A 56,655-nucleotide genomic window follows, 5' to 3' on the forward strand; every position below is an offset into this window, starting at 1 on the left:
GCAATTGGTTGAAGAACGACCGATAGCGGCGCAGCGCGATCCGGAGGTCTTCGGTGGCCGGTTCCCCGTGGCTCCACGCGGATTCCAGTTCCTTCTTGTGGTCCGCGAAGGTCGTGGCGAGGTTTTGGATCACCACGGCGACGAGTTCGTCGGCCTCTTTGACCGCCCGCTGCGGATCGTCCACAAAGGCCGTCTGGATGCCTTGCCAGCTCTCGCGGAACTTGTCCACGTCGACGTTGTCGAACAACGTCTGCGCCTCGTCTTCGTGGGCCGGTTCGGCATCGGTGGCGCGGCCGGAATCAGTGGCCACCAGGTCCTCGGTGCTCAATGCCTGCCCGGTGTCGCCGTCTCGGCCGTCAGCGATCCGTTCCTCGTCGGGCCGTACCGTTCCCTCGGTTTCCAGTGGCCTGCTCTCCATGGCTTTCAGCTCCTTCGCCGGCGTCTGTCAACAGATCTTCGAACACTTCGCGGTAGTGCTTCATCGCTTCACGCATGTCCTCTGTGGACATTTCCGTTTCCCGATGGCGCTCAAGCGTGTCGTGCCCGGCACGGTAGTGCCGCAAGGCGTTCGCGTGCCGGACGGACAGATCGGCGACCTGCTGGTCGTATCCCTCGGTCGGGTAGCCGCGCTCGGCCATCAAGGAGACCAGTACCCGGTCCGCCTCGACGACGGCGCCGGACGGGCGGTCGACGAACTGTTCCTGGATCAGCGCCCATTCCTGTGCGTAGCGGTCCTTTGTGGACTGGGACAGCGGACGGATGTCGAGATCCGAATGGCGTTTCACCCGCGACGAGAGCTCACGTTCGGCTTCTCGCGGGCTTTCGTGTTCCTTGACGGCCCGGTCGTATTCGGGTCCGAACGTCTCCTGCAAACGACGCCTGCGTTGTCCCGCGATGACGAACCAAGCCACCGCTCCCAGCACCAGGATCGCGGCGATGACGATGATGATGACCAACCACGTTGGCATCGTTATCTCCTCCGGATATCTGCCGGTCAACCCCCGACGGGCTAGGGGTTCCCCCACGTTCTCGGCCGAAAACCCTTATGGCGCAAGAAATTTTGGATCTTAGGCCGGACGGCGCAACGGGCAACCGCCGATCAGCCGCCGTCCCGGAAGGTGGCGCAAGCCTTGTTGGGCCATTCGGCACAAGTCGTAAGGCCTGCTAACAAGGCGTCGCCCTTTTGGGTGCCGACGATGACTCAGTGTAGGTAAAAACTCCCGATCACTGCTCCGTTGTGGCATTATTGCCCCGTTCGCAGGAAGAGGGCCTGGGAACAGAGGGGGCCGCCGTAATGGGGCTGCTCTGGTACGGCAAAGGAAGATCATCAGGGGAGGAGATCGTCACATGTCGACGCCTACGGACGTCAGGGATCCCATCGGCGAGGAGGAACCGGTCGACCCGGCTCAGCCCACGCCCGACCAGGGAGGACACCGGCACACCGCGGATTGCGTGCATCAGAACCAGCGGGTCCGGGACTGTCCCGGTGGATGTGCTCAGACGCCGCCGCCCACTCCCTGAGCAGCACTCCTGGCTGAAGAGGTCGCCCGTCACCCGGCCTCGAACCGGTGACGGGCGACTCTCGGCTACGGACTGTGCTGTCATAGAACAGTGGCGGTAACAAAGCTCGATCAAGGCGAGGTCATTCGCAAGGCGCGCGAACTCCAGCGCGCCGGCATCGATGCCGCGTGTTCGGCCCGCCAACGCGAAGGCATTCTCCTGCTCCGGCGGGGTATGGCCTTACTCGATTCGATCCATCCGGTCGCCGAACGGATGCGGAACGACTGGCTGGCCACCCGAATCCGGCTGGCCTCCAGTATCGCGACCGTGGGCTGTGAGACCAGCGGAGGCGTGGCCTCCGGCCTCGCCGGCCTGGACGATGTCCGCCTGTTGCTCAAAGCGGTGGACGAGCCCCGTCTTCATGCGGAATTGCGCGGTCAGCTCGACCACAATTACGGACTTCTGCTCATGGCGGTGGGGCGGAACGAGGAAAGCACCGCGTATTTCGATTCCTCGCTGGCGCACAAAGAGGCCATCCTCGCCATGGAAAAGGATCCCGCGGCCTTGCTCGACCCGTATCTGGGCACGCTGACCACCCGGGGACTCGCCTACACCAGGCTCGGCGACATCCGCCGGGCCAGGCGAGACCTCGCCAGCGCCGTGGACCTCGCCGAACGGAACGGCCTGCGAGTGCAGGCCGCGGACGTCCGCCGTCCGCTGGGCACGCTGGAACTCCGGGTCGGGAACGTGCCCGCCGCGCTGCGGCTCTACGACGAAAGCGAGCGGATCTACCGATCGCTCGACCTGGACATCCCGCCGCTGCTGAGGTGGGAGCGCGCCGAAGCGTTGTTGACGGCGGGTCTCGCCGAGGAGGCCGGGGCCCATCTCGACGAGATTCTGCCGGTGATGCTGGAACAGCGGAGCATCACCCGGGATCTGGGTGGGGTGGAGTTGTTCCGCGCGTCCGCGGCGCTGATGACCGACGACCTGGAGCTCGCACGCACTTATGCCGCTTCGGCCCGGCGACGAACGCTGCGCTGGGGCTGTCAGACCTGTGTCGCCAACGCGACCATCGTCGGCCTCCGCGCCGACGTGCTGGACGCCTTGCGTACCAACGAGATCCCGCCCAGCCTGACCTCGCGCGCGTTACGCGCGGCGAACGGGATGCCGATGCCGCGGCTCGCCGACCAGGCGGCGCTGGCGCGGATGCTGGCCGTCCGGGTCGAGCTGCGGAAGGGAAGGCGCAAACGTGCCGCCGAGCTGCTCGAACGGATTCCGCGTCCGGGGCGGTTGACCTCCGTCGATTACCGGATGTTGCGCAGGCTTTGCCGGGCGGAACTCGCGGTGGCCGAGGGCGACAAGACCAGGGCGCTGGCGGAGATCCGGGCGGGGCTCACCGAACTCGACCGGGTGCGTGACCGGATGGGCGGCATCGAGCTGGTGTCCGGGACGGCGTTGCACGGCAGGGAACTGGCGGATCTGGCCGTCAAGATCGTGCTGGAGCGTGCCGACGCGGCCCGGCTGTTCAGCTGGACGGAACGGACGCGCGCGCAAAGTTACCGGTACGAACCAGTTGTGGCGAGCGACCCGGAACTCGCCGAACGGGTCGGTGAGGTGCGGGGGCTCGATCAGGCCATTCACCAAGCGCAGCACGACGGGCATCCGACGGCGGCGTTGCGCGCGAAACACGCCGAGCGGTTGCGTGAAGCGCATCGGCTCGGATGGCACACCGGGCGCTGGGGCAGGCCGCGGCCGATCGCGCGGCTCGCCGAGGTCGCCGACGAGCTGGGCGAGCGCGCGTTGGTGAGTTTCGCGTCCTCGGGGGACGACCTGGTGGCGATGGTCGTCGTCGAGGGGAGCTGCGAACTGGTGCGGCTCGGCTCGGCGGAGCGGGCGGCGGAATGCGCGCGGATGCTGAACGTCGACCTCGACGCCCTAGCCCCGGATCGGCTGCCCGCTCCACTGGTCCAGTCGGTGCTCGGTTCGGCACGGAAACAGGCCGAACGGCTCGACGTCCAGCTGATCCGGCCACTGGAGCACCTGCTCGGTGACCGTGGCCTGGTCGTCGTGCCGACCGGCCCGTTGTTCGCCGTCCCCTGGGGAGTACTGCCGGCGCTGCGGTCGCGGCCGATCGTCGTCGCCCCGTCGGCGACGGCGTGGCTGGGCGCGGAACGCTCGACGGTGTCGCGCGCGCGGAAGGTCGTTCTCGTCCGTGGTCCCGGCCTGGTCGGAACCAGGGGCGAACTCGACAAACTCGCCACGCATTACCGGACCGCGCACACCTTGGCCGGCTCCGACGCGACCGTGACGTCGGTGCTGCGCGCGCTGGACGGCGCGAAACTCGCGCACATCGCCGCGCACGGCGCGCACGAGCCCGAGAACGCCTTGTTCTCCCGGCTCGAACTGGCCGACGGGACGCTCTTCGCGCACGAGATGGCCGGACTCGCGCAGCCGCCGTCGCAAGTCGTCTTCGCGGCGTGCGAACTGGCGTTGAACCGGATCCGGCCCGGCGACGAGGTGCTCGGTTTCGCCAGCGCGTTGCTCGCGAGCGGTTCGCGGACGGTGATCGCGCCGTTGAGCCGAGTCGGTGACGAAGCCGCCGCGGCGGCGATGGACGATTACCACCGCGGCCTCGCCGAAGGGGCCGGACCGGCGACGGCCCTGGCGGACACCATCGCCGTTGACCCGTTCAGGCGACCGTTCGTCTGTTTGGGTGCGGGCTGATTCTCCGGCTTGACAACTCCTGTTCGATCTTCACCGCGCCAAGTGCCCGGTTGGTTACTCTTGACCAAGTCGTCTGAACCAATTATGGTCTAGACCACATCCGCCAGCTCGGCGCAGCGGCGGATGTGTCCCAAGCTTCAGTGGTTTTCGCCCTCCGTGGCCCAGGAACCTCGAGTCCGCGGACGTTCCCCGATCGGGCGAGCGGTGGGTGCAGAGATGGGAAAGGGGTAGGCATGAGCTTCAAACGACGGCTTTTGACCCTGGCGGCGGGTGCGGCGATGGTGCCGGCGGCGCTGGTCGCGATCCCGGCGGGCACCGCCAACGCGCACGGCTACGTTTCCTCGCCTGCGAGCAGGCAGGCGCAATGCGCCCAGAGCACAGTTTCCTGTGGCTCCATCAAATGGGAACCGCAAAGCGTCGAGGGCCCCAAGGGGCTCATGAGCTGTAATGGCGGTGTCGGCCGGTTCGCGGATCTCAACGACGACAGCAAGGGCTGGAAGGTGCATTCCCTCGGCCGTACCACCTCGTTCCGGTGGACGCTGACGGCTCGCCACCGCACCAGCACTTGGGAGTACTTCGTCGACGGGGCCAAGGTCGCCAGCTTCAACGACAACGGCGCGCAGCCGGGCGCCACGGTCACGCACAGCGTGAACCTGCAGCAGAGCGGGCGGCACAAGATCCTCGCCCGCTGGAACGTCTATGACACGGCGAACGCGTTCTACGCCTGCATCGACGCCAACATCAGCTAGGCATCGGGCTCGTGAGGGGTAGGGGCGGTCCGTCCGTCCTTACCTCTCACGAGGCTTTTGTGTCAGGCTCACCCCATGAGCGATGACGAACGCGACGGGGTCAAGCTGACCAATCTCGACCAGCCGTTGTTCGAGGGCGCGACGAAACGCGACCTGGTGGACTACCTGGACGCCGTCGCGGACCGCATTCTCCCGGTGCTGGAGAACCGGCCGCTTTCGGTGATCCGCATCCTGCGCGGCCAGGATCCGTTCATGCAGAAGAATCTGCCCAAATACACGCCCGAGTGGGTGAAGCGGTCCGCAATCTGGGCGGAGACTTCGAAACGGCAGGTGTCGTACGCCCTGTGCGACGACCGCCGCACACTGCTGTGGTTCGCGAACCAGCGCGCCGTCGAATATCACCCGACGCTGATGACCGCGGACGCCGATGCGGGCCCGACCCATCTGGTGCTGGACCTCGACCCGCCCGCCGGCGACGATTTCTCGCATGTCGTGAAGGCCGCGTGGCTGGTGCGCCAGGCCCTCGACGACTGCGGCCTCGCCGGAGCGGTGAAGACCAGTGGTGCCAAGGGTGTGCACATCTTCGTCCCGCTGACGCCGGGGCAAGGCTTCGAAGACGTCGCCGCCGCGACCCGTGCGCTCGCCGCTCGCGCGGAGCAGGTCGATCCCTCCCTCGCCACGACCGCGTACATCGTGGAAGACCGCGAGGGAAAGGTGTTCCTCGATTCGACGCGGGCGGGCGGTAACACGGTCGCCGCGGCGTACAGCCCGCGGCTGCGGCCGGGGCTGACGGTGTCGTTCCCGGTGGCCTGGGACGATCTCGAAAGCGTGGTCCCCGCCGATTTCACCGTCCACACGGCACCCGCTCTCCTGGCGGACAGGGATCCGTGGGCCGAGTCGATGCCCGCGCCGCGGACGCTGCCCGCGGATCTCGTCGAGCAGGGGCACACGATCCCCATCGCGCGAGTCGTGGCGATGCACGAAGGGAAACGCCGGGCGCGTTCGCGTGCCCGGAAGGACTGAAGGGAGGTCGGCCGGAATCGACCGCCTGATCGTCGTGCGGCAGAACCCGAACCGATCGCTCGGCGCGTCCGTATCCCGGTAAGAGGGCCTTCGCATCAGTGGAAAGGACCAACGACGATGCCGGTACGCATTCGCTGGACGCCGGTGACACCGCATCCGAACCGTCCCGGCCCCGTGGAGGAACCCGAGCCGGAACCGCTAGCCGGCGCGGACCGCGGGCACCGCGGGCCGCTCGACGCGGAGGAGCAGGACCTCACCTGAGCGTTGTCTCCCCGGTTCCTCCTCGGGGACGAACCGCAGTGCCCCGGTGACCTCGCGGGTCACCATCCGTGCGCTGCGCCAGCCTGCCGGGACCCAGCCGGCACGCAGTTCACGGCGTACTTTCTCGGCCCTGGTGACATGACGGGCGAACGAGTGGCGCCGGATGACCCGCCCGCGCGCGACCTGACCCGCACGGGCGACCTCCGGGTCGACGTCGAGCCACAGCAACCGGACGGGCCGCCGGCTCAGCAGGCCGAGCAGGGCCAGCAGCCCGCGGGTGGTCGCGCGGGTCGACGGTTCGTGCACGACGAGCGGACCGCCGTCCGCCAGCGCGAACCGGACGACCCGCGCCCGATGCCACAGGTGGACCAGCGGCCGGTAGCACCGGTACGGCAGCGCGGCGGGCAGCCGTTCGCGCAGCCGCGCGCGGACCTGATCGGAATCGAGCACCGGTATCGCGCCGGTCGCCGCCCTGGACAGCAGGGTGCTCTTGCCCGCCCCGGGAATCCCGGCGACCACGAGCAGATCACGGCGGCCGAGCGGGAATGCGATGCGATCGGTCATAAGGCCTCAACGACCCGGCCGAGGGCAAAGGTTCCGCTACCTCGATCGGCACAGGTCAGGCCGTCACTCGCGTCCCGGGTACGACCGCCTTGTCCGGCAGCAGCGTCCCGCCCTTGGTGAGCCACGCCACGCCGAACGCGAGGATCGCCAGCGACTCCAGCCACAGCGCCGGGTGCAAGGACCGCGTCTCCGCGTCGAAGACGAGACCGCAGAGCACGATCAGTACCAGGCACACCAGCATGATCACGCCCGAGGCGACGTAGAGCCGGTTCCGTTCGGGTTTGCGGGCACCGGGGATCTCCTTGTCCGACTTGGTGAACAGCACGATGCAGAAGAACGCCAAGGTGAGAAAGAAGAGCGCGGCGAAACCGAGGTGCAGCAGACCGACGATCTCGTCCGTGCGGTCCCCGTTCGACGGTGTGGTGGGAAACAGCGCCACCCCGACCGCGGCCACCGCCGCGATGTTCCCGGCGATGTCGTCGACACGACCGTAACCCCGATAGGACAACAGGAAGACGCCGATGGCGCACAGGACACCGACCCAGATGTCGCGCATTCCCGAGTAGTAGTAACCGCTGATCGAGGTGAGCAGCCCGCCGCCGTCGACGACCAGCTTCCCGAAGATCAGCACGAAGGGCAGCCCGATCCCGAGGAGCCCGATGGCACGCCGCAGGAACAGGTAGTTGTGGACGAGGTTGTCGGACGCCGTTCGCGCGCTCATGGTCGCCTCCGTGCTCGATGCTTGCCGCTACCGAGGAGTATCGGACACGTGAGCACGAAAAATGACGGTTCGTGACGACGTCGAGACCGTGTGTCGTCGAATTGCGCGCTAGGCGGTCTCCAACACGACAGCCGTGACGTAGCCGCCCATCCCGATCGACGTCTTGACGGTGAGCCCGCCTTCCGGCCGGGACGGTCCCTCCATCAGCTGCGGATGCCCTTCCGCCACCGGCTTCGGAGCCGGGATGAGATCCCGTTCCGCCGCGAGGCAGATCGCCGCGATCTCGGTCAGCGCGCCTGCCGACTGGCAGTGGCCGGTCAGCGGCTTGAGCGAATAGATCTCCGTGCGGCGGGGGAACACCGCTTCGAGGATCTGGGATTCCGTGCGGTGACAGAGTTTCGCGCCGGTTCCGTGCGCGTTCATGTACCGGACGTCCGCCGCGGCGGCGTTCGCGTTCTCCAGCGCCGAGGTCACCGCCGTGATCGCCGTCGTCGCGTCGGGGTCGAGCGCGATCGCGTTGTGTGCTTCGTGGGTCATGGCACCACCGCGCACGGTCGCGTACGAATCGGTTTTCTGTCTGGTCAGTACCACCGCGGCCGCGGCCTCGGCGAAGGTGAAACCCCTTGTGCCTGCTTGGAACGGACGGCACGCGTCGAGCGGTGGCGCGTCGGTGACCGCCACCCCGCAGTGCACGAAACTGCGCACCATCGCCCGGGTCGCGGACAGATCGGTGGTGATCACCACGACGTCGTCGGCCATTCCCGCGTCCAGCCACATCTTCGCGGTCAGCAGCGCCGCACCGCCGGTCGCGCACATCGCGGACGTGGCCATCGCCGGGCCGTGGAAACCGAACTCCGACATCAGCATGGAGATCGGGGTCGACGGCATCATGCCGATGAATTCGCGGCGGTACATCAACTGTTCGCCGAGCAGGACGAACCTGTCCCAGGTGCGCTGGTCTTCCCGCACGCCGCCGGAAACGACGCCGACCCGTCGTCCGGGTGACCAGCCCCGCGTGACGGCGTCTTCGATCGCTTCCCGTGCCGCGGCGAGCAGGGCGCGGCCGTGCAGGTTGCCGTCCCTCGGCCTGCCCCCGTCGGCGATCTCCCCGACCCAGCCGGGCAGATCCGGTGTCGCTCCGAAGCCTTCGGTGAGCCGCGGTCCGGGAACGCCGCTCGCGAGGCCCTCACACAGCGATTCGCGCCCCCAGCCGTAAGAGGTCACGGCCCCGATGCCGCAGATGTCTGTTTCGCTCCGCACGTGTTTCCTTTCAACTACATTCGGTCAGCGCCGGGAGGGGAAAGCCGTACCCGTCGGTTGCCGGAGGGGGACGGCTCCGTCGATTAGTGATCTAATCGGAAGCTACAGCAGTCGAGTAGGGGGTTTGGATCAGATGGATCCTGACGATCTCGGCGGTGGGACTCCCGACACCCACCGGCCCTCGGATCAGGATTCCTCGCCGGCGAACGGCACCGCGACCCGCACGGTGGGAAAAACCGACCGGCACGCGTCGCTCGTCCGTTTGCTGACCGAGTTGTCCGCCGAGAAGGATCACCGCGGCGAACCCGCGCTCGCCTTTCTCGGCAAAGGGTACCGCCTTTTGCAGCAAAATTCCGGCGGCGGGACTCTGGGCACGCAATATTTCACGATGGTCGAGGCGAGTCCGTATGGGATCTGTGTCCACCAGCGCGGCAAATTCGTGTTCGTGAACTCGGCCACGATGCGGTTTCTCGGCGCGCGGGTGTCCACCGAGCTCATCGGGCTGCACATCATGGACCTGGTCGACGACGGCTCGCGGGAGGCGTTGCTGGCCCGGATCGGGTCGCTGGCCGAGCCGGGTTCGTTCAGTGAGCCGACCGAAATGACCCTGCGGACGCTTCAGGGCCGCAAGTTCACTGTCGAATCGCAGGCGGTGCTCACCACCTGGGAGGGCAAACCCGCGTACCAGGTGATCATGCGCGACCTGACCACGCAGAAGGCGGCCGAGGCGGGCCTGCGGTTCCAAGCCGCGCTGGTCGGCCATGCGAGCGACGCGATCATCGCGACCTCGCCCGACGGGCTGGTGACGAGCTGGAATCCGGCGGCCGAGGCCGTCTACGGACATGACCTCGACGAGGTCATCGGGGTCCCGGTGGCCGAGGTCGTCGGAGCGCCGATGAGCCCGCGGCAGGTCGTCGCGGCGGGCGGTGTCGTGCAGGCGACGCATTTCAGCGCCGACGGCACGGCGCTGGCGGTGCGTGTGTCCGCGGCGGAGATGTTCGACGGCTACGTGCTGCTGTGCGCCGACGAAACCGCGCAGCGCCGGGCCGAGGCCGAATTCGCCACCGTCGTCGAAACGCTCGACGAAGGGGTGCTGCTGGTCGGTCCCGGCGGGCGGATCGACCTGGCGAATTCCGCCGCGCACCGGATCGCCGGTGTTCCGCCGGGCGCCCTGGTCGGCCTGGAGAGCCGGACGCTGCGGCTGCACGACGAATACGGCGCCCCGGTGCCCGTCGACGACCTGCCGTCCGCGCGGGTGCGGCGGTCCGGGAAGGTCGAGACCGGGCGGGTGCTGCAGATCCGGCGGCGCGACGGTGCGCATCGGTGGCTTTCCCTGACCTCCGGTCCGCTGATGGCGCCGGGCCAGAGCGTGCCCTCGGTGCTGACGTCGTTCGCCGACATCACCGAACGGCGGGCGATCAGCGAACGGCTGGCCTACGAAGCCACCCACGATCCGCTGACCAGGCTCGCGAACCGCACGCTCGCGCTCGACCGCCTGCGCCGCACGATCGCCGACCCGGTGCGCACGACCACCGTGATGTTCATCGATCTCGACAAGTTCAAGATCATCAACGATTCGCTCGGTCATACCGTCGGCGACCAGGTGCTGCGCATCGTCGGAGACCGGCTGAGGGCCGCCGCCGGGCCTTCGGACCTGGTCGGACGGCTCGGCGGGGACGAGTTCCTGGTCATCACCACCGGTTATGCCGAAGCCGCCGAAGTACGGGCGCTGGCCGATCACCTTCAGCGGCGGCTCGCCGAATCGCTCACGGTGCACGGCCGCGAACTGCATATCAATACGAGCATTGGAATAGTGATCGCCGAACCCGGTGATCCCCGCAGCGCCGACGAATTGCTGGAAGACGCCGATTTGGCAATGTATCAAGCCAAGACATTCGGACCTGGCCGTTACGCTTTCTATGCGCCGATCATGCGTGAACGAGTGCAGAACCGTTTCGCCTTGGAACAGGATCTGCGGAACGCCGTGGCGGACGGCCTGGTCGAGACCGTTTATCAGCCCGTCGTCGATTTGCGGACGGGCGACCTGGTCGCGGTGAAGGCGAAGTCCCGGTGGAATCACCCGGTCCGGGGACCGATCGACCCGGCGGAATTGACCGGGATCGCCGACGACGGCGATCTTCTGACGGTCATCGGGGCGGAGGTGCTCGCCAAGGCCGCCCGCGAGATCTCTCGATGGCGTGCCGATCATGGTGTGCACTGCAAGGTGAACGTGAGCCTGTCGGTCCGCCAACTGGGCGATCCCACCTTGCTGCAAGTGGTTCAGACAACGCTGGAAGACGCGGGGCTGGGTCCGCAGGACCTGAGCCTCGACGTCGACGAGACGGCGTTGAAGGACGCGGCCGACGCCGTCGACGCGCTGCGGAAGACGGGCGTGCGGGTGACCGCGGAACGGTTCGGTGCCGGATACTCGTCACTCGCCCAGCTGTGCCGCCTCGACCTGAACGTGATCGAGATCGATCGATCGTTCGTCGCCGATCTCGGGAGATCGAGCGACGCGGAGCCGATCGTGGCCGGCATCATGGCGATGGCGCACGCCGTCGACCTCGTGGTGGTCGCCGAAGGGGTCGAGACCGCGCGGCAACTGAAGGTCTTGCACGAACTCGGTTGCGATTGGGCGAAGGGGCCGCTCGTGGCGCCGCCGGGTCCGGTGGACGCCTTGAAGCCCGCGTACGACCACGTCGTGCGGTGAACCGGCTGGAAGCCGCTGACGGGTCCCGGTCACCTGTGCCTCCGGGATGGGCCCGAAGTACGTGAAGGCCCCCTTCCTGTACCTAGGCGCAAGGAAGAGGGCCTTCACCTGCTTGGGGCGGGGCCTGGGTCGCTGACCTGCGGATTCTCGCCGAAGTGATAGCAAAGGTCCCTTGCTCCCGTCGCGCCGCTTGTCTCTGTACCTACTAGTATGTACGGTCTGGTTGTGGACAAGAGGGAACGGCTCATCGAGAGTACGCGCCAGCTCCTGTGGGAGCGCGGGTACGTCGGCACGAGTCCGAAGGCGATTCAGGAGCGTTCCGGCGCCGGCCAGGGCAGCATGTACCACCATTTCCAGGGCAAGTCCGCCCTCGCGCTCGCCGCGATCGGCCGCGATGCCGACGAGTTGCGGGCCAGGGCGGAGGCCGAGTTCTCCGGGCCCGGCTCGGTCGTCGAGCGCGTCACCGTCTACCTGCGCCGCGAACGCGACGTGCTCAAGGGCTGCCCGGTCGGCAGGCTCGCCCAGGATCCCGACGTGATGGCCGACGCGGATTTGCGAAAGCCGGTCGAGCAGTTCTTCGGCTGGCTCACCGGCCGCCTCGCCGAGCTGCTCGACGAGGGGCGCGCGGCCGGGGAACTCGACCAGGCACTCGATCCGCTCGCCACGGCGATCGCGTTGGTCGCGGTACTGCAAGGCGGCTACCTCCTCGCCCGCGCCGCAGGCTCACCGGAGGTGTTCACGAAAGCCGTCGACGGCGCCCTCGGCCTGCTCACCACCAAGGAGAACTGACATGCCCTTCGTCCGCATCGACGCCATCGGGACCGACAAGCTCGAAGCCCTCGGCAACGCGGTCCACGACGCGATGGTCGAAACGCTCGGCATCCCGGCCGACGATCGCTTCCAGGTCCTCAACGGCCGGAGCACCCTGAAATACGACGACTACCTGGGAATCCACCGCGACGAGGGGGTCGTGTTCATCACGATCACCATGCGGCGGGGACGCACCGACGAGCAGAAAAAGGCCCTTTACCGGCGGATCGTGGAACTCGCCGAGGAGTACTCGGGGACCGAGCCGCGGAACGTGCTCGTGATGATCACCGAGACCGATCCGGTCAACTGGTCGATCGGGAACGGCGAAGCGCAGTACGCGTGATCAGGCGGGCGCGGCGGTGAAGGCGTGCTGCTCCAGCAGCCACCACGTGTCGCGGCCGAACGACCAGGTCAGCAGCGCCAGCGCGCCCAGCGTGACCACGAAACCGGCCCAGAGCGGCAGAACCGTCGAAGCCACCGCGACCAGCGCGACACCTTGCACCGCCGCGACCGTCTTGCGGGCCATGCTCGGCGGCAGCGGCGTGTTCAGCCACGGCCACAGCCTGCTCGCGGCGACGAAGACGTAGCGCATCGCGCCGATCGTGAGCACCCACGGGCCGAGAGACTGCGCGACGACCACGCTCAGGAGCAGGATCAGAGACGCGTCGACCTCCATGTCGAACCGCGCGCCGAGTGGCGACGCCGTCCCGGTGCGGCGCGCGACCTGGCCGTCGACGGCGTCCAGGGCGAGCGCGACCGACGCCAGGACCACCATCGTGACGGTCCCCCGGCCGGCGGTGTCGGCGACGAGCGCGGTCACGCAGCCGACCAGACCCGAGCGTGCCAGGGTCACGGAGTCGGCGGGGCCGAGGGAGCGTGCGGTGCTCCGGTTCAGGCCGTGGGTCAGGAATCCGCCCACGGCGAGGCCGTAGGCGGCTCCCGCGAGCCATCCCGCCGTGCCCAGGCCGGCGACGACGTCCAACGTCCCCAGCAGTGCCAGTTGGACGAGGACCCCCAGGAAGATTCCGGGGTTGATCACGAGGCCTCCTCGTTATGGTGACGACGACCCCCGCGAAGGGGCCGACATGAGAGGACACGATGGAACGCGCCTTCTGGTTCAGTGGTTCCGGCGACGGTGAGCTCAGGTCGGTCACGCTCCCTCCGGTCGGCGACGGCGAGGTGCTGGTGCGCACCCTGTGCACCGGCGTGAGCCGCGGCACCGAGACGCTCGTCTTCCGCGGCGAGGTCCCGCCGAGCCAACGCGAAGCCATGCGCGCGCCGTTCCAGGAAGGCGACTTCCCCGGGCCCGTCAAGTACGGGTACCTCAATGTCGGCGTGATCGAACAGGGTCCGGCGGAACTCGTCGGTCAGGTCGTCTTCTGCCTGTACCCGCACCAGACGCGCTATGTCGTCCCGGTGGCCGCGGTCACGCCGGTGCCGCGCGACGTGCCGCCGGAGCGCGCGATCCTCGCGGGCACGATCGAGACCGCGGTCAACGCCGTCTGGGACGCGGCGCCGAAACTCGGCGACCGGATCGCCGTGGTCGGCGCCGGAATGGTCGGCAGCAGCGTCGCGAAGCTCCTGTCAGGCTTCCCGGCGGCCAGGGTGCAGCTGATCGACATCGACCCGGAGCGTGCGAAGATCGCCGAAGCGCTCGGTGTCGACTTCTCGACACCGGAGGACGCGCTGGGCGACTGCGATCTCGTGGTACACGCCAGCGCGAGTGAGGCCGGGCTCGCGCGATCGCTGGAACTGCTCGCGCCGGAGGGCGAGGTCGTCGAGCTGAGCTGGTACGGCGACCGCCGGATCAGCGTGCCGCTCGGCGAGAACTTCCATTCCCGACGGCTGGCGATCCGCTGCAGCCAGGTCGGCCTGGTCTCGCCGTCCCGCCGCCTGAACCGAAGCCACGGCGACCGCTTGGCCCTCGCTTTGCGCATTTTGTCGGACCCCGTCTTTAAGGTGCTGGTCACCGAGGAATGCCGGTTCCATGAACTACCGGACGTCTTGCCGCGGCTGGCCTCGAATGAACCAGGAACGCTCTGCCTCCGTGTCACCTACCAGCCGGAGGACACACGTTGAGGGCACGACCGGAGGAGGTCCGTTGTTCAGCATCACCGTCCGCGACCACGTCATGGTGGCCCACAGTTTCCGCGGCGAGGTCTTCGGTCCCGCGCAGCGGTTGCACGGGGCGACCTTCCTGGTGGACGCGACGTTCCGCCGGTCGGAACTGGACGCCGACAACATCGTCGTCGACATCGGCAAGGCGACCGAAGAGCTCGAAGCGGTGCTCGCCGACCTGAACTACCGCAACCTCGACGACGTGCCCGAGTTCGCCGGGATCAACACCTCGACCGAATTCCTCGCCAAGGTCGTCGCCGACCGGCTCGCCGATCGCGTCCACGCGGGTGCGCTCGGTGAAGGCGCCCGCGGGCTCGAGCGGATCGTCGTCTCGCTGCACGAATCCCACGTCGCGTGGGCGAGTTACGAGCGTGCGCTGTGAGTGGCCTGCACGTCGTCCTGCCCAACGACATCGACGACGTCAGCGCGCCCAGCGGCGGCAACGTCTACGACCGCCGCCTGTGTGACGGCCTCGTCGCGGCGGGCGTGGAGGTCCACGAGATCGCCGTGCACGGGAACTGGCCGCGGCCGGACACCGAGGCGCGCAACGTCTTGGCGCGCAAGCTCGCCGCACTGCCGGACGGTTCGGCGGTCCTGCTCGACGGGCTGGTCGCCTGCTGCGTGCCCGAGGTGATCGTGCCGTCGGCGCGACGGCTCTCGGTCGCCGTGCTGGTGCATCTGCCGCTGGCCGACGAGACGGGACTTTCCCCTTCGCTCGCCGCCGAACTGGACCGGCTGGAGGCCAGGACACTCGGCTCGGTCGAGGCCGTGGTCACGACCAGCGAGTGGGCGGCACGACGGCTGGTCGAGCATCACGACCTCGCCCCGCACCGCGTGCACGCGGTGCCGCCCGGCGTCGACAAGGCCGGCATCGCGGCCGGGAGCTCGGACGGCACGCGGCTGGTCTGCGTCGCCGCCGTGACGCCGCGCAAGGGGCAAGGTCTGCTCGCGGACGCGTTGAAGTCGCTCAAGGATCTCCCGTGGACCTGCGAATGCGTCGGTGCCATCCGCCGTGAGACCCGCTACGTCGAACGCCTGCGGCGGCACTCGCTCGGCGATCGGTTCACTCTGGCCGGCCCACGGTCCGGCGAAGCGCTCGAAGCGACGTACGCGGCCGCAGACCTTCTCGTGCTTCCTTCGCGCGCGGAGACCTACGGCATGGTCGTCACCGAGGCGCTCGCGCACGGCGTTCCCGTGCTGGCGACCGCCGTCGACGCCCTGCCGGACACCCTCGGCCGAGCGCCCGACGGCAGTATGCCCGGAATGCTCGTCCCTGGTGAGGACGTCGACGCGTTGGCCACGGCGCTCCGCCGCTGGCTCACCGAGCCCGATCTGCGTGACCGCCTTCGCGCCTCTGCCCGCCTTCGCCGTGAGACGTTGCCCGGCTGGGACGAGACGGCTCGCGGCGTCGCCGCCGTGCTGCTGAACGAAAGGACGGCGGCGTGATCAAGTACGCCCCCGGCTGGCTTCGGCTGCGTGAAGACGCCGACGCCGCGGCCCGCTCGACCGAATTGGTCGAGCCCGTGCGGGCGTTCCTGCGCGGACAGGACGAGGTCGTCATCCGGGATCTCGGCTGTGGCACCGGTTCACTCGGCCGCTGGCTGGCCAGGCGGCTGCCCGGCCGCCAGCGCTGGATCCTGTACGACCGCGATCCCGAACTGCTCACCCACGCGCTGGCCCGTACCAGTCGTCCGGAGCACGCGGTGGACGGCAGCGAAGTCACCGTCGCCACCGAACAGCGTGACATCACCGAATTACGCGCCGAGGACCTCGCCGGGACCTCGCTCGTGGCGGCGTCGGCGCTGCTCGATCTGCTCACCGCCGAGGAGTTGTCCCGGCTGGCGGAGGCGTGCGTCGAGGCGGGCTGCGCGGTCCTGTTCACGTTGAGCGTCTCGGGCCGGGTGGTGCTGTCGCCCAAGGACAAGTTCGACATCGAGATCTCCGACGCCTTCAACGCGCACCAGCGCCGGGTGACCGACGGCCGCTGGCTGCTCGGCCCGGACGCGGTGGACGTCGCCTTCGGGGTGTTCGAACGGCTCGGCGCCACCGTGCGGCGCGCGCCGAGCCCGTGGCGGCTCGGGGCGGATCAGGCCGCGCTGACCGCGCAATGGCTCACCGGCTGGGTCAACGCCGCCTGCGAGCAGCGGCCGGAGCTGGCGGCGGACGGTGACGCGTATTCGCGGTGGCGGCTCGCGCAGTGCGCGGCGGGTGAGCTGAACGCGATGATCCAGCACGAAGATCTCCTGATGGTGCCGTCGTGAAACGCCTCTGGCCCTGGCTTCGGATTCTCGGCGCGCTCGGCATCCTCGGCGTGCTCGTCTGGCAACTGGGCACGGGGGCGTTCCTGGACGGGCTGCGTGAGGTCGACGCCGGCGGTGTCGCCGCCGCGCTCGGAATCGGTTTCGCCACCACGGTTTTCAGCGCGTGGCGGTGGTGCCTGGTCGCGCGCCGGCTCGGTCTCCGGTTGTCGTTACCGAGCGCCGTCGGCGAGTACTACCGCGCGTTGTTCCTCAACGGTGTCCTGCCGGCTGGGATACTCGGCGACGTCGACCGCGCCGTGCAGCACGGCCGCGAGTCCGGTGACGTCCTGCGCGGCGTCCGCGCGGTGGTGCTGGAGCGGACGGCCGGGCAGATCGCGGTGATCGGCGCTTCGATCGTTGTCGTGTTCGGCGTGCCTTCCGTGGTGCCGCCGCCGATCGGCGAGGCCGTCACGGTCGCCGGGATCGTGGTCGTCGTGCTCGCTTTCGCGGCCGTCGTCACCGGGATGACGGCGGGAGAGCGGTGGATCCACAGTGGATCGAAAGGGCGTCGCGGATTCGCCGTCGTACTCGCCGACGTCCGGCTGGGCCTGCTGACCAAGGAGACCTGGCCCGGTGTGAGCCTGCTTTCGGCCGCCACCCTGGCCGGACATCTCGCCTTGTTCGCCGTCGCCGCACGCGCGGCCGGGGTCACCGCACCGATCGGCGACCTGCTGCCGCTGATGGTCCTCGCCCTGCTCGCGATGGGGCTGCCGCTGAACATCGGCGGCTGGGGCCCGCGCGAAGGCGTCTGCGCGCTGCTGTTCGGCGCGGCTGGTCTCGGTTCGGCGCAGGGGGTCACCGTCGCCGTCGTCTACGGCGTGCTCGCGCTCGTCTCCAGCCTTCCCGGTGCGGGCGTTCTGCTCGCGCGTTCTGTCAGGAGTCACCGAACAGACAGGAGAGATCCCGATGACCGTCGAGAGGGTCGTGGAGACCAGACTGACCACTCGTCACGGCGTTTTCCGCGCGATCGGTTACCTGGACGCCGACGGCACCGAGCAGATGGCATTGGTGCACGGCGACGTCGCGGCCTTCGACACGCTGGCGCGCGTCCATTCGGAATGTCTCACCGGTGACGTGTTCGGCTCGATGCAGTGCGAATGCGGCGACCAGCTGACCGCCGCGCTGCGGGCGATCGTCGAGGAGGGCGCCGGAGTCCTCGTGTACGCCCAAGGACACGAAGGACGCGGAATCGGCCTGCTCGCGAAGCTGAAAGCGATGCGCTTACAGGACGACGGGCTCGACACCGTCGAGGCGAACATCGCGCTCGGGCTGCCGGTGGACGCGCGCGACTACCGCGCGGCGGCGGAGATCCTGACCGACCTGGGGGTGCGAACGATGCGGTTGCTGTCCAACAACCCGGCGAAGGTCGACCAGCTGGAGCGGCACGGGGTGGCGATCAGCGAGCGGGTACCGCTGCTCGTCACGCCCAACGACGAGAATCTGCGGTACCTGCGGACGAAACAGGAACGGATGCATCACTTCCTGCCGCATCTGGACGCGATCGAGTCGGTGGGCTCGGGGAGCTGAAGGGGACTTTCCCCGCGTCTTAAGCGGTGAAGGGCGCTTTCGTCGCATGGCATGCGGGTCAAGGCCCCTTCAGCCCAACGCGGCCAGGGTCTCCCCGAAGCTCTCCACCAGTGATTCCAGCACCAGCCGTCCCTTCTCCGCCGTCGCCAGCGAAGGGCGTCCGACCACTCCGGATTCCGAGTACGGCCGCAACCCCACCGTCAGCAGGTGCCGTCTGTCGTCGGCGAGGTGGTCCGCCTCCGCGAAACCGGGCCGGACCAGCGACGGATGGGCGTGCAGCAGCAGGGAGGTCTCCAGCTCCCCGGCGTGCATGTCGTGGTCCAGCGACGTTTCCAGCCCGGCCGCGTCGTGTGCCGCCTGCCAGCCCTCGACACCGGGGAACAGCGCCATCGGCGACGTCGACTCCTGGACCACGTTGGACAGGACGTAGTTGCCGCCGTGCGCGTTCACCAGCACCAGTTTCGCCACCCCGGACCGGCGCAGTGAGGCGGCGACGTCGTTCACCACGGCGTACAGCGTCGCGGCCGAAATGCTGACCGTGCCCGGCCAGTCCGCGTGTTCGTGCGAGCAGCCGATCGTGATCGGCGGGAGCCGGAGCACCGGGTACGCGGAGGCGAGGGCGTCGGCGATCGTCGTCGCGATCACCGTGTCGGTGGTCAGCGGGAGGTGCGCGCCGTGTTGTTCGAAAGCGCCGATCGGCAGTACCGCGACGCCGGCGTCTCGTGCGCGTTCGTCGGCCGTCGTGGCGGTCGGGAACAGATCCATTCCGGTTACGGTACCCAGATGACCGACCACGCCGCATTGTTGTCCGTCGCCGCCGAGGCCGTCGCCAAGGCGACCGGCCTCATCCGTTCGATGACGTCGTTTTCCGTTGCTGCCAAAGGGGACCGCGACATGGTCACCGACGTCGACCTCGCCGTCGAGGACGCCGTCCGTGCCTTCCTGGCGCGGGAGACGCCGGAGATCGGCATCCTCGGCGAGGAGCGCGGGCACCAAGGCGACGAGAACCTGTGGTGGGCCCTCGATCCTGTCGACGGCACGGCGAACTTCGCGCGCGGGATCCCGCTGTGCGGCGTTTCCCTCGGGCTCGTCGACGGGCTGAAGAGCACTGTCGCGGCGATCTCCCTGCCGTTCCTCGATGTCACCTACACCGCTGTGGAAGGCCAGGGCGCGTACGCGGACGGTGAACGTCTCGTGGCCTCGGAGGCGACAAAGCTGTCCGACGCGATCTTGTCGATCGGCGACTTCGCGGTCGGCGAGGGCGCGGAGGTCAAGAACCGCGTCCGGATGGCGTTGCTGGCCGAACTCGGCGGCCGTGTGCAGCGTGTCCGCTTCCTCGGCTCGGCGGCGATCGACCTCGCCTGGGTCGCGCACGGCAAACTCGACGCGAGCGTCATCCTGGCCAACAAACCGTGGGACACGATGGCGGGCGTCCTGCTGGTGCGCGAGGCGGGGGGCGTGGTGGTCGACATCGACGGCGGCGAGCACACGGTGCGCTCGGCGGCCACCATCGCGGTCGGCGCCGGATTGCGCGACGACCTCGTGGCCGCGATCGCGCGGGTGAGCGGATGAAATCTCCCCGCCGGCGAAGGTGAACCGTGTACACCTCGCCTGTTCGTGGCATCGCCCGGAAGCAGCTATCGAGGGAGATGATCGGCTCGGTTGACTGACGGCATGCGAATCGTCGATCTTGCGTCCCGTCCCGATCTCCTCGATCCCGCGCTGAACCTCGGTGACGTCGGCGGTGAGTTCATCTACGCCGGGGCCAGCGGGAAGATGATCACGCCGGAACGGTTCCTGCGCCATTGGGCCCGGTACTTCCTGATCGCGCTCGACGACGACGGCGAACCGATCGCGCGGGCGCTGTCGGTCCCGCTGACCTATCCCGCCGAAGACCGCCGGGAGCTGCCGGCGCACGGCTGGGACGAGGCGATCCAGTGGGCCGCGCAGGACCTCATGGACGGCCGGGCCCCGGACACCCTGTGCGCGCTCGAAGTCGTCGTGGCGCCGCGAATGCGCGGGACCGGACTGTCCGCGCCGATGCTCGAGGCGCTCAAGGCGCGCGCGGCCGAGACGGGGCTGAACCGGTTGATCGTGTCCGTGCGCCCGATCGGCAAGGAGGACGAACCGGACGTCCCGATGGAGTCCTACGCCGTCCGGCGCCGCGAGGACGGGCTGTTCGCCGACCGCTGGCTGCGCACTCACGAACGGCTCGGCGCGCGGATGCTCAAGGTGTGCCCGTTCGCCGTGACCATCTCGGGTTCGATCGCGGACTGGCACGAGTGGACCGGTGTCGAACTCGCCGACGGCGACAACGTGATCCCCGGCGGGATCGCGCCGGTGCACGCGAACGTCGAGCGGGACTGCGGGGTGTACGTGGAGGCGAACGTGTGGATGGAGCACCCCTTCTGAGCGAGCTTCCTTGAGCGGGAAGACGAAGCGGCCGTGGTGGCGGTGAGTGTCCCCGGGCCCGCCTGCCGCTTCACGGCCGAGTGGGGCATTCCTCGCGATTTCCGGCAGGAACGTCGCAACGGCCGCGTCCGCGCCCGGTCAGGCCGCACAGTGGGGCCATGAGTACTTCGCGAGTCGGTTTCGCCGGGTTGGGCAGTATGGGCGCGCCGATGGCGCTGAACCTGGCGCGGGCCGGGATCCCGTTGCTCGTGTGGAATCGCACCCCGGGCAAGGCGGAAGAAGTGGCCGAGGCCGTCGACGACGTGGCTGAACTCTTCGCACGGTGCGAAGTCGTGTTCCTGATGCTGAAGGACGCGGACGCCGTCGACGCCGTGCTCGATCGCGGACGGCCCGCGTTCGCCGGGCGGGTGGCGGGCCGCACGATCGTCCACCTGGGGACGACGGCGCCGGAGCATTCTCGCGGCCTCGAGTCCGACCTCGTCGCGGCCGGGGCGAAGTACGTGGAAGCGCCGGTCTCCGGCTCGCGGATCCCGGCGGAGGCGGGCGAGCTGGTGGCCATGCTCGCGGGGGATCCCGGCGCGATCGACGAAATCCGGGAGCTGCTCGGGCCGATGTGCCGGGAAACCGTGCGCTGCGGGCCGGTGCCGAACGGGCTGCTGATGAAGCTGGCGGTCAACGTGCACTTGACCGCCGTCGTGACCGGGCTGGCCGAAGCCTTCCACTTCGCCCGTGCGCACGGGCTCGAACCGGGTCTGCTCGCCGGGGTCCTCGGCGCCGGGCAGCTGGCCAGCCCGATCCTGCGGGTGAAGGCGCCCAAACTCGTCGAGGAGGATTTCGCGCCGCAGGCTTCGATCGCGAACGTCCTGGCCAACGTCGAGCTGATCGCGGCGGCCGCCGCGGAAGCGGGCCTCGCGTTGCCGCTGATCGAGGCGTCCCGTGCCCTCTACGCCGAGACCGCGCGGCTCGGTTTCGGCGAAGAGGACATGGTCGCCGTCGTCAGGGTACTCAAGCCACTCAAAGCACTCGAAGCACCGTGATCAGGGGATTGAACGCGGTGGGGGTCAGCCGCGCAGGGCCGCGGCGATTCGGCCGGCCGCGGCGAAGGACTCCTCCTCGGGCTCGCCGAGCAGGGGGAGCAGGACGACGGATTCGGTCCCGGCCGCGTACAGCGCGCGGATCTGTTCGACACAACGGTCGAGCGGTCCGCTGATGCTCAGCCTGTCGATCCACTCCGGACGCAACCGCCGGGCCAGGTCCTCCCGGTCGGTAGCGGCCTTGACCTCGGCCAGCAGTTCGGCGCCGAAGTCCAGCGGTTCCAGCGCCGGTCCCGAGTTCGGCCCGATCGCGGAAGCGACGTCGGCCCGGGCGCGCTCACGCGCCCGATCGGGATCGGCGTCGAGTGCCAGCCAGTTGTAGACGGCCATCGAATGGCCTTCGACGCCGACGAGGTCCCGCGTCGCGCGGACGTACTCCGGGGTCGCCGGTTCGGCGAGCAGCGTCCCGTCGGCCACCCGGCCCGCCGCCGCGAGCGACTTCGGGCCCCGGACACCGGCGATGAGCTTCGGCGGCAGCGCGGGCGGGAACTCCAGCTCGACCTCGTCCAGCCGGACATGCTTGCCCTCGAAGGAAACCCGCTCACCCGCGAGCAGCCGACGGATGACCGTCAGCGTCTCCTCGAAGGCGGCCAGCGCCGACTTCGGCCACGCGTCGATCTGCCGCATCCAGCTCGGCACGCCGTGCCCGAATCCGACGATCAGGCGCCCCGGGTACAGCTCCGCCAGCGCCGCGATCTCCATCGCCGCGATGGCCGGGTTCCTGGCCACGGCGGGCATGATGCCGATGCCGAGGGTGATCTTCTCGGTCGCCGCCAGCACCGCCGACGCCGTCGCGATCCCGCCCGCGTAGAAGCAGTCCTCGACGATCCAGACCTCGTCCAATCCCTCCTGCTCCGCTCGCCGGGCCAGGTCCTTCAGCCGGGTGGCGGGCAGTTCGCGCGGAATCCTGACTCCGAGCCGTGAAACCAAGCCGATCATCTCCTACGCCGGGAATCGATCTTCCCGACTACAGCACCTCCGCCCCGGTGCCGCAATCGAATAACGCAATTCGGCACCTGCCTGCGGTCCTTGCGCGTGCCAGGATCGCAACCAGGTGCCGAATTGCGTAAGGGGCGGCGTCAGGCCAGGTATTCCGCGGCGGCGCGGAGGCTGACGTAGGAGCCGCTGAACGTGTCGATCCGCGGCCCGGCGCCGGTGTCCGGCCCCGGCACGCCGGTCTCGACCCGGATGTAGTCCACGCCTGCCTCCCGGAGCCAGCTCAGGAACTCGCGGACCTCGGGGTGCCGGTGCGCCTCGCGCGTCACGATCACGAGGTCGCGGGCGCCGTGGACGGCGTCGATCGCGGTCGCGATCTCGTCCCCGGTGACCTTGAGCGCGCGCGTGCCGGGCACGAGTTCGGTCAGCGGCGAACCGAGTCCCCACGGCATCGGGCCCGCCGCGACGATCGGCTCGGTCTCGATGTCGATCACCAGCGGCGGCCCGGCCAGCTTCGGCGAGCCCTGGATCCGCAACGCCTTGCGCGCCGCCTCCAGGCCGAGCCGGTGGTCGACCGGTGAGATCGGTGTCGACACCGGGGGAGCGCCGAGCGCGGCGACCCGCTCCGCGGCCTCGGCCAGCCGCTCCAGCGGCAGCTCACCGACCTCGACCGCCGCCGCGATGACCGCCGCGATCCGGTTCAGCTCGTCCTCTTCGAACGACACGCCACCCAGGCAGAGCGCGTCGGCACCGGCGATCAGCGCCCGCACCGCCGCCCGGCCGACCCCCTCGGTCTTGCCGAGTTCGCCCGCGATCGCCCCCATGTCGAGCGCGTCGGTGATCACCGCGCCGGTGAAGCCGAGCTCACCGCGCAGCACGCCGGTGAGCGCCTTCGGGTTGAGCGTCGCGGGCAGGTCGCCCCACGCGGGCACGACGAGGTGCCCGGTCATCACCGCGCGCACGCCCGCCGCGATCGCCGCCTTGAACGGGACGAGTTCGAGCTCGTGCAGTTCCGCCTCGGTCCGGGGCAGCACCGGCAGCGCGTGATGCGAATCGTCGGTCGCCGCCCCGTGCCCGGGGAAATGCTTGGCCGACGCGGCGACGCCGTACTTCTGCAGGCCGGTGATGTACGCCGCCACATGCGGCGAGGCCTTCACCGGATCCGAACCGAACGCCCGGACCCCGATCGAGGGATCCTCCGCCGCCAGGGTCAGATCCGCGCACGGGGCGAAGTTGATCGTCACCCCGCAGGCGGCCAGCCGCTCACCGAGCGCCGCGGCGACCGAGGCCGTCAGCTCGACGTCGTCCGCGGCGCCGAGTGCGAGCGGTCCCGGGACGAACGAGCCGGTGGCGACGTCGAGCCGGGTGACGTCACCGCCCTCCTCGTCGATGCCGATGAGCACGTCGGGCCGTTCCGCCCGCAACTGCGCGCTGAGGGCGGCCACCTGCTCGTCGTCGACCACGTTGCGGCCGAACAGGATCGCGCCGCCGAGGCCGTCGGCGACCTTGCGCCGCAGCCAATCCGGCGCCGTCGTGCCGTCGAAGCCCGATACGAGAACGGATTCGGCCAGCTTTTCCGGTGAGGACAACGCTTATCCCTTCACTGCGCCTGCGGTCAGGTTGGACACGAGCTTGCGCTGGACGAGGATGAAGAACACCAGCGCGGGTACGGCGTAGATCACCGACGCCGCCATGATGCCGCCCCAGTCCACGGAAAACGCCGTCCGGAACGACGAAAGCCACACCGGCAGCGTCTGCTTGCCCTGGTCGCGCATGAACACGAACGCGAACAGGAACTCGTTCCACGCGGTGATGAAGCTGAACACCGACGTGGTCACCAGACCCGGTGCGAGCAGCGGCAGCGTCACCCGGCGGAACGCGCCCGCCCGGCTGCACCCGTCGATCATCGCGGCCTCTTCGAGGTCGTACGGGATGCCGTTGACGAAGCCGTAGAGCATCCAGCACGTGAAGGGCAGCGTCGCCGCGAAGTACACCAGCAGCAGCGACGGCAGCTGGTTGAGCAGCCCGGCGTCCCGCATCAGCAGGTACATCGGGATCAGCAGCGCCTCGAACGGCGCGAGCTGCGCGACCAGCACCAGCAACAGGAAACCCTTGCGCCCGCGGAACCGCATCCGGGACAGGGTGACCGCGGCCAGCACACCCGCGACGAGCGAGCACAGCACCGCGCCGATCGTGACGATCAGGCTGTTGGCGAGGTAGGTGGTGAACCCCGGTTTCGTCAGCGCCGTGACGAAGTTTTCGAACGTCACCGACAGCGGGATCAGGTCGTAGTTCGGTGACAGGACCTCGCCCGGCGTCTTCAGCGAGGACGTGATCATCCAGTACGTCGGGAAGACGAACAGGATGGCCACGATCACCCCGAAGGTGCCGAGGCCGATCCGCTGGATCAGGGACTTCTTCATGACAGATCGGCCTCCTTCGTGCGCACCAGCAGCTGCACGTACCGGGCGGTGAGCAGGATCAGTACGAGCATCATCAGCAGGGCGGCGGTCGCCGCCAGGCCGAAGTGGTTGCCCGCGAGGCCCTTGAGGTACATGTAGACCGGCAGAGTCGTGCTGGCGCCGTCCGGTCCGCCCTGGCGGATCGCCCACACCTGGGCGAACAGCTTGAAGTCCCACAGGACCGACAGGAACGTGACCATGGTCAGGATCGGCCGGATGGCGGGCCAGCTGACCGCCCAGAACGCCTGCCAGGCGTTCGCGCCGTCGATGCCCGCGGCCTCGTACTGCTCCTTCGGGACGCCGAGCAGCCCGGCGTACAGGGTGAACGCCACGAACGGCACGGCCTGCCAGACGACCAGGAGGCCGATGACGGTCAGCGTGCTCGGCCCGGTGGAGAACCAGGAATGCCCGATGAACCCGTCGAAGCCGAGTTTCGCGAGCGTCTTGTTCAGGATCCCGTATTGCTGATCGAAGATCCACTGGAAGACCGTGGTCGTCGCGAGTACCGGGGTCGCCCACGCGAGGATCAGCGCGACCTGCAGGATCACCCGGACGACCGGATTGAGATGCCGCATCAGCAGCGCCATGAACAACGCGAGCAGCAGGGTGGTGAGCACGACCGCGGCGGTGAACACCAGCGTGCGGACGGTGATCTCCCAGAATTCGGGGTCGGAAAGGATCTCGGAGAAGTTCTCGAACCCGACCCAGACCATTTCTCCGGAGACCAGCTCACGGAGGTCGAGCTTGCGGAAACTGATCCCGATCAGCTGCAGTGTCGGCCAGCCCAGCAGAACCAGGATCGCGACCAGCGCGGGAAGAAGCAGCAGATACGGCGCCGTCCGTTCGCCGAGACGGAGGCGCCGATTGGACTTCGGCGGCTTGATGCGCGGCGAAGCCGGCGGGGAGGACCCCGCCGGCGTCGTCACATCTTCGGTCGTGGTCATCCGCCGATGAGCTTGTCGAGCGCTGCGTTGGCGTCGGCGGTCGCCTGGTCGAGCGATTTCGTTCCGGTCAGGTACGCGGTCAGCATGTCCTTGATCGGGTTCTGGCCCGATTCGACGTCACCCCACTTGGGGCTGGCCGGCACGGCGCGGCCGTTCTTGGACGCCTCGGCCATGACCTTGGTCAGCGGGTTCGCGTCGAGCGCGGACACGTCGGTCGAGGTACCGGGGACGTAACCGGCCTTGGCCAGCTCGGTCTGGTACTTCGGCGTGGAGAACAGCTTGATGTAGTCCTTGGCCGCGGCCGCGTTCTTGCTGTTGGCCGGGACGACCAGGTTCGAGCCGCCGAGGAAGACCGGGGCCGACTTGCCTGCGGTCTTGCCGGGGATCGGGAAGGCGCCCGACTTCTCCTTGATCGACGGGTCGGTCTTGGCGGCGGTGTCGGCCTCGCCGGGGACACCGATCATCATCGCGACCTTGCCCGCGCCGTAGATACCGGCCTGCTGCGGGGTGGCCTCGTCGGCGTCCTTCGGCGCCTTGGTGCCCGAGGCTTCGGTGAGCTGCTTGTAGAACTCGAGCCCGGCCTTGGCCTGCGGGGAGTCCAGAGTGGACTTGAAGGACTTCCCGTTGGCCTGCGCGATGTCGCCGCCCTCGTCCCAGATGTAGGACAGCAGCTCGTACCAGTTCTGGCCGGGGTGGTAGACGGCCTGGAAGTCGGGGTCACTGCCGAACTTGGCCTTGAGCTTGGTGATCGCGTCGAGCCACTCCGCACGCGTCTTCGGCGTCGCGGTGATCCCGGCCTGCTCGAACATGTCCTTGCGGTAGATGACCTCACGGTTGGCCGCGTAGAACGGGACACCGTAGGTCTTGCCGTCGTACTCGCCCGAAGCCTTGAGGCCCTGGAGCCACTGGGCGCCGTTGAAGTCGGCGACGTTCGAGCTCAGATCGGCGAGCACGTTCTGGTTGGCGAACGCGGGGGTCTGGGTGTTGCCCAGTTCGATCACGTCCGGCGGGTTGTCACTGGCCAGCGAGGTGGTCAGCTTCTGCTGGATGCCGTTCCACTGCTGGATCTCGTACTTGATCTTGACGCCGGGGTGCGCGTCTTCGAATTCCTTGTGGAGCGAGTTCGTCAGGGTTTCCGGGGCGGTCCCGGTCATGAGCCAGACCGTGAGCGTGCCGTTCGAGGCCGGAGCGCTCGAATTCGTGCTGTCGCCACTGCCGGAACCGGCGCAGCCCGCCGTCGCGAGGGTGATGGCCGCGGCGCCCGCAGTCATCTTGAGCCAGCGCTTCACTCGTGCCGTCCTTTCGATGCCCGACCACGATGCCGGGCTCACACAAAATGGTGTAGACCAATGCGGGCAGCGTGGTACGTACCACTCCGACTGTCAAGCGGGTGGCCGGTTCGTTGTAAACGAGCCGCAATGTTTCACCTTGAGTGAGCGCATGATCACACTGGTGATCGGTTTTCGCCGTCCTCGTCAGGTGCTCGCCAGGCGCGCTGACATGCGGTTTTTCGTTGACCGTCCCGATGAGCGGTGCATTCGGCGGGAGCCCCTTGGGCCGTTCGGAGGAGGATGGCCCTCGCGTTCGCCGAGCAGTGGTCAGCGGTGGTTCTCGTCGTCGGCGGGAGGCTCGATGCCGAAGAGCGCGCGGATCTGCTCCTGCAGGAACCACGCCAGCGTCGCGGAGACGATCAGCAGGATCAGCGGGAGGACCGGGCCGCCGTCGGCGAGGAGGAACAGTTCCGTGACGCTCGCGCCCACCATGACACCCGCCAGCAGCAACGCCGCCGGCCCGCCGAAGCGGGGGACGAGCAGTCCGATCGCGCCGCCGACCTCCAGTACGCCGGTGACGTACCGGAGCCACTGCCCGAGTCCGATCTCGGCGAAGGTCTGTTCGGTGTGGCCACCCGCGAACAGCAGGTAGCCGCTGTAGAGGAACTCGGCCGCGAGCGCGGCGCGCACGACCCACACCGCGATCGAGCCGAGGGGCAGGCCGCGGGTGACGCTGGTTCCTCCGGACATGCCGGGCATCTTTCTCCTCGGCGCGATGGGTGGCAAGGCGCTCGAAGGCGGCCACCGGTGCCGAAGCGGCATGACCGGCCGCCCCTGTCCCGCGGGGGTGCGGCGGCGGGATGTCACTTTTGTTCGCCGAGGAGTATCCGTTCGAGCAGCAGGTCGACGTCGCGGGCGGACTCCGCTTCGCCTATCCGGTGGAACGTTTCGGCGGCGCGCACCGCGCGGCGGGCGGCTTCCCGGATCCGGCCCGCGGCGTTCAGCACGTGGGCGGCGACGTGGTCGAGCTGCGCGACGAGCTGGTCCCTGGCCGGCGCGGCCTCGGTTTGCACGGCGTGCACGGCGTTTTCCGCGGCGTCGAGCGCGGTCAGCGCCGCGGCGAGGTCGCCGGACCGCAGCCGGGAAAGCGTCGCGGCGTTACGGCAGGTGGCGGCCACGTAGCCGCCGCCGATCGCCGCCGCCGCGTCGGCCGCCCGCGCGTAGAAGTCGGCGGCGTTCGCGCCGTAGCCGAGCAGGTCCAGTTGTTCGGCGGCGGCCATGCTCACCGAGATGTAGGAGTGCCCGGTGTCGCCCGACGCCTCGAGGATTTCGGCGAGGACGGCGTATTCGTCGAAGGCGCGGGAAGATTCGCCGAGCGCGCGGTAGCTGTCGGCGTACATCCACCGGCAGCGGTGGTCGCGGTCCGGTGACCCGGCGAGCAGCGAGAGGGCGCGGGGTGCGACGTCGAGCACCTCGTCGAAGCGCCCGGCGCCGTGCAGCGCGGTGACGAGGACGTACCAGTGCTCCGCGGTGTCCTTGCCTTTCGACGCGGCGGCACCGAGGGCCGCGTACGCGTCGTCGACGGCGTCGGCGAACCGGCCGGTGCCGACCAGGGACAGCGCCCGAAGGTGGCGGAGATGTCCGCGCAACCGTTCCGGGCCGCCGACGGGCAGTGCCGAGAGCAGGTCCTCCACGAAGACGTCCAGCTCGTCGAGCGATCCTGTCCGCTCGTAGGCGATCCGGATCTGTTCGACGGCTTCGACGGCCTTTTCGCCGGCGTTTCCGACGATGAAGGCGTCCGTCGCCGCCCGCGCGAGTTCCAGCGTGGTCACCGGATCCTCGCCGTCACCGTTCCGCAGTGACGCTTCGAGGCACAGAAGGGTGCCGTGGAGCAAGGGATCGCCCGTTTCCCGAGCCCGCTCCGCTCCCCGTCGGGAGGCTTCGTACGCCTCGGCGGTGCGACCCTGTCCGGAAAGTACGTGTGCCAGCCAGTATTCACCCCAGCAGGCGGCGCGCTCGTCCGTCCCGGCGCGCAACCGCGCCGCGGCCACCGTCGTCAGCGCGACCCCGGTCTCGGCCTGATCGTCGAAGACGAGCCACAGGCCGAGCCAGCATTGGTTGAGCAGGAAGCGGATTCCCTCGCCCCGGCGCCGGAATCCGGCGGCCGCGTCGCGCAGCCGGTCTTCGGTGTCGTCGCCTTGCGAGAAGATCGCACGCAGTTCGGTCAGCCGTGGGACGAGCTCGTCCGGGGCGTCCTCGATCACGGCGAGACAGGCGCGTGCTTCTTCCGGTTCGCACCGGTGGTTGTGGATTTCCGCCCGGACCAACAGTTCCTCCGCGGACAGGTCCGGCGGGGGCAGGATCGGGACCCTGGGGAGCGCGGAAGGCAGGAGCGGGACGAAGTCCGCGACCGGTTTCGCGGCCATTTTCTCTTCGGCGTGCGCGGTGAAGCAACCGGTGTGCTCGCGTCCGTCGAGTTCCTCCGCTTCGACGAACGCTGCGGCTCGCATCCGAACGTTCAGCCTGCTCAAGGAAAGGCCGTCATACGGGCCGTTGAGAACGAACCGGATCCCGCCGTATCCGGTTTCCGTCAACCGGCGGGTGAGCAGTGCCGCCGAGGCGAAGAACTCGAGCCTGCCGACGGCGTCGGAATGGTCGCCGACGCCGTCCAAAAGCGACAGAAGATCGAGACCGGTGTGCTCGTTGCCGGTGAGGGCGCAGAACTCCAGCCGCAGGGCGTGGTCGCCGTAGCGGAGCGGCGCCCCGGCCGAGGCCCTGGTCACCCATCGATAGGTCGACGCGGCCTCGGCGTGTTTGCCCGCCGCCGCCAGCGGCACCAGGGTCCGGCAGAGCCGGGTGATCTCGGCTCCGTCGGGATGGGAGCCCTCGGAGTCGTTCTCGCCCGCGCGGCGTGGTTCCACTTCCATGGTTCTGCCCCCAGAACAATGACGTCGACGCCGGATCTTAACTCCCGGCGTCGCGTCATGGTCCTGCATTCGGGTGGTTCAGGGGACGCGTACGGCGGCGATTTGCGTCGCCTGCCCGATCACCCTGTTCTTTTCGTCCCAGAGCTCCGCGACCTCGTCCATCCGGTCGCCGCCGATCTCCCCCGCGCGCATCCGCACCCGCACCGGACCGGAGGCCGGGAGTCCGCGCAGGTACGCGGTGAACTGGACGGTCGGCGCCCAGCCCGCGATGCCGAGGTCGTAGGAGATCGGGGGCACCGGGTCGAGCGCCACGAGCAGGCTCACCGGATCCCAGTCGGTGCCGTCGGCGAGCCGTAGCCAGGACGAGATGACGCCCTTTCGGGACGGCTGTCCCACCGCGAAGCCCGCCGAGGCGGGGTCGATCCGCTGCTCGACGACGTCCATCAGGCCGATGCGGAACCCGCCACCGCCGTCGGCGGGCACGGGCAGGCAGTCCTGCTCGGGTGGCATCCGCACCGGGTCCACTCCGGACCACCACGCGTCGCCGTCGGTCAGGACGCCCTGGGTGATCAGGGCTTCGGTGCAGGGCACGCCGTGCTGACTCAGCCGCGCGCGCAACTGGGTGAGGCCGCGGCCCTCGCGCAGCACCTCGACTTCGACGACCGCCGGACCGGGCTCGGGCGCCACCGAGAACGAGCCGCTGATCGCGGTGAGATGCGGATGCGAGGAAACCTCGGCGGCGGCCCTGGCGAGCACGGCGAGCAGGTAGCCGCCGTGCAGCTTCGTCCCGATCGTCCATTGTGGATCGAGTTCGGTGTCGAACACCGGGTCTTCGCCCCGGCGGTGCGGGGCGGTCGCGGTCCGGAAGTGCGCCATGACTCAAGCTGACACCGTCAAGTTGACGGTGTCAAGTCGAAGCTGGCAGCATCACGGCATGGGCGCGAAGCGGACGAAGGCGCGGCCGGGCGAAGGGGAGAAGCTGCGGGGCGAGATCCTGTCCGCCGCCGACGACCTGCTCGGCGAAGCGGGGACCGACGAGGCGCTGACCCTGCGCGCCGTCGCCCGCCGGACCGGCGTCTCCACCCCCTCGGTCTACGCGCACTTCCCGAGCCGTGACGCCTTGCTCGAGGCCGTCTGCCTCCGGGTCTGGGACGAACTCGGGCACCGGATGCGCGCGCACGCCGCCGAGGTCGCCGACCCCATGCGGGCGCTCGGCCGGTGCGCTCGCGTGTACGCCCGGTTCGCCCTCGACCATCCGGTGCAGTACCGGGTACTCCTGATGCGGCCGTCCGGCGGCTCGTCCCCCGGCGCGGTCGCCTGCTTCCGGTACCTCGCCGACGCGACCGCCGCCTGCGTGCGGGCCGGGATCCTCCGCGGCGAACCGGAGGTCCTGGCGATGGGTCTCTGGTCGGCGATGCACGGCTGTGTGAGCTTGCTCATCGCGCAGCCGGGGTTCCAGTGGCCGGAAGAGCCGGAGGCGCTGATCGACACCGTCATCCGGATGGCCGGGCTCGGCACGGCGCTCGCCTGCCGCGTCCCGCGCGACGCCATTCCACCGAGTGTCGTACTGAAGGATGACCTGGACGAACTGGCGGCGGGCTGGGCGACACCGCGGCATCGGACTGGTTAGGCTTCCCCGCATGTCCGGGACCCCGACGACCGACGATCGTCTCCAGGTGCTCGAAGCCATCACCGACACGACCCTGGGTCATCTCGACCAGGAAAAGGTGATGGCCACCCTCCTCGCGCGGGTCCGCGAGGTCCTCGGCGTCGACACGGCCACCGTGCTCCGGCACGATCCGGAGGCGCAGATGCTGCACGCCGTCGCCGCGTCGGGTATCGAGGAGGAGGTCTATCAAGACGTCCGGGTCCCCGTCGGTGCGGGCTTCGCCGGCCGGGTGGCCGGGGAACGGCGTCCGGTGATCCTCGACCACGTCGACGAGACCACCGTGGTCAACGCGCTCCTGTGGGAACGCGGGCTGCGCGCCATGCTGGGCGTGCCGATGCTGGCCGAGGACGAGCTGATCGGCGTGCTGCACGTCGGTTCCGTGACGCCACGCGATTTCGACGAGGCCGACACCGAACTGCTGCGGCTGGTGGCCGGGCGGCTGGCGCTGGCGTTGCAGATCGAGAACTCCACCTCCGACCGGGCGGCCGCGGCCGCGCTCCAGCGGAGTCTGCTGCCGGCGCGGTTGCCCGCCGTTTCCGGGCTGAGGTTCGCCGCGCGGTACGTGCCGGGTGCCGAGCCGGGGGTCGGTGGTGACTGGTACGACCTGTTCTCGCTGCCGGGCGACCGCCTCGGCATCGTGATGGGCGACGTCGCCGGGCACGGTCTCAACGCCGCCGTGATCATGGGGCGGCTGCGCAGCGCGCTTCGCGCCTACGCGCTCGAATCGAGCGATCCGGCGGAAGTGCTGTCCAAACTGGACCGGAAGGTCCAGCACTTCGAGCCGGGAGCGCTGGCCACCGTCGTGTACGGACTTGTGTCGGCTACGCGGGACAGGTTCGCGGTCTCGCTGGCCGGACATCTGCCTCCCGTGCTCGCGGCCCCCGGCAAGCCTTCGGCGTTCGTCGATGTCCCGGTCGATCCGCCGATCGGGGTCACCGGCCCGCGGCGGCGGACAGCGGAGCTCGAGCTGCCGCCCGGTGGCGTGCTCGCCTTCTACACCGACGGTCTCGTGGAGCGCAGGGATCACCTGATCGACGTCGGCCTGCGGCGGCTCGCCGACGTGATCACCCCCGATCAACCAGGGGTGGTGTGCGCGCGGGTGATGGCCGCCCTCGTCGGTACGACGCCCGCGCAGGACGACATCGCCCTTCTCGTCGCCCGGCGCGAACCGAACTGAGTCACCGGACCGGGTGATTCGCGCGCAGGTTCACGGCGGCGAGCTCGACGGTCCTGGCGATCCGCCGTTCACGGGTTTCCGGTTTTTTCGCGGTCAGGATCCATTCCAGGATCAGCCTTCGGGACGACGGCGGGAACCGCGCGAAATGGGTGCGGGCCGCCTCGTCGGCTTCGAGCCGGGTACGCAGGTCTTCCGGGACGCCGTCGCCGTCCGGCACGACCTGCCAGCGGCCCTCTGTCTTGGCCAGGTCGATCATCGCCTGACCGCGTTCGGTCATCCGCCCCTCGGCGATCAACCGCGCGGCCCGCTCGCGGTTGACCCGGCTCCACGAAATCCGGGGACCGCGCGGGGTGAACCGCAGCCGCGAACTCGTGGCGTCGTGCTTGCGGTGCAGCCCGTCGATCCAGCCGAAGCACAGGGCCTGCTCCATCGCCTCTTCGATCCGGACGCCGGGGACGCCGCTGCCCCGGTGCCGGATGATCAGCCAGACCTCCTTCCCGGTCGCGGCGTTCTCGGCCAGCCACGCACGCCACTCGGCCGGGTCGGCGGCACTGATGATGGTCTCGTTCATGACGGGGTTCCTTTCGCCGTAACGTCTGTGCCCATCATCGGAAGCAAAGTGCTCACCGGCCGAGCACTTTTCGGAGGGAGGCGGTCTCGGATGGAGATCTGGGTGAACCCGGCATGCTCGAAGTGCCGTTCGGCGGTGTCGATGCTCGACGACGCGGGAGCCGAGTACACCGTGCGGAAGTACCTCGAAGAGCCGCCAACGGCGAAGGAACTGAAGGCCGTCCTCAAGCGGCTCGGGCTCGAACCGTGGGACGTCACCCGCACCGCCGAACCGGTCGCGAAGGAACTCGAGCTGAAGACCTGGGGTCGCACTCCCGCCGACCGTGACCGGTGGATCGACGCACTGGTCACCCATCCGAAGCTGATCCAGCGGCCGATCATCACCGCCGACGACGGCACGACCGTGGTGGGACGCACCCCGGAAGCGGTGCGGTCGGTGCTGCCCGGCTGACGGTTTCGGGAGTCGCCGATGGACGGCACGCGTGTCGTCTCTCCCGTCACGTGTGCCGTCCATAAAGGCACGCGAGACCGTCAACCGGGCACTGGTTTCTGCCGCCGTCACCACTCTCGAGGGCAGAACAGCAGCAGCGCCAGGATCACCGCCGCCATCACCGTGAACACCGGCCGCAGCCCGAAGGCCTCCGCGAGCAGCCCGGCCGCCGCCGCGCCCAGCGGTTTGGTACCCCACGCGACGAGCCGGTGGCCGCTGGTGCCCCTGCCCAGCAGGTGGTCCGGGATGAGCCGTTGCCGCATCGAAACGACGACGACGTTCCACACCACGATCCCGGCCCCGCCGAGGAAGAACACCACGCCGACCACGTACGGATTCGTGGTGACCGCCGGGATTCCGACGAGCGCGGCGCCGGTGAGGAGGCCGAGGATCAGGGCACGGGATCGGCCGAGCGCGAGTTCGATCCGCTCCGCGGCGAAGGACGCCGCGAACCCGCCCAGAGCGATGGTGGCGAGCAGGAAACCGTAGGCCTGTGTCGTCAGGCCCATCGCCGAAGCGGGACCCACCGCGTAGAGCACGAAGATCGTGAGCATGGCGCTGGTGGCGAAGTTGAACCCGCCGACCATGATCGCCAGAATCCGGAGAATCCGGTTCGTCCAAAGGAAACGCAGTCCCTCGACGAGGTCTTCGCGCACACTAGTGTCGCGTGTCCCCTCCGCGCGGAACGAACCCGGGACGAAGAAGAGCGCGGCGACCGAGACGAGCCAAAGTGCCGCGGGTGTCGCGAAGGCGGTGAACGCGCCCGCGGTGACAAGGAAACCACCCAATGGTGGCCCGGCGAACTCGTTGGCGGTGAGTTCGCCGGCGTAGAGGCGACTGTTGGCCCGCGTCAGCCGAGCACGGCCGACGACCTGAGGGAGGATCGCCTGCGCGGCCGTGTCGTGGAGCGTTTCGGCGAGCCCGAGTCCAAGCGCGATCACGTAGAGCAGCCAGATGGACCCGAGATCCACTGCGATCACCACGGCGAGTGCGGTGAGCAGACCGGCGCGGAACACGTTTGCGGTGAGCATGGCGCGGCGGCGGTCGACACGGTCGGCGAGCACCCCGGCGTGCAGCGCGAACACCAGCCAGGGCAAGGACGAGACGAAGGCCAGCCCCGCGATGAGTGCCGGTGACCGGGTGAGCTGGACGGCCACCAGACCGAGCGCGATCTTGATGATCCCGTCGGCCAGATTCGACAGGCTCGACGCGGTCCAAAGCCGCCAGAAGGCGCTTCCCAGCGAGGTCATCGATCGAGGATCGCACATCGATTTGGAAAACTCCATCGATGTTGCTCTTCTCTATCAGCGCGTTACGCTCCGGTCATGGACGATCAAGTCGCCGCGAGGGTCGCGGACCGGCGGCGTGAGGCGACGGCGCGTGAGGCGAAGGCGCTCGGGCATCCTCTGCGGTTGCGCATTCTCCGGCTTTGCGGCGAGCGGGAGCTGACCAACAAGGAGCTTGCCGACCGGCTCGGCAAGGACCCCGGCACGGTGCTCTACCACGTGCGGCAGCTCGCCGAGGCCGGTCTGCTGGAACAGGCGCCCGTGCGCACCGGCGCGAGCGGTGCGCTCGAAAAGCCCTACCGCGGCGTCGGCAAGAGCTGGTGGCTGAACGGGCCGTTGAACGACAAGGACGAAGAGACCCGGTTCGGGCCGATCGAGGCCTTCCAGGAAGAACTACGTGAAGCGGGCCCGGGTTCGGTGCGGGTGGTCGAGCGATTCGCGTTGCACCTCTCACCGGCGGAGGCGACCGAACTCGACAACCGCATCCTCGACATCCTCGACGAGTACATGGCCACCGACCGGCAGCGGCTCGACCGGCCCCTGCTCAACGGGATCTTCTTGCTGCACCGCATGGCCGAGTGAGGTCGAGCGGGTCATGAGTGGCGTTCCGGGTCGGAACCCGAAACGCCACTCGCTCGCGCCACGTCACGCCAGCTTGCGGAAGAACTCCCGGATGTCGCCCAGCAGGAGGTCCGGCGCGTCCTGGGTCGCCCAGTGGCTGCCGCGGTCGAATTCCTGCCACGAAACGATGTTCGCGTGGTCCCGCTCGGCGAAGCGCCGCAGCGGCCGGAAGTCGTAGGCGAAGCTCGCCAGGCCGGTCGGCGCGGTCGTCGGCTCGCTCGGGTGCTCGGTGTGCTTGTCCTCGTAGTAGAACCGCGCCGCCGAGGCCGCGGTGTTGGTGAGCCAGTACAGGGTGGCGTTGGTGAGCACGTGGTCGTCATTCGTGCCCGCCAGCAGTTGCGCGCTCCAGGCCAGCTGGCCGGTCGGCGAGTCGGCGAGCGCGTGCGCGAGGTTCTGCGGCGCGCTCTCCTGGAGTTTCGCGTAACCGGACATGTCGTCGTTGAAGTGCTGTAGGAACTGCAGGTACTCCAGCTCCTGTTCGGTCATGCCCTCGAACTCCGCCGGATCCCCGCTGGGGAAGGAGAACAGCTGCGTGACGTGTACGCCGATCACGTGTTCGGCGTCGGCGCGGCCGACCTCGGGGGCGACGAACGAACCGGCGTCGTTGCCGTGCGTGCCGTAGCGCTCGTAGCCCAGACGGCGCATCAGCTCGGCCCACGCCTTCGCGGTGCGGTAGCGGTTCCAGCCCTTCTCGTGGGTGGCACCGGAGAAGCCGAAGCCGGGCAGCGAAGGGATCACCACGTGGAAGGCGTCAGCCGCGTCGCCGCCGTGGGAGCGCGGGTCCGTCAGCTGATCGATCAGGTCGAGGTACTCGAAGACCGAGTTCGGCCAGCCGTGGGTGAGGATCAGCGGCGTGGCGTCCGGCTCCGGAGAGCGGACGTGCAGGAAGTGGATGTTCTGCCCGTCGATCTCCGTGGTGAACTGCGGGTACTCGTTGAGCTTCGCCTCCCACTCGCGCCAGTCGTAGCCCTCGCGCCAGTACGCGACCAGGCGCTGCACGTAGTCCAGCGGCACGCCGTACTCCCAGCCCGGCGTGACCGGTCCACGCTGCACCCCGTCGGTCACCTGGTCGGCGGGCAGTTCGTTCGCCCAGCGGACGCGGCCCAGCCGGTCGGCCAGGTCGTCCAGCTCGGCCTGCGGGACGTCGATGCGGAAGGGCTTGATCTCCGTGTTTTCGTTCATGAGACCAAGGTAGAGTGCCATTAGGAACGTCACGTTCCTATTGGAGGAGCAGCCTGAAAAAATGTTGGAAACCTCGGCAAGACTGCTGCGTCTACTCTCCCTCCTGCAGGCCCCCCGCGACTGGACCGGCACCGAACTGGCGGAACGCCTGGAGGTCAGCGCCCGGACGATCCGCAACGACGTCGAGCGGCTGCGCGCGCTCGGCTATCCGGTGAACGCGACCCGTGGCTCGGTCGGCGGCTACCGGCTCGGTGCCGGCGCCGAGCTGCCACCGTTGCTGCTGGACGACGAGGAGGCCGTCGCCGTCGCGATCGGCCTGCGCACCGCGGCGGGCGGCACCATCGCGGGCGTGGAGGAGACGTCGTTGCGCGCGCTCGCGAAACTCGAGCGAGTGCTGCCGTCGCGGTTGCGGCGCCGCGTGAACGCCCTGCAGGCGTACACCATCCCGGTGCCGAGGGACGAGCCCGGCCCGCGCGTCGCCGCCGAGACCCTCACCGTGCTGACGGCCTGCTGCCGGGACCGTGAGGTGCTGCGCTTCGGCTACCGCGCCCACGACGGTTCGGAAAGCATCCGGAAGGTCGAGCCCTATCGCCTGGTGAACTGGGGTCGCCGCTGGTACCTGGTGGCCTGGGACCTCGACCGCGGCGACTGGCGCACCTTCCGTGTCGACCGGCTGACCCCGCGTGTCCCGGCCGGTCCGCGGTTCACCGCGCGTGAGCTGCCCGAGGACGTCACCGACCGGGTGCGGCGCGGTGTCTCGTCCGCCGCGTGGCGGTACCGGGCCGACGTCACCGTGCACGCGTCCGCCGAAGAGGTGACCGCGCGGATCAACCCCGCCGTCGGCACGGTCGAGGCCGTCGACGCGGACACGTGCGTGCTGCACACCGGGGCGGACAGCATCGAGACGATGGCCGTCCACTTGGGACTGCTCGATCTCCCGTTCCGGGTCACCGGCCCCCCGCAATTGGTCACCTACTTGCGGGAGTTGGCCGGCCGGTACCGCGACGCGACCGCAAGTAGGTGACCAATTGCGGGGGGTCAGTGAGCGAAGGTGGTCAGGAAGCGGTCCCGGAACGTGTCCATCCGCCACACCGGCGCGGTCCGGCCGGGGTTCAGGCCGTCCGGCCAATGCCAACCGGTGATCTTGCCGAGGACGGCCTTGTCCCGTGTGACCACGGTGATGGGCACGTCGCGATCCGCGCCCGCCCCGGCGACGATCGGATTCGGCTGGTGGTCGCCGAGGAAGACGAGCACGAGATCGTCGTCGCCGTACGTCTCCACGAACGAGATGAGCGCGTTCAGCGAGTACGCGATCGAGTCACCGTACGCGCCGCGCACCTTGGCGGGGTCGGTGAACACCTCTTCGGGTGGTTTTCCCTGCGAGGGCATGGGCTGGTAGACCGCCCCGTCGCCGACGGCGGTCCAGTCGACCATGCGGGGGAGCGGAGTCCACGGCCAGTGACTGGTGACCAGATCGATTTCCGCCATCAGCGGCGGCCGGTCCGGCTTCGCGCGTTCGGCACGCTGGAAGGCCGAAAGCGTGAACTGGTCCGGCATCGTGGCGTAGGAGAACGACGGACCGCGATACCCGATGTTGCGGGAGTCGTAGTAGCGGTCGTAGCCGTAGACCTTGCCCTCCGGCCAGTCCGCGGTATGCGCCGGTACGACGCCGGCCGTCTCCCAGCCCGCGCGTCCGAACGCGCCGCCGAGGGTGAGCCGGTCGGTCCGCACGAAGTGGTCGTAGCGATGTTGACTGTCGATCCAGACCCCGGATCGGAACGTCGAGTGCGCCAGCCAGCTTCCCGCGCTCGTCGTCGGCGACGTCAGGAAGGCGCTGCGTGAGCCGTATCCGGCGTTCTTCAGCCGCGTGGTCCCGGCGTCGAGAACCGCGCCGACCTTGGGTGCGATGTCGGAGTCCTGGACGGCCACTCGTCCGTAGCTCTCGACGAAGGTGAACAGGACGTCTTTGCCGCGCAACGCGTTCAGCAGCCCCGAAGGCGCAGTGTCCCGAAAGGCGTCGACGGCGACTTCCTCGGCGAAGGCCTCCCGATCGCGAATGCCGGCCCACACTTGGCGGAGGTCTTCGTAGGCGAAGGCGACCGTGCTGCGGGACGCGAGCGGCTGCCCCGGAACGAGCTGCGCGCCCGAGACCGCGCACCCCGCCCAGAGCACGCTGAGCACCGCCGTCACCCGGGTCGCCGCGGTACGCCGCCCGGCCACCACCCGGCTCAACCGCAGCACCGCCAGCGCCATCAGCACGGTCACGACCACGGCCAGCAGCGTCAGCCCGGCGAACGACGCGATCGCGCCCGCCCGGCCGATGGACGTGCCGAGCAGCTCGACGCCGTTGCCGAGCACCCCCCAGTCGAACACCGGGTCGAAGCGCCGGTCGAGTGCGAGCCCGAAGCCGATGTCGATGGCCTTGACGACGGTCAAGACCCCGAGGACCGCGCCGGCGGACACCGCGAAGATCCGCCTCGCGCCGTCGCGCAGCATCAGCACGACGGCCACCCCGAGCAGCGCTTCCACCGGCAGCCGCACGAACGTCTCCGGTGTCAGCCCATCCAGCCCATCCAGCCCACCGAGGTCGTCCGGCGCGAGCAGGGCGAACAGCACGAGGGCGGCGGACAGCGTCGTCGCCGCGCCGGACGCGATCTCGCGGGCTGTCGTCCGGTCGCCGGGCAGGCCGGCCAGGGCGGAACGCGGGAAAACCGACAAGGCTGGTTCCTTCCGGGGTGGGCTGCCTTCATCGGGTGACACGGACGGCGGGCCCCGGCGGTTCAGCCCGAGCGCCAGGGGTCTTCGAGCAGCGCGGCGAGCGCGACCATCGTGGACCGCGAGGAGCCGTACCGGGTGACGGTCAGCGTGGCGGAGCATCGCGTCGTCTCGGAAAGCGCCGCGGACCAAGGTCGAGTCCGCCCCGGCCGGCGCATCCGGGTCGGGCACGTGCCCGCGGGCTGGACGGGGCCTGCGGGCCGGTAGCCTGCGCTGGTGAGCGAACAGATCTGGGCGGCCCTCGGTGCGACGTCCCTCGACGAAGTCCGGCGGCGGGCCGCGGTGATCGACGCGGTCACCGAGATCGAACCGGTCGAGGTGGACGGCGCGGAGCGATTCGCCTGGAACGACGGCGGCGGGCAGTCGGCGGTCTGGTATTTCACGCCGGACAAGCAGGCGCTGCTGCTGACCTTCGACCACGAGTCGGAGCTGAACCTGTACGCCGAAGAGGACTACTCGGTGCAGGAGGCGCTCTACGGCGGCGTGCCCGAACACCTCGTCGCGCTGGTGCGGAACCGCCCCGAGAACTACGAGTCGCTGAACCTCGTCGATACCGGGACGGGAGCGGCGATCCACTACGCCGGTGGCGTGTTCTGGTTCGACGGCGAGCGGTGGACACAGGCCGAAGGCTTCCTGGAGCACTGCCGCCGGGAAGACCTGGATCCGCTGAGCGAGTCGGGGTTCGCCTACTGCGTCGGTCATTACCGGTTCGGCGAGGACTTCACACCCGAGGCGATCGTCGAGGAACGTGCCGCCGACGGCTGGTACGAAGACGACGCGGAACGGGAGAAGGCGCTGGCCGAGATCCGGGAGATCTTCGCGCGGCTCGGCTGAGGCTCCCCTCAGCGCACGATCTTGGCTTCGCTGTGGCACCGTTTCAGGCATGAGTCTGCTCCTGGGGCCGTTGCTGCGCCATGTCGACGAGACGTCGGCGACGCTGTGGGTCGAGACCGACACCGCGAGTGAGGTCGAAGTCCTCGGCACGACCACGAGAACGTTCGAGATCCGGGGTCACCACTACGCCCTGCTCGTACTGACCGGGCTCGAACCCGGCACCTGCACCGAGTACGAAGTGCGCGTGGACGGCGAAAAGGCCTGGCCGCTGCCGGAGTCCGAATTCCCGCCCAGCCGCATCCGGACCCTGCCCGAGAACGAGTCCCGGGTCCGGCTCGTGTTCGGCTCCTGCCGCAAACCGCACGACGGCGACACCTTCGGCCCGGACGCGCTCGCCGCGTACGCCCGCCGGATGGCCGGCGGCGAGGAATCCGAGTGGCCGCAGGCGTTGTTGATGCTCGGAGACCAGGTCTACGCCGACGAGACCACCGACGAGACGCAGGAATGGCTGAAGAAGCGTCGCGACACCTCGAAGCCGCCCGGCACCGAGGTGACGGACTTCGAGGAGTACACGCACCTCTACCTCGAAGCCTGGGGCGAGCCGACGATCCGCTGGCTGCTCTCCACCGTGCCCACGTCGATGATCTTCGACGACCACGACGTCCGCGACGACTGGAACACCTCCCACACGTGGCGGCAGCAGATGCGCGCCCAGCCGTGGTGGCAGGAGCGCCTGCGCGGGGCGATCATGTCGTACTGGGTCTACCAGCACCTCGGTAATCTCGGCCCCGCCGAACTCGCCGAGGACCCGACCTACCAGAAGGCCGTCTCCTCCGGAGAGGACAACGCCGACCTGCTCGTCGCCTACGCCGACGAAGCCGACAACGAACGCGACGGCACCAAGGGCGCCCGATGGAGTTACCGGCGCGACTTCGGCAAGGTGCGGCTGCTGGTCATCGACAGCCGGGCGGGCCGGATCCTGGAGCCCGGCCATCGGTCGATGGTCGACGACGACGAGTTCGACTGGATCGAGGACAACGCCGCGAACGACGATGAGCCGTGCGACCACCTGCTCATCGGGTCCTCGCTGCCGTGGCTGCTGCCGCCGGTCATCTCCCACCTGCAGTCCCTCAACGAGCGGGCCTGCAACCGTCCCGGCTGGCGAGGACGGCTCGCGGAGCAGATCCGGCAGGCGGGCGACCTCGAACACTGGGCGGCGTTCCGCGCGTCGTTCGACCGGCTCGCCGCCATGATCGCGCGCGAGGGGCGCGTGGAGGATCCGCCCGCCACCATCTCGGTGCTCTCCGGCGACGTCCATCACGCCTACATCGCCGAGGCACGCTACCCGGAGCCGGTGACGTCGGCGGTGTACCAGCTCACCTGCTCGCCGGTGCACAACGCGATGCCGCGGCCGCTCCGGCTCGCGTTCGCCGCCACTTGGTCGGCCTCGCTGGCGAAGCTCACGCGCCGATGGGCGGCGCGGGGCGGTGTCGAACCCCTGCCACTCGGCTGGGAAAAGACGTCGGGACCGCATTTCGGCAACGTCATCGCCACGGTCGAGACCGACGGCCGCTCCGCCGTCACGACGATCGAACAGGCCGTCGGTGACGGGCTGACCGAAGTAGCCAGGCAGAGGCTCGCCTGACCCGCTCCCGCGCTCGGTAATATCGCCGCGTGACAACCTCTGCCGAAACACTCGAGTTCCAGTCGGAGGCACGTCAGCTCCTGCAGCTGATGATCCACTCGATCTACTCGAACAAGGACACGTTCCTGCGGGAACTGGTGTCCAACGCCTCCGACGCACTGGACAAACTCCGCCTCGAAGCGTTCCGTGACAAGGACCTCCAGGCGGACACCGACGATCTCCACATCGAGATCGGAACCGACCCCGAAAAGCGCACGCTGACCGTGCGGGACAACGGAATCGGGATGAGCCGGGACGACGTCGTGGCGCTGATCGGCACGATCGCGAAATCCGGTACCGCCGAATTCCTGAAGAAACTGAAGGAGACCAAGGATTCCGCGGCCTCGCAGGACCTGATCGGCCAATTCGGCATCGGGTTCTACGCCAGCTTCATGGTGGCCGACAAGGTCACGCTGCTGACGCGCCGCGCCGGATCGGACGAGGGCGTCCGCTGGGAGTCCGAGGGCGAAGGCACGTACACCATCGAGACGGTCCCCGACCTGCCGCAGGGCACGTCGGTCGTCCTGCACCTCAAGCCCGAGGACGCCGAGGACCAGCTCTTCGACTACACCTCGGCCGCGAAGATCAAGCAGATCGTCAAGAAGTACTCGGACTTCATCACCTGGCCGATCCGGATGACCGAGGGCGAAGAGGTCGTCACGGTCAACTCGATGAAGGCGCTGTGGGCCCGCTCGTCCAGCGACGTCACCGAGGACGAGTACAACGAGTTCTATAAGCACGTCGCGCACGACTGGAACGATCCACTGGAGACGATCCGCCTCCAGGCCGAGGGCACCTTCGAGTACCAGGCGCTGCTGTTCCTGCCGGGGCACGCGCCGCTCGACCTGTTCATGCGGGAACGCAAACGCGGTGTCCAGCTGTACGTGAAGCGCGTCTTCATCATGGACGACTGCGAAGCGCTGATGCCGGAGTACTTGCGCTTCGTGAAGGGCGTCGTCGACGCGCAGGACCTCTCGCTCAACGTGTCGCGCGAGATCCTGCAGCAGGACCGGCAGATCCAGCTGATCCGCCGTCGCCTGGTCAAGAAGGTCCTCTCGACGGTCAAGACCCTGATGGCCGACGAGAACCCGGACAAGTACGAAACGTTCTGGAAGGAGTTCGGCCGCGCCGTCAAGGAAGGCCTGCTGGACGACCACGAGAACCGCACCGCGATCCTCGACATCTGCTCGTTCGCCTCGACCCACGACGTAGACGGCACCGGGAAGCTCACGTCGCTGCGCGAGTACGTCGAGCGGATGAAGGACGGCCAGGAGCACATCTACTATCTGACCGGCGAGTCGCGGCAGAGCATCGAGAACTCCCCGCATCTGGAAGCCTTCCGGGCCAAGGGGTACGAGGTGCTCGTGCTCACCGACCCGATCGACGAGATGTGGGTCGACGCGGTTCCGGCCTTCGAGGAGAAGCAGTTCCAGTCGGTCGCGAAGGGCGAGGTCGAACTCGGCTCCGACACCACCGACGAGCAGAAGGAGGAGTTCTCCGGGCTCCTGAGCTGGCTCACGAAGACCCTCTCCGAGCAGGTCAAGGAGGTGCGGCTCTCGTCGCGGCTGACGACGTCGCCCGCCTGCATCGTCGGCGACACGAACGACGTCACCCCGACGCTGGAGAAGATGTACCGCGCGATGGGCCAGGAAATGCCGCGGATCAAGCGGATCCTGGAACTCAACCCGGGCCACCCGCTGGTCTCCGGGCTGCGGGCCTCGTTCGCCGAGAAGGGTGAGAACGACGGGCTCGCCGAGACCGCCGAACTGCTCTACGGCATGGCTCTGCTGGCCGAAGGCGGTGAACTGGGCGACCCCGCCCGCTTCACCAAGCTGCTGGCCACCCACCTCCAGAAGACCCTGTAGCCCCAGTACGTGAAGGCCCCCTTCCTTGCGCCCAGGTACGGGAAGGGGGCCTTCACGTACTTCTATGGCCGGGTCCGCCAGAGCACCAGCACGAAGTACGGCGTCCCGACCATCGCGATGACCAGGCCCGCCGGGATCTGGGCGGGGGCGATGACCGTCCGCCCGAGGGTGTCCGCGACGCTCACCAGCAGCGCCCCGAGCGCCGCGGCCACCGGGATCACCCGGCCGTGCCGTCCGCCGACGAGCGAACGCGCCAGATGCGGCGCGACCAGCCCGACGAACACGACCACGCCGATCGCGGACACGGCGGTGGCCGCCAGGATCCCGGAGGCGGCCAGCACCACCAGCCGGGACCGTTCGACGCGCAGGCCGAGCACGCGCGGGGTGTCCTCGTCCAGGGCGTGCAGATCCAGTTCGCGGTGCTTGATCCACGACAACGGCGTCAGCACGATCAGCGCCAAGGCCACCGGCGCGACCTGTTCCAGCGTGCGGCCGTAGGTCGACCCCGAAAGCCAGGTCAGCGCCTTGGCCGAGTTCCACGGGTCCGAGACCACGATCAGCAGGGTGATCAGCGCCATCCCGGCCGACCAGACCGCGATGCCGATGATCACCAACCGGTCCGAATCGAGTCCCGACCGCCATGCCAGCCCGTAGACCAGCGCGAACACGACGGTCGCGCCGACGCCGGCGGCACCGGCGATCGACCACGCGCCGACCGCGGGGACGATGGTGATCAGCGTGATCGCGCCGAGCCCGGCCCCCGCGGTGATACCGAGCAAGCCGGGTTCGGCGAGCGGGTTGCGGCTGACCGACTGGATCCCGCAGCCCGACACCGCCAGCGCGGCGCCGGCGAGCAGCGCGGCCAGCACCCGCGGAAGTCGCTGGTCCAGCACGAAGGTCAAAGCGGTCCCGGTGTTGCCGTCGACCCAGTTCGCGAGGTCCCCGAGCAGCACCATCCGGTCGCCCAGCATCAGGCCCACCACCGGGACGACGGCGAGCAGCGCCACCAAGACGACGGAAATGGTCACGAGCCGCCGGGCCGAGCCGGCGACCCCGACCCGTCCTGCCGGAGCCGGACGACGTGAGCCGCTGCCCCGGCCGCGCCGCGCCAGCCACACCATCACGACGGCACCGACGATCGTGGTCACCACCCCGGTCGGGACCCGCACGGCGGCGGCCGAACCCATGATCGCCCGCAGGACGACGTCGGCGCCGAGCACCGTCACCACGCCGACCAGCCCGGACACCGGCAGCAGCGCGCGGTGTTTGGCGATCGGCAGCAGCAGCCGCGTGATCACCGGCGCGCTCAGCCCGACGAACCCGACCGGCCCGGCGACCGTCACCGCCGCCGCGGTCAGCGCGACGGTCAGCACCACCGCGGTGACCCGCGTCCGGCGGACCCGCAGGCCGAGCACGGTCGCGTTGTCGTCGCCGAGGGCGAGGACGTCGAGTCTGCGGCCCATCGCGATGAGCGCCACCACGGCGAGCACCACGATCGGCGTCATCTGGCCGGTGGCGCGCAGATCGGCGACGGTGAGCGAACCACTGCCCCACGCGAACAGCCCGTTCGTCTCCTGCTCGAACAGGAGCAGCAGCAGGATGGTCACGGACTGGAGCGCCAGCAGCACCGCGGAGCCCACGAGCACCAGCCGCGGACTCGCCGAACCGCCGCCCGCGAGGCCCAGCACGACGACGGCCGCGGCGAGCCCGCCCGCGAACGCCGCCCCGCCGACCGGGACGAGCGGCAGGGAAAGCCCGAACGCGGAGATGGCCACCACGGCGAAATGCGCGCCCGCGTTGACCGCGAGGGTGTCGGGCGAGGCGAGCGGGTTCCGCGCCACGGACTGCAATCCCGCGCCCGCGACACCGAGCGCGATCCCGAGCAGCAACGCGGCGAGCAGCCGGGGGACGCGCGAACCCTCGAGTACCGCCAGGGTCTGTGCGTCACCCTGACCGAAGATCGCCTTCACCACGTCCAGCGGACCGGACGTCGAGGTGCCCTGGGTCAGGTGGAGGCCGGCGAGGACGGCGATGAGCACCACCAGTCCCGCCGACACCACCGCGGTGCGGATCGTCTGCGGCGTTCGCACCGTTTCGACGAGTCCTCGGCGGGGGGAGGTACCTCGGACCTCGGTGGTCATCAGGCGGTGATGGCCTTCACGATCTGGTCCGCGGTCATGATGATCGACTTCGGCCCGCCGAAGGTCCATGTCCCGGTCTCCAGCTTGTGGATCTTCTTCGACACCACGAACGGCAGCCGCTGGTAGACGGCGTTCTGCGCGAGCCCGGTGGTGAAGACGTCCTCTTCCGACGCGCTGTAGAACAGCACGGTCTTCGGGTCGGTGAGCGCGGTCAGGCCCTCGACGTCGGTCTGGCCGAGCCCCCACTGCGGGTCGACCTTGCCGGTCCAGGCGTTTTTCAGGCCGACGGCCTCGGCGGTGTCGGAGACCAGCGAGCCCTTGCCGAACGGGCGGATGCTGACGGTGCTGCCTTCGAGGTAGCCGTCGGCCATCAGGAACGGGGTGCCCGCGGCGCCCTTCGCCTCGACGGCCTTCTTGCCTTCGGCGAGTTCGGCGTCCATTTCGGACAGTTGCTTCTCCGCATCGGCCTCCTTGCCGACCGTCTTCGCGATCAGCTTGAAGTCCTCGCGCAGGCGGTCGAAGTTGCGGCTCGCGTCGCTGGACTTGGTGACCACGACCGGCACGTACTTCTCGATCTGCGGCACCAGCGTGGAGTCACGCTCCTCGGCCATGATGACGACGTCGGGGTTCAAGCCGACGATCGCGTCGACACTGGGCTCGTTGCGCTTGCCGACGTCCTTGACCTCGGCGGTCAGCGGGACGGCCTTGTCCCACACGTGGTAGCCCGCGACGTCCGCGGCACCGACCGGCATGACACCGAGTGAAGCGACCATCTCGGCCTCGCCCCATTCGAGCGCGACGACCCGCTTGGCGGGGGCCTTGAGGGTGACGGCCTTGCCGCGGGAGTCGGTCACCGTGACCGGCCCGCTCGCGGCGGCGGACTCGCTCGGCGCGGCCGCGGTGTTCTCGGTGGTGCCGCAGGCGGACAGCAGCAGGGCCGTCGCCGCGACGAGGACGGCAGGGGTCGGTAAACGCATGGTTCTTCCTGGATTTCTCAGGCGGGCCTGGGCGAATGCCGCCCGAGTGGCCTGCAGTGGATCGCGCCCGTCACCGGGTCGTTCGCGACGTGGACGGTGACGCCGTAGGCCCGGGAAAGGTGCTCGGAGGTGAGCGCCTGCCCGATGTCACCGGTGGCCACGATGGTTCCCTCGCTCAGCAGCACGACCTCGTCGGCGATGATCGCCGCGTGGTCGAGATCGTGCAGTACCACGCCGACCGCGACGCCTTCGTTGGCGAGATCGCGGACGACGTCGAGGATCTCGACCTGATAGCGCAGGTCGAGATGGTTGGTGGGCTCGTCGAGCAGCAGTACGGAGGTCTGCTGGGCGAGACAGGACGCGAGCCAGACCCGCTGGAGTTCGCCGCCGGACAGTTCGTCGACGCCGCGTTCGGCCATCGGGGTCACGCCGGTCAGGTCCATCGCGCGGCGGATCGCGGCGGCGCCGTCGACGTCGACCCCGCGCCAGCCCGAACGGTACGGGTACCGGCCGTAGGCGACGACGTCGCGCACCGAGACCCCGCTCGGCGTGGGCCGGTGCTGGGTCAGCAACGTGACCCGGCGGGCGAACTCCTTGCCGGACAACGCGTTCCCACCCCAGACGGTGCTTCCCCCGAGCCGGACGCTGCCCTCGCGAGGCTTGTGCAGCCGCGCCAGCGAACGCAGGAGCGTCGACTTGCCGGACCCGTTCGGCCCGACCAGCGCGGTCACGGTGCCGGCGCGCAGCGACAGCGACACGCCGTCCACCACGGCCCGCTCTTGGTGCGCGAGCACCAGGTCATGGCCGGTGAGCAGCGCGTCTTCCGTGGACATGAGGGGAGCCTAACCTAAGGAAAGGTGGGGACCCATGTCACGAGAGACACAGAGCGCGGCGTGATCGCCCGGTCACCGGGGGGCCGAACCGGACGGCACACGTGCCCGGACGGACGACACACGTGATTGGACGGACGGCACACGTGTCGTCCGTCCGATCACGCGAGAATGCCGCCCGATCACGCGAGAACACTGTCCGATCACGCGAGCACGCTGTCCGATCACGCCGCCCGGGACAGCTCCCGCCTCCGCTTGGCCAGCCGCTTCCCGACGATCCCGTGCCGCGGCCCGAACAGGTACACCAGCGTGAACCCGGCGCCCTGCACCAGCACGATCATCCCGCCGGACGCGGTGTCGAGGTGGTAGCTCAGGTACAGCCCGGTCACCGCGGCGAGCACCGAGAACGACGGCGCGATCACCAGCATGCGGCCGAACCGGTCGGTCAGCAGGTACGCCGTCGCGCCGGGGATGATCAGCATCGCCACCACCAGGATCACGCCGACCACCTGCAACGCCACCACCGCGGTCAGCGCGAGCAGCCCCAGCAACGCGGCGCCGAGCACCCGGGGGTTCAGCCCGATGGCGAGCGCGTGCGTGGGGTCGAAGGCGTACAAGGTGAAGTCGCGGCGTTTGAGCACCAGCAGGGTGAGGGTGATCGCGCCGAGGACACCGATCTGGATCAGGTCCGGGTTGTCGACGCCGAGCAGGTTGCCGAAGATGATGTGGTTCAGGTCGGTCTGGCTGGGCGTCACCGAGATCAGCACGAGTCCGAGCGCGAACAACGTGGTGAACACGATGCCGATCGCGGCGTCCTCCTTGACCCGGCTGGTGTCACGGACGACACCGATCAGTGCCACGGCGAGGAAACCGAAGACGACGGCGCCCAGCGCGAAGGGCGCGCCGAGGACGTAGGCGAGCACGACGCCGGGCAGTACGGCGTGCGAGACCGCGTCGCCCATCAGCGACCAGCCGATCAGCACCAGCCAGCAGGAGAGCACCGCGCAGACGGCGGACGCGATGACCGTGGACGCCAGCGCCCGCACCATGAAGTCGTAGCTCAGCGGTTCGAGGAACAGGTCGTGGAGACTCACGCGAGTTCTTCTTCCCGTTGCAGGACATCGAGTCCGAAGGCCAGCGCGAGGTTTTCGGGCCGGAGCACCTCGCCGGGGGAGCCGTGCGCGAGCACCTTGCGCATCAGCAGGATCGCCTCGTCGGCGAGGCCGGGCAGCGCGTGCAGGTCGTGGGTGGAGATCAGGACGGCGGCACCGTCGGCCGCGAGCTCCTTGAGCAGCCGCGTGATCGTGGCTTCGGACCGTTTGTCCACGCCGGCGAACGGCTCGTCCAGCAGCAGGACGCGGGCGCCTTGGGCGATGCCGCGCGCGACGAACGCGCGTTTGCGCTGCCCGCCGGACAACTGGCCGATCTGCCGTCCGGCGAGTTCGGCCAGTTCGACCCGTTCCAGCGCGTGGTCGACGGCTTCGTGGTCGGCGCGGCGCGGCCGCCGGGTGAAGCCGAGCCGCCCGTAGCGGCCGGTCATCACGACCTCCCGCACCGACAACGGGAACGACCAGTCGACGTCCTCGCTCTGCGGCACGTAGCCGATCACACCGGTTTTGCGCGCGCGGGCGGGGGTGCCACCGTCGATCGAGACCGTGCCGGTGTCCGGCCGGACCATGCCCATGACGGTCTTGAACAGTGTCGACTTGCCGGAGCCGTTCATCCCGACCAGCCCGCAGACGTGACCGTGTCCGAGCGTGACGTCGACGCCGTCGAGCGCGAGGACGTCGCCGTAGTGGACGGTGACGCCTTCGACGCGGATCGCGGCCGTCACGGCTTCGCTCCGGTGAGGGCGGCGACGATCGTCTTCGAGTCGTGACGGATGAGGTCGAGGTAGGTCGGTACCGGACCTTCGGGGCCGGACAGGGAGTCCACGTACAGGACGCCGCCGAACGCGGTACCCGTGGCGGCGACGACCTGCTGCATCGGGGCGTCGGAGACGGTCGACTCGCAGAACACCGCGGGGACCTTGTTCTGCTTGACGAATTCGATGGCACGGGTGATCTGCTGGGGCGTGGCCTGCTGTTCGGCGTTGACCGCCCAGATGTACCGCTCCGTGAGACCGGTGTCGCGCGCGAGGTAGGAGAAGGCGCCTTCACAGGTGACCAGCGCTCGCTCGGTTTGCGGCAGGCCGCTCAGCGCACCCGTCATCTCGTCCCGCACCTCCGTCACTTTCGCCTTGTAGGCGTCGCCGTTGGCCTTGAACACGGCGGCGTCGCCGGAGGAGAGTTCGCTGAACGCCTTTACCATGTTGTCCACGTAGATACCCGCATTCGCCGGAGACATCCACGCGTGCGGGTTCGGTTTTCCCTGGTAGGCGTCTTCGCCGATGGCGATGGGCTGGACACCCTCGCTGACCACCTTGTGCGGGGCGTCGCTCTCCTTGACGAACCGGGCGAACCACGCCTCCAGGTTCAGCCCGTTGTCGAGGATCAGGTCCGCCTTCGCGGCCTTCTTGATGTCGTCCGGGGTGGGCTCGTAGCCGTGGATCTCGGCGCCGGGTTTGGTGATCGACTCGACCCGGAGCTTGTCGCCCGCGACGTTCGAGGCGATGTCCGCCAGGACCGTGAACGTGGTCAGCACGACGGGCCGCTTGTCGTCCGTGCCGACGGCGGGGCCGCCGCAAGCGGACAGGACGAGTACGGACGCCGCCAGCGCGCACGCGGCCTTACGCAGATTCGCCATTCCGCGAGTTTAGAGTTCGGCGCGCCGAACTTCCAACTCGCGTGTGCCTTAAATCTCGGTCCTCGTTCGATAGCGTTCCTGCACCGTCTCCAGTAAGAGCTGGGAGACGTCGCGCACGGTGACATTCTCGCCACGCTGTTCGCTCTGCCGCTGCACGAGACCGTCGTTCAGCATCACGCGGCAGAAGGGGCAGCCGGTCACGATGGTCTCGGCGTCCGTGCCGAGCGCCTCGTCGACCCGTTCGAGGTTGATGCGCTTGCCGATCTGCTCCTCCATCCACATCCGCGCGCCCCCGGCACCGCAGCAGAGTGCGCGGTCGGCGTGCCGGGGCATCTCACTGAGCGTGGCGCCCGTCGCGCCCACGAGTTCGCGCGGTGGCTCGTAGACCTTGTTGTGGCGGCCGAGGTAACACGGGTCGTGGTAGGTCACCGGGCCGGCGTCGACCGGTTTGACCGGGGTGAGCCTGCCCGCGCGGACGAGCCGGTTCAGCAGTTGCGTGTGGTGCAGGACCTCGTAGTGCCCGTCCAGTTGCGGGTACTCGCGGCCGAGTGTGTTGAGACAGTGCGGGCAGGTGGTGACGATCTTGCGGGTACCCGGTTCGCGGCCCTCGAACACCGCGTTCAGCGTCTCGACGGTTTGCCGCGCGAGCATCTGGAAGAGGAACTCGTTGCCGGAGCGGCGGGCCGGATCGCCGGTGCAGGACTCGCCGGTGCCGAGGACCGTGTACCTCACCCCGGCGAGATGCAGGAGCTCCGCGGTGGCGCGGACGGTCTTGCGGGCGTTGTCGTCGAAGGCGCCCGCGCAGCCGACCCAGTAGACGTATTCGACGTCTTCGGCGAGTTCGCCGTCGAAGATCGGCACCTCGAAGTCGAGGTCCTTCGTCCACGCGAGGCGATCGGAATTGTTCTGGCCCCAGGGGTTCCCCTTGGTTTCCAGGTTCTTGAACAGCACGCCGAGTTCGCTCGGGAAGGCCGACTCGATCATCACCTGGTAGCGGCGCATGTCCACGACGTGGTCGACGTGCTCGATGTCGACCGGGCACTGTTCGACGCAGGCGCCGCAGGTGGTGCACGACCAGAGGACATCCGGGTCGATGACGCCCCCGAGATCCTCGGGTCCCACGAGTGGGCGCTCTTCGGGTGCTTCCTTGCCGTCCAGGATGTACGGCGCCTTCTCGAAGAGGTGGTCACGCAGGTCCATGATCAACAATTTGGGGGACAACGGTTTCCCGGTGTTCCACGCCGGGCACTGCGACTGGCAGCGGCCGCATTCGGTGCAGGTGGCGAAGTCGAGCATGCCCTTCCAGGTGAAGTCCTCGATCTTGCCGCGGCCGAACGTGTCGTCCTCGCCCGGATCCTCGAAGTCGATCGGCTTGCCCGCGGACTCCATCGGCGGCAACGGGCCGAGCGCGTCCGGAAGACGTTTGGCGGTCACGTTGACCGGCGCGAGGAAGATGTGCAGATGCTTGGAGTAGAGCACGATCGAGAGGAACGCGAGCATCACGCCGATGTGCAGCAGCAGCCCGGCGGTCTCCAGCGGTCCGGCGACCGCCGGGCCGAGCGGCTCCAGGAGTTCACCCACGCCGAGGGAGACCCACGCGCCCGACTCGTAGGGGAAAACGCCGACCGCGGCCGAAGCGCCCCGGAAGAGGAACATCGTCCAGATCACGGTGAAGATCATGAACAGGATCAGCCAGGCGCCACCGGTGTGCGAGCCGAAGAAGCGCGAGGCGCGGTCTTTCCTCTCGGGTGCCTGGCGGATCCGGATGACCGCGAACACCACGAGCGAGACGAGCACCGCGACCGCGATGAAATCCTGGAGGAAGCCCAGCACCGCCCAGTGCCCGATGAGCGGGAGGTGGAAGTCGTGGTCGAACAGGGCGCCATACGCCTCGGCGTAAACCGAGCCGAGGATCACGAAGCCCCAGAACGTGAACAGGTGCGCGAGCCCGGGGACGGACCACTTCAGCAATTTGCGCTGCCCGAAGACCTCGGCCAGATGCGTTTTCGCGCGGACGGCCATGACGTCCGAGCGGTTTTCGTCCGGCTGGCCCGACCGGATCAGTTTGACGAGCCAACGTGCGCGACGGGCGGCGAAGGCGAGTCCGACGACGGTGATGAGCAGACCGAGGATGAGACGAACGAGCACGAGTCCTCCGGGGGAGAATCGGCTCAGTGAGAGCCGGTGTAGTACCGGCACGCCTTGCAGGCGTACCGCATTTTGGCCACTCGCCACCGTTTTCGGTAGGCCTCGAGATGTCCCGGTCGTGGCGGATGCACGCCGAGCCGGCGGTGACGACGGATCCGCCGTCCCGTTTCGAAGAGTTCGGTCGCCAGGCCGAGATAGGCCCGCCTGAGCGCGACACCCGGCTCCGCGGCGAGAGTGTCCCGGCAGAACCGGTGCAGCAGAGCCAGATCCGGAAGGCCGGGGGTGCTCACACCGGGAAGGTGTTCGACCACGCCGAGGCCGGGATGTCCGGCGGGCACGGAGAATCCGATCGGTAGTCCACAATGGACGCAGGTGAGCGTGCACTTCAGGCATCGGGTGACGTGGCGGATTCGCCGTTCGCGCCGATCCTCGTCGATCGGTTCGCGAACGTGCCACTTCATGGAGCCTCCCAAGACCGTGGTGTGTCCTGTGTCACTCTCAATACTGGAGAGTAGGACGCCCTCCGAGAGGGCGACAGGCCCAACCGGATGGCTTCGGCGCGGCCGGTCGGCGTAACCCCCTTGGCAATCAGTCACCTACTTGCGGGAGGGGTCGGGCGCAAGTAGGTGACTGATCGCGGGGAGCACCGTGACCCACTCGTAGCCGAAAACGGTCCGCCCGGCCGCACGCGCTGGTTATAGTCCTGACCCGGGGTGATGGGGGAGGGGACGACGGCGATGGGCGGGTTCGTCACCGCGGCTCTGGGGTTTCCGGCCGTGCTCTTCAGCTTCTTGCTGATCGTGGTGATCGGTTACTGGCTGCTGGCCCTGTTCGGCGCCTTCGACGGTGGTGACGCCGTCGAGTTCGACGGCGGTGACGGGCTCCTGGCGGGCTTCGGCGGGGTCCCGCTGTCCATTTCGCTCTCCTTACTGATCGCATTCACCTGGTTCGCCAGCCTGGCAGGGACGGTTCTTCTCGATGACCTTGAGCTTTCGACACCATCGAGGATCGGGTTCGGGGCAGGCGTGCTCGCCGTCGCGCTCGTGCTCGGCGCACTCGGGACGAGGGTGATCGTGGTGCCCCTGCGCCGGGTGTTCGGTCCCGCGAAGGAACCGAGCAGGAGAGACTTCATCGGCCGGGCCGCGGTCATCCGCACCTCGTCGGTCACCCACGACTTCGGCCAGGCCGAAGCCGCCGCCGCCGACGGGTCCACGGCCATTGTGGACGTTCGGCAGGCAGGCCAAGGCAACCTCACGGCGGGCAGCCGCGTAGTTCTCTACGACTACGACTCCGAAGGCGAGTTCTTCTGGGTCGAGTCCTTGGACATCTGAAGTAGAAAAGGAACTTTATGGGTGCCATCAGCGTGGGGGCCGGCGTTCTGATCGCCGTGATAGTTGTCATCCTCCTGGTCTTGCTCTTCACCATCACCAGGTTGTTCAAGAAGGTGCCGCAGGGCAAGGCACTGATCATCTCGAAGGTCCGCCGCGTCGACGTGACGTTCACCGGTGCGATCGTCCTGCCGGTGCTGCACAAGGCCGAGATCATGGACACCTCGGTCAAGGCGATGGAGATCACCCGCACCGGCCGCGAGGGCCTCATCTGCCGGGACAACATCCGCGCCGACATCCGGATCTCGTTCTTCGTGCGGGTCAACAAGACCGTCGAGGACGTGATCAAGGTGGCGCAGGCCATCGGCACCGAACGCGCGAGCGACGAGGCGACCCTGCAGGAATTGTTCAACGCCAAGTTCTCCGAAGCGTTGAAAACCGTCGGCAAGCAGCTCGACTTCGTGGATCTCTACACCAAACGCCACGAGTTCCGCGACCAGATCATCCGCGTCATCGGCACCGACCTCAACGGCTACAGCCTCGAGGACGCGGCCATCGACTATCTCGAGCAGACGCCGATGGCGCAGCTCGACTCGGCGAACATCCTCGACGCGCAGGGTATCCGCAAGATCACCGAGCTGACCGCGATCGAGCACGTGCGCACCAACGAGTTCCGCCGCAGCGAGGAAAAAGAGATCACCCGGCAGAACGTGGACGCCCGCGAGGCGATCCTCGAACTGGAGCGGCGGCAGGCCGACGCGGAGATCAAGCAGAACCGCGAGGTCGAGACCATGAGGGCGCGTGAAGAGGCCGAAATCGCCAAGGTACAGGCGGAGGAGCGGCTCAAATCGCAGGCCGCGCAGCTGCGCACGGACGAGCAGCTCGGCATCCAGCACCAGAACCAGCAGCGTGAGATCGAGGTCGCGGGCAAGAACCGCGAGCGGGTCATCGCCATCGAGAGCGAGCGCATCGAGAAGGACAGGCTGCTCGAGGTCATCGGCCGCGAACGCGAGACCGAGCTGTCCCGGATCGCCAAGGACAAGGAAGTCGAGACCGAGAAGCGGTCCATCGCCGAGGTGATCCGCGAGCGGATCGCGGTCGAGAAGACCGTGGCGGAGCAGGAAGAGAACATCAAGAAACTCCGCGTCGTCGAAGAGGCGCAGCGTCAGCGCGAGGCGATCATCATCCGGGCCGAGGCGGAGGCGCAGGAGAACCTCGTCAAGGACATCAAGGCCGCGGAAGCCGCCGAGGTGGCCTCGAAGCACAAGGCACGCGAGGAACTGACGCTGGCCGAAGCACGCCAGCAAGCCGCCGAGCTGGACACCCGCGCGAAGATCCGCCTGGCCGAAGGCATCCAGGCGGAGGAGGCCGCCATCGGACTGGCCGCGGCACAGGTCAAGGAACGCGACGCCGACGCGCTGGAGAAGGTCGGCCGGGCCGAGGCGATCGTCGAACGCGAGAAGGCGATCGTGCTCGCCGACGCGATGCGCGACAAGCTCAAGGGCGAGGCCGAAGGTCTCACCGAGAAGGCCGCCGCGATGGCCGCGCTCGACACCGCCAGTCGCCAGCACGAGGAGTATCGCCTGCGCTTGGAGGCCGAGAAGGAGATCCGGCTCGCCGCGCTCACCGTGCAGCGAGAGGTCGCCGAGGCGCAGGCCACGGTCCTCGGTATCGGGCTGGAGAAGGCCGACATCGACATCGTCGGCGGCGAGACGATGTTCTTCGAGAAGGTCATCGGCTCGATCGGGCTCGGCAAGAGCGTGGACGGCTTCGTCGAGCACTCGGACGTCGTCCAGACCCTCGGGAAGTCGTGGCTCGACGGTTCGGGCAGCTTCACCGACGACCTGACGAAACTGGTCGGCTCGGTGAGCACGGAGGACGTGAAGAACCTGACGCTGTCGGCCTTCCTGACCAAGCAGTTGCAGGCGGGCGGCCCGGACAGCGACAAGCTGCGTGAGCTGATGTCGATGGCGCAGCGGCTCGGCCTCGCCGACACCTCCGTCGCCGCCCTCACCCCCGC

General features: G+C 68.8%; 53 protein-coding genes (2 of these 53 running past the window's edge). 25 read left to right on the plus strand and 28 right to left on the minus strand.

Features of this window, described 5'->3' with window-relative positions:
• Both P3102_RS06170 and P3102_RS06175 read right to left on the minus strand, forming a co-directional pair.
• On the minus strand, window positions 1-418 hold the 5' portion of the coding sequence (locus P3102_RS06170; protein ID WP_276367267.1) for a hypothetical protein. The gene continues 11 nt to the left of window position 1, outside the view; 418 of the gene's 429 nt are visible here — the first part of the coding sequence; it begins with the start codon at window positions 416-418; its stop codon lies off the left edge, out of view.
• Window positions 357-968, minus strand: a complete 612-nt coding sequence (locus tag P3102_RS06175; protein ID WP_276371007.1) for a hypothetical protein — start codon at window positions 966-968, stop codon at window positions 357-359. Before P3102_RS06175 ends, P3102_RS06170 begins: the two co-directional genes overlap by 62 nt.
• 643 nt (window positions 969-1,611) lie before the next feature.
• Between P3102_RS06175 and P3102_RS06180 the strand changes: the two genes are divergently transcribed.
• The 3 genes from P3102_RS06180 (at window position 1,612) to ligD (ending at window position 5,996) form a co-directional block, all read left to right on the plus strand.
• Window positions 1,612-4,224, plus strand: coding sequence for a CHAT domain-containing protein (locus P3102_RS06180; RefSeq protein WP_276367269.1), 2,613 nt, complete (start codon window positions 1,612-1,614; stop codon window positions 4,222-4,224).
• Between the two features lie 233 nt (window positions 4,225-4,457).
• Window positions 4,458-4,973, plus strand: a complete 516-nt coding sequence (locus P3102_RS06185) for a lytic polysaccharide monooxygenase auxiliary activity family 9 protein (RefSeq protein ID WP_276367270.1) — start codon at window positions 4,458-4,460, stop codon at window positions 4,971-4,973.
• Between the two features lie 75 nt (window positions 4,974-5,048).
• Window positions 5,049-5,996 carry a non-homologous end-joining DNA ligase gene (gene ligD, locus P3102_RS06190; RefSeq protein ID WP_276367272.1) on the plus strand — a complete coding sequence of 316 codons (948 nt, stop codon included), beginning with the start codon at window positions 5,049-5,051 and terminating at the stop codon, window positions 5,994-5,996.
• A 198-nt stretch (window positions 5,997-6,194) separates the two neighbouring features.
• On the opposite strand, the gene P3102_RS06195 is transcribed toward ligD, so the two are convergent.
• From P3102_RS06195 to P3102_RS06205, 3 genes are all read right to left on the minus strand, one after another.
• Entirely contained in the window at window positions 6,195-6,821 is a 627-nt protein-coding gene (locus tag P3102_RS06195) for an AAA family ATPase (protein ID WP_276367273.1), read from the minus strand.
• 55 nt (window positions 6,822-6,876) lie between these two features.
• On the minus strand, window positions 6,877-7,542 hold the full coding sequence (locus P3102_RS06200) for a DUF998 domain-containing protein (protein WP_276367275.1): 666 nt from the start codon (window positions 7,540-7,542) through the stop codon (window positions 6,877-6,879).
• A gap of 108 nt (window positions 7,543-7,650) precedes the next feature.
• A complete protein-coding gene (locus P3102_RS06205) occupies window positions 7,651-8,802 on the minus strand; it encodes a beta-ketoacyl synthase N-terminal-like domain-containing protein (protein WP_276367276.1) in 1,152 nt (383 codons plus the stop codon).
• Here P3102_RS06205 and P3102_RS06210 point away from each other — a divergent pair.
• The 3 genes from P3102_RS06210 (at window position 8,783) to P3102_RS06220 (ending at window position 12,665) form a co-directional block, all read left to right on the plus strand.
• Window positions 8,783-11,512: an EAL domain-containing protein gene (locus tag P3102_RS06210; protein WP_276367278.1), complete on the plus strand. Its 2,730-nt coding sequence runs from the start codon at window positions 8,783-8,785 to the stop codon at window positions 11,510-11,512. The genes P3102_RS06205 and P3102_RS06210 overlap by 20 nt on opposite strands.
• A 225-nt stretch (window positions 11,513-11,737) precedes the next feature.
• On the plus strand, window positions 11,738-12,301 hold the full coding sequence (locus P3102_RS06215; RefSeq protein ID WP_276367279.1) for a TetR/AcrR family transcriptional regulator: 564 nt from the start codon (window positions 11,738-11,740) through the stop codon (window positions 12,299-12,301).
• Between the two features lies 1 nt (window position 12,302).
• Window positions 12,303-12,665 (plus strand): tautomerase family protein, encoded by a 363-nt coding sequence (locus P3102_RS06220; RefSeq protein WP_276367280.1) that lies wholly within the window; start codon window positions 12,303-12,305, stop codon window positions 12,663-12,665.
• Here the strand turns inward: P3102_RS06220 and P3102_RS06225 are convergent, their stop codons facing one another.
• Window positions 12,666-13,361, minus strand: coding sequence for a CDP-alcohol phosphatidyltransferase family protein (locus P3102_RS06225; RefSeq protein WP_276367282.1), 696 nt, complete (start codon window positions 13,359-13,361; stop codon window positions 12,666-12,668).
• 59 nt (window positions 13,362-13,420) lie between these two features.
• Between P3102_RS06225 and P3102_RS06230 the strand changes: the two genes are divergently transcribed.
• From P3102_RS06230 to ribA, 6 genes are read left to right on the plus strand one after another with little or no spacing between them, the layout of a single operon-like run.
• Complete coding sequence (locus P3102_RS06230; RefSeq protein ID WP_276367283.1) at window positions 13,421-14,401, plus strand: zinc-binding alcohol dehydrogenase; 981 nt, start codon at window positions 13,421-13,423, stop codon at window positions 14,399-14,401.
• Between the two features lie 22 nt (window positions 14,402-14,423).
• Window positions 14,424-14,822: a 6-carboxytetrahydropterin synthase gene (locus P3102_RS06235; protein ID WP_276367285.1), complete on the plus strand. Its 399-nt coding sequence runs from the start codon at window positions 14,424-14,426 to the stop codon at window positions 14,820-14,822.
• Complete coding sequence (locus tag P3102_RS06240; protein WP_276367287.1) at window positions 14,819-15,886, plus strand: glycosyltransferase family 4 protein; 1,068 nt, start codon at window positions 14,819-14,821, stop codon at window positions 15,884-15,886. Before P3102_RS06235 ends, P3102_RS06240 begins: the two co-directional genes overlap by 4 nt.
• Window positions 15,883-16,701, plus strand: coding sequence for a class I SAM-dependent methyltransferase (locus P3102_RS06245; RefSeq protein ID WP_276367288.1), 819 nt, complete (start codon window positions 15,883-15,885; stop codon window positions 16,699-16,701). The genes P3102_RS06240 and P3102_RS06245 overlap by 4 nt, the downstream gene beginning before the upstream one ends.
• Window positions 16,698-17,813 carry a lysylphosphatidylglycerol synthase transmembrane domain-containing protein gene (locus tag P3102_RS06250; protein ID WP_276367290.1) on the plus strand — a complete coding sequence of 372 codons (1,116 nt, stop codon included), beginning with the start codon at window positions 16,698-16,700 and terminating at the stop codon, window positions 17,811-17,813. Before P3102_RS06245 ends, P3102_RS06250 begins: the two co-directional genes overlap by 4 nt.
• Complete coding sequence (gene ribA / locus P3102_RS06255; protein ID WP_276371008.1) at window positions 17,707-18,267, plus strand: GTP cyclohydrolase II; 561 nt, start codon at window positions 17,707-17,709, stop codon at window positions 18,265-18,267. The genes P3102_RS06250 and ribA overlap by 107 nt, the downstream gene beginning before the upstream one ends.
• Before the next feature lie 69 nt (window positions 18,268-18,336).
• Here ribA and P3102_RS06260 read toward each other — a convergent pair whose 3' ends face one another.
• Complete coding sequence (locus P3102_RS06260; protein ID WP_276367291.1) at window positions 18,337-19,032, minus strand: creatininase family protein; 696 nt, start codon at window positions 19,030-19,032, stop codon at window positions 18,337-18,339.
• 18 nt (window positions 19,033-19,050) lie between these two features.
• Between P3102_RS06260 and P3102_RS06265 the strand changes: the two genes are divergently transcribed.
• The 3 genes from P3102_RS06265 to P3102_RS06275 all read left to right on the plus strand — a co-directional run bounded on the left by P3102_RS06265 (window position 19,051) and on the right by P3102_RS06275 (window position 21,716).
• On the plus strand, window positions 19,051-19,839 hold the full coding sequence (locus tag P3102_RS06265) for an inositol monophosphatase family protein (RefSeq protein WP_276367293.1): 789 nt from the start codon (window positions 19,051-19,053) through the stop codon (window positions 19,837-19,839).
• Between the two features lie 102 nt (window positions 19,840-19,941).
• The gene (locus P3102_RS06270) at window positions 19,942-20,679 is read left to right on the plus strand and encodes a Long-chain-fatty-acid--CoA ligase (RefSeq protein ID WP_276367294.1); all 738 of its coding nucleotides are present in this window, start codon (window positions 19,942-19,944) and stop codon (window positions 20,677-20,679) included.
• 158 nt (window positions 20,680-20,837) lie between these two features.
• Window positions 20,838-21,716 (plus strand): NAD(P)-dependent oxidoreductase, encoded by an 879-nt coding sequence (locus P3102_RS06275; RefSeq protein WP_276367296.1) that lies wholly within the window; start codon window positions 20,838-20,840, stop codon window positions 21,714-21,716.
• A 24-nt stretch (window positions 21,717-21,740) separates the two neighbouring features.
• Here P3102_RS06275 and P3102_RS06280 read toward each other — a convergent pair whose 3' ends face one another.
• The 8 genes from P3102_RS06280 to P3102_RS06315 all read right to left on the minus strand — a co-directional run bounded on the left by P3102_RS06280 (window position 21,741) and on the right by P3102_RS06315 (window position 31,189).
• On the minus strand, window positions 21,741-22,703 hold the full coding sequence (locus P3102_RS06280; protein ID WP_276371010.1) for an LLM class flavin-dependent oxidoreductase: 963 nt from the start codon (window positions 22,701-22,703) through the stop codon (window positions 21,741-21,743).
• 149 nt (window positions 22,704-22,852) lie between these two features.
• Window positions 22,853-24,298: a glycoside hydrolase family 3 protein gene (locus P3102_RS06285; RefSeq protein WP_276367297.1), complete on the minus strand. Its 1,446-nt coding sequence runs from the start codon at window positions 24,296-24,298 to the stop codon at window positions 22,853-22,855.
• Between the two features lie 3 nt (window positions 24,299-24,301).
• Complete coding sequence (locus tag P3102_RS06290; RefSeq protein ID WP_276367299.1) at window positions 24,302-25,132, minus strand: carbohydrate ABC transporter permease; 831 nt, start codon at window positions 25,130-25,132, stop codon at window positions 24,302-24,304.
• Entirely contained in the window at window positions 25,129-26,115 is a 987-nt protein-coding gene (locus tag P3102_RS06295; protein WP_276367300.1) for a sugar ABC transporter permease, read from the minus strand. Before P3102_RS06295 ends, P3102_RS06290 begins: the two co-directional genes overlap by 4 nt.
• Window positions 26,112-27,404 (minus strand): extracellular solute-binding protein, encoded by a 1,293-nt coding sequence (locus tag P3102_RS06300; protein ID WP_276367302.1) that lies wholly within the window; start codon window positions 27,402-27,404, stop codon window positions 26,112-26,114. The genes P3102_RS06295 and P3102_RS06300 overlap by 4 nt, the downstream gene beginning before the upstream one ends.
• Before the next feature lie 309 nt (window positions 27,405-27,713).
• Window positions 27,714-28,136: a DoxX family protein gene (locus P3102_RS06305; RefSeq protein ID WP_276367303.1), complete on the minus strand. Its 423-nt coding sequence runs from the start codon at window positions 28,134-28,136 to the stop codon at window positions 27,714-27,716.
• A 113-nt stretch (window positions 28,137-28,249) separates the two neighbouring features.
• Window positions 28,250-30,313 (minus strand): hypothetical protein, encoded by a 2,064-nt coding sequence (locus tag P3102_RS06310; RefSeq protein ID WP_276367305.1) that lies wholly within the window; start codon window positions 30,311-30,313, stop codon window positions 28,250-28,252.
• A 78-nt stretch (window positions 30,314-30,391) separates the two neighbouring features.
• Window positions 30,392-31,189, minus strand: coding sequence for a thioesterase family protein (locus P3102_RS06315; protein WP_276367306.1), 798 nt, complete (start codon window positions 31,187-31,189; stop codon window positions 30,392-30,394).
• A 58-nt stretch (window positions 31,190-31,247) separates the two neighbouring features.
• Here P3102_RS06315 and P3102_RS06320 point away from each other — a divergent pair, with 58 nt between their 5' ends.
• A complete protein-coding gene (locus P3102_RS06320) occupies window positions 31,248-31,943 on the plus strand; it encodes a TetR/AcrR family transcriptional regulator (protein ID WP_276367308.1) in 696 nt (231 codons plus the stop codon).
• A 10-nt stretch (window positions 31,944-31,953) separates the two neighbouring features.
• Entirely contained in the window at window positions 31,954-33,159 is a 1,206-nt protein-coding gene (locus P3102_RS06325; protein ID WP_276367309.1) for a GAF domain-containing SpoIIE family protein phosphatase, read from the plus strand.
• 1 nt (window position 33,160) lies between these two features.
• On the opposite strand, the gene P3102_RS06330 is transcribed toward P3102_RS06325, so the two are convergent.
• Window positions 33,161-33,730, minus strand: coding sequence for a YdeI/OmpD-associated family protein (locus tag P3102_RS06330; RefSeq protein WP_276367311.1), 570 nt, complete (start codon window positions 33,728-33,730; stop codon window positions 33,161-33,163).
• A 90-nt stretch (window positions 33,731-33,820) separates the two neighbouring features.
• Between P3102_RS06330 and P3102_RS06335 the strand changes: the two genes are divergently transcribed.
• Complete coding sequence (locus tag P3102_RS06335) at window positions 33,821-34,180, plus strand: arsenate reductase family protein (protein ID WP_276367313.1); 360 nt, start codon at window positions 33,821-33,823, stop codon at window positions 34,178-34,180.
• 107 nt (window positions 34,181-34,287) lie between these two features.
• On the opposite strand, the gene P3102_RS06340 is transcribed toward P3102_RS06335, so the two are convergent.
• Window positions 34,288-35,469, minus strand: coding sequence for an MFS transporter (locus P3102_RS06340; RefSeq protein ID WP_276367314.1), 1,182 nt, complete (start codon window positions 35,467-35,469; stop codon window positions 34,288-34,290).
• Window positions 35,470-35,544: 75 nt separating this feature from the next.
• Here P3102_RS06340 and P3102_RS06345 point away from each other — a divergent pair, with 75 nt between their 5' ends.
• Window positions 35,545-36,087: a winged helix-turn-helix domain-containing protein gene (locus P3102_RS06345; protein WP_276367315.1), complete on the plus strand. Its 543-nt coding sequence runs from the start codon at window positions 35,545-35,547 to the stop codon at window positions 36,085-36,087.
• 63 nt (window positions 36,088-36,150) lie between these two features.
• Here the strand turns inward: P3102_RS06345 and P3102_RS06350 are convergent, their stop codons facing one another.
• The gene (locus P3102_RS06350) at window positions 36,151-37,308 is read right to left on the minus strand and encodes an epoxide hydrolase family protein (protein WP_276367317.1); all 1,158 of its coding nucleotides are present in this window, start codon (window positions 37,306-37,308) and stop codon (window positions 36,151-36,153) included.
• 61 nt (window positions 37,309-37,369) lie between these two features.
• Here P3102_RS06350 and P3102_RS06355 point away from each other — a divergent pair, with 61 nt between their 5' ends.
• Window positions 37,370-38,332 carry a WYL domain-containing protein gene (locus P3102_RS06355; protein WP_276367318.1) on the plus strand — a complete coding sequence of 321 codons (963 nt, stop codon included), beginning with the start codon at window positions 37,370-37,372 and terminating at the stop codon, window positions 38,330-38,332.
• Window positions 38,333-38,346: 14 nt separating this feature from the next.
• Here P3102_RS06355 and P3102_RS06360 read toward each other — a convergent pair whose 3' ends face one another.
• Both P3102_RS06360 and P3102_RS06365 read right to left on the minus strand, forming a co-directional pair.
• The gene (locus P3102_RS06360) at window positions 38,347-40,026 is read right to left on the minus strand and encodes a sulfatase (RefSeq protein WP_276367320.1); all 1,680 of its coding nucleotides are present in this window, start codon (window positions 40,024-40,026) and stop codon (window positions 38,347-38,349) included.
• Between the two features lie 62 nt (window positions 40,027-40,088).
• Window positions 40,089-40,241, minus strand: coding sequence for a hypothetical protein (locus P3102_RS06365; RefSeq protein ID WP_276367321.1), 153 nt, complete (start codon window positions 40,239-40,241; stop codon window positions 40,089-40,091).
• 58 nt (window positions 40,242-40,299) lie between these two features.
• Here P3102_RS06365 and P3102_RS06370 point away from each other — a divergent pair, with 58 nt between their 5' ends.
• The 3 genes from P3102_RS06370 to htpG are packed head-to-tail and all read left to right on the plus strand — an operon-like array spanning window position 40,300 to window position 44,466.
• Complete coding sequence (locus P3102_RS06370) at window positions 40,300-40,917, plus strand: hypothetical protein (protein WP_276367323.1); 618 nt, start codon at window positions 40,300-40,302, stop codon at window positions 40,915-40,917.
• A 49-nt stretch (window positions 40,918-40,966) separates the two neighbouring features.
• Window positions 40,967-42,562, plus strand: a complete 1,596-nt coding sequence (locus P3102_RS06375; RefSeq protein WP_276367325.1) for an alkaline phosphatase D family protein — start codon at window positions 40,967-40,969, stop codon at window positions 42,560-42,562.
• 29 nt (window positions 42,563-42,591) lie between these two features.
• Entirely contained in the window at window positions 42,592-44,466 is a 1,875-nt protein-coding gene (htpG, locus tag P3102_RS06380) for a molecular chaperone HtpG (RefSeq protein ID WP_276367326.1), read from the plus strand.
• Window positions 44,467-44,528: 62 nt separating this feature from the next.
• Here the strand turns inward: htpG and P3102_RS06385 are convergent, their stop codons facing one another.
• From P3102_RS06385 to P3102_RS06420, 8 genes are all read right to left on the minus strand, one after another.
• Entirely contained in the window at window positions 44,529-46,607 is a 2,079-nt protein-coding gene (locus tag P3102_RS06385; protein WP_276367328.1) for an iron ABC transporter permease, read from the minus strand.
• Complete coding sequence (locus P3102_RS06390) at window positions 46,607-47,584, minus strand: iron-siderophore ABC transporter substrate-binding protein (protein WP_276367329.1); 978 nt, start codon at window positions 47,582-47,584, stop codon at window positions 46,607-46,609. Before P3102_RS06390 ends, P3102_RS06385 begins: the two co-directional genes overlap by 1 nt.
• Before the next feature lie 17 nt (window positions 47,585-47,601).
• The gene (locus P3102_RS06395) at window positions 47,602-48,417 is read right to left on the minus strand and encodes an ABC transporter ATP-binding protein (protein ID WP_276367331.1); all 816 of its coding nucleotides are present in this window, start codon (window positions 48,415-48,417) and stop codon (window positions 47,602-47,604) included.
• Between the two features lie 221 nt (window positions 48,418-48,638).
• On the minus strand, window positions 48,639-49,508 hold the full coding sequence (locus P3102_RS06400; protein ID WP_276367332.1) for a metal ABC transporter permease: 870 nt from the start codon (window positions 49,506-49,508) through the stop codon (window positions 48,639-48,641).
• Window positions 49,505-50,248, minus strand: coding sequence for a metal ABC transporter ATP-binding protein (locus P3102_RS06405; RefSeq protein WP_276367334.1), 744 nt, complete (start codon window positions 50,246-50,248; stop codon window positions 49,505-49,507). The genes P3102_RS06400 and P3102_RS06405 overlap by 4 nt, the downstream gene beginning before the upstream one ends.
• Window positions 50,245-51,159: a metal ABC transporter substrate-binding protein gene (locus tag P3102_RS06410; protein WP_276367335.1), complete on the minus strand. Its 915-nt coding sequence runs from the start codon at window positions 51,157-51,159 to the stop codon at window positions 50,245-50,247. Before P3102_RS06410 ends, P3102_RS06405 begins: the two co-directional genes overlap by 4 nt.
• A gap of 48 nt (window positions 51,160-51,207) precedes the next feature.
• Window positions 51,208-53,307, minus strand: coding sequence for a (Fe-S)-binding protein (locus P3102_RS06415; RefSeq protein ID WP_276367336.1), 2,100 nt, complete (start codon window positions 53,305-53,307; stop codon window positions 51,208-51,210).
• Between the two features lie 23 nt (window positions 53,308-53,330).
• Entirely contained in the window at window positions 53,331-53,768 is a 438-nt protein-coding gene (locus P3102_RS06420; protein WP_276367338.1) for a hypothetical protein, read from the minus strand.
• A 255-nt stretch (window positions 53,769-54,023) separates the two neighbouring features.
• Between P3102_RS06420 and P3102_RS06425 the strand changes: the two genes are divergently transcribed.
• Together P3102_RS06425 and P3102_RS06430 are read left to right on the plus strand one after the other, a co-directional pair.
• Window positions 54,024-54,638: a hypothetical protein gene (locus P3102_RS06425; RefSeq protein WP_276367339.1), complete on the plus strand. Its 615-nt coding sequence runs from the start codon at window positions 54,024-54,026 to the stop codon at window positions 54,636-54,638.
• A gap of 17 nt (window positions 54,639-54,655) precedes the next feature.
• Window positions 54,656-56,655, plus strand: the 5' portion of a protein-coding gene (locus P3102_RS06430) for a flotillin family protein (RefSeq protein ID WP_276367341.1). 10 nt of this gene lie beyond the right edge of the window; only the first 2,000 of its 2,010 coding nucleotides appear in the window; it begins with the start codon at window positions 54,656-54,658; the stop codon falls past the right edge of the window.

Source organism: Amycolatopsis sp. QT-25, from assembly GCF_029369745.1.
Taxonomy (GTDB): domain Bacteria; phylum Actinomycetota; class Actinomycetes; order Mycobacteriales; family Pseudonocardiaceae; genus Amycolatopsis.

Excerpts from the sequence above, each read along its gene's own strand:
- P3102_RS06335 (WP_276367313.1), top strand. The coding sequence starts at position 33,821 with ATGGAGATCTGGGTGAACCCGGCATGCTCGAAGTGCCGTTCGGCGGTG.
- P3102_RS06395 (WP_276367331.1), bottom strand. The coding sequence starts at position 48,417 with ATGTCCACGGAAGACGCGCTGCTCACCGGCCATGACCTGGTGCTCGCG.
- P3102_RS06375 (WP_276367325.1), top strand. The coding sequence starts at position 40,967 with ATGAGTCTGCTCCTGGGGCCGTTGCTGCGCCATGTCGACGAGACGTCG.
- P3102_RS06295 (WP_276367300.1), bottom strand. The coding sequence starts at position 26,115 with ATGACCACGACCGAAGATGTGACGACGCCGGCGGGGTCCTCCCCGCCG.
- P3102_RS06330 (WP_276367311.1), bottom strand. The coding sequence starts at position 33,730 with ATGAACGAGACCATCATCAGTGCCGCCGACCCGGCCGAGTGGCGTGCG.
- P3102_RS06350 (WP_276367317.1), bottom strand. The coding sequence starts at position 37,308 with ATGAACGAAAACACGGAGATCAAGCCCTTCCGCATCGACGTCCCGCAG.
- P3102_RS06325 (WP_276367309.1), top strand. The coding sequence starts at position 31,954 with ATGTCCGGGACCCCGACGACCGACGATCGTCTCCAGGTGCTCGAAGCC.
- P3102_RS06195 (WP_276367273.1), bottom strand. The coding sequence starts at position 6,821 with ATGACCGATCGCATCGCATTCCCGCTCGGCCGCCGTGATCTGCTCGTG.
- P3102_RS06305 (WP_276367303.1), bottom strand. The coding sequence starts at position 28,136 with ATGTCCGGAGGAACCAGCGTCACCCGCGGCCTGCCCCTCGGCTCGATC.
- P3102_RS06310 (WP_276367305.1), bottom strand. The coding sequence starts at position 30,313 with ATGGAAGTGGAACCACGCCGCGCGGGCGAGAACGACTCCGAGGGCTCC.
- P3102_RS06175 (WP_276371007.1), bottom strand. The coding sequence starts at position 968 with ATGCCAACGTGGTTGGTCATCATCATCGTCATCGCCGCGATCCTGGTG.
- P3102_RS06275 (WP_276367296.1), top strand. The coding sequence starts at position 20,838 with ATGAGTACTTCGCGAGTCGGTTTCGCCGGGTTGGGCAGTATGGGCGCG.
- P3102_RS06340 (WP_276367314.1), bottom strand. The coding sequence starts at position 35,469 with ATGACCTCGCTGGGAAGCGCCTTCTGGCGGCTTTGGACCGCGTCGAGC.
- P3102_RS06345 (WP_276367315.1), top strand. The coding sequence starts at position 35,545 with ATGGACGATCAAGTCGCCGCGAGGGTCGCGGACCGGCGGCGTGAGGCG.
- P3102_RS06265 (WP_276367293.1), top strand. The coding sequence starts at position 19,051 with ATGACCGACCACGCCGCATTGTTGTCCGTCGCCGCCGAGGCCGTCGCC.
- P3102_RS06365 (WP_276367321.1), bottom strand. The coding sequence starts at position 40,241 with ATGCGCCGGCCGGGGCGGACTCGACCTTGGTCCGCGGCGCTTTCCGAG.
- P3102_RS06200 (WP_276367275.1), bottom strand. The coding sequence starts at position 7,542 with ATGAGCGCGCGAACGGCGTCCGACAACCTCGTCCACAACTACCTGTTC.
- ligD (WP_276367272.1), top strand. The coding sequence starts at position 5,049 with ATGAGCGATGACGAACGCGACGGGGTCAAGCTGACCAATCTCGACCAG.
- P3102_RS06385 (WP_276367328.1), bottom strand. The coding sequence starts at position 46,607 with ATGACCACCGAGGTCCGAGGTACCTCCCCCCGCCGAGGACTCGTCGAA.
- P3102_RS06420 (WP_276367338.1), bottom strand. The coding sequence starts at position 53,768 with ATGAAGTGGCACGTTCGCGAACCGATCGACGAGGATCGGCGCGAACGG.
- P3102_RS06410 (WP_276367335.1), bottom strand. The coding sequence starts at position 51,159 with ATGGCGAATCTGCGTAAGGCCGCGTGCGCGCTGGCGGCGTCCGTACTC.
- P3102_RS06355 (WP_276367318.1), top strand. The coding sequence starts at position 37,370 with ATGTTGGAAACCTCGGCAAGACTGCTGCGTCTACTCTCCCTCCTGCAG.
- P3102_RS06270 (WP_276367294.1), top strand. The coding sequence starts at position 19,942 with ATGCGAATCGTCGATCTTGCGTCCCGTCCCGATCTCCTCGATCCCGCG.
- P3102_RS06260 (WP_276367291.1), bottom strand. The coding sequence starts at position 19,032 with ATGGATCTGTTCCCGACCGCCACGACGGCCGACGAACGCGCACGAGAC.
- P3102_RS06185 (WP_276367270.1), top strand. The coding sequence starts at position 4,458 with ATGAGCTTCAAACGACGGCTTTTGACCCTGGCGGCGGGTGCGGCGATG.
- P3102_RS06210 (WP_276367278.1), top strand. The coding sequence starts at position 8,783 with ATGTCTGTTTCGCTCCGCACGTGTTTCCTTTCAACTACATTCGGTCAG.
- P3102_RS06320 (WP_276367308.1), top strand. The coding sequence starts at position 31,248 with ATGGGCGCGAAGCGGACGAAGGCGCGGCCGGGCGAAGGGGAGAAGCTG.
- P3102_RS06230 (WP_276367283.1), top strand. The coding sequence starts at position 13,421 with ATGGAACGCGCCTTCTGGTTCAGTGGTTCCGGCGACGGTGAGCTCAGG.
- P3102_RS06390 (WP_276367329.1), bottom strand. The coding sequence starts at position 47,584 with ATGCGTTTACCGACCCCTGCCGTCCTCGTCGCGGCGACGGCCCTGCTG.
- P3102_RS06220 (WP_276367280.1), top strand. The coding sequence starts at position 12,303 with ATGCCCTTCGTCCGCATCGACGCCATCGGGACCGACAAGCTCGAAGCC.
- P3102_RS06315 (WP_276367306.1), bottom strand. The coding sequence starts at position 31,189 with ATGGCGCACTTCCGGACCGCGACCGCCCCGCACCGCCGGGGCGAAGAC.
- P3102_RS06425 (WP_276367339.1), top strand. The coding sequence starts at position 54,024 with ATGGGGGAGGGGACGACGGCGATGGGCGGGTTCGTCACCGCGGCTCTG.
- P3102_RS06290 (WP_276367299.1), bottom strand. The coding sequence starts at position 25,132 with ATGAAGAAGTCCCTGATCCAGCGGATCGGCCTCGGCACCTTCGGGGTG.